The sequence below is a fragment of the Terribacillus jepli genome (assembly GCF_047228925.1).
In the GTDB taxonomy this organism is placed as follows: Bacteria; Bacillota; Bacilli; order Bacillales; family Amphibacillaceae; genus Terribacillus.
In genome coordinates, this window is sequence record NZ_JBFEGH010000004.1 from 171,494 (window position 1) to 229,164 (window position 57,671).

General features: G+C 43.5%; 53 protein-coding genes (2 of these 53 running past the window's edge). 14 read left to right on the plus strand and 39 right to left on the minus strand.

Annotated elements, in window-relative coordinates; translation table 11 throughout:
- From AB1K91_RS06670 to AB1K91_RS06680, 3 genes are all read right to left on the minus strand, one after another.
- Nucleotides 1-660, minus strand: partial view of a carbohydrate ABC transporter permease gene (locus AB1K91_RS06670; protein ID WP_413088994.1) — the 5' portion only. The gene continues 162 nt to the left of window position 1, outside the view; 660 of the gene's 822 nt are visible here — the first part of the coding sequence; its start codon is at nucleotides 658-660; the stop codon falls past the left edge of the window.
- 15 nt (nucleotides 661-675) lie between these two features.
- Entirely contained in the window at nucleotides 676-1,554 is an 879-nt protein-coding gene (locus tag AB1K91_RS06675) for a carbohydrate ABC transporter permease (RefSeq protein ID WP_413088995.1), read from the minus strand.
- Nucleotides 1,555-1,630: 76 nt separating this feature from the next.
- Nucleotides 1,631-2,920 carry an extracellular solute-binding protein gene (locus AB1K91_RS06680; RefSeq protein WP_413088996.1) on the minus strand — a complete coding sequence of 430 codons (1,290 nt, stop codon included), beginning with the start codon at nucleotides 2,918-2,920 and terminating at the stop codon, nucleotides 1,631-1,633.
- 140 nt (nucleotides 2,921-3,060) lie between these two features.
- Between AB1K91_RS06680 and AB1K91_RS06685 the strand changes: the two genes are divergently transcribed.
- Both AB1K91_RS06685 and AB1K91_RS06690 read left to right on the plus strand, forming a co-directional pair.
- The gene (locus AB1K91_RS06685) at nucleotides 3,061-4,242 is read left to right on the plus strand and encodes an ROK family protein (RefSeq protein ID WP_413088997.1); all 1,182 of its coding nucleotides are present in this window, start codon (nucleotides 3,061-3,063) and stop codon (nucleotides 4,240-4,242) included.
- 34 nt (nucleotides 4,243-4,276) lie between these two features.
- On the plus strand, nucleotides 4,277-5,908 hold the full coding sequence (locus tag AB1K91_RS06690) for a glycoside hydrolase family 43 protein (protein ID WP_413088998.1): 1,632 nt from the start codon (nucleotides 4,277-4,279) through the stop codon (nucleotides 5,906-5,908).
- Between the two features lie 88 nt (nucleotides 5,909-5,996).
- Here AB1K91_RS06690 and hisIE read toward each other — a convergent pair whose 3' ends face one another.
- Genes hisIE through AB1K91_RS06725 form a run of 7 tightly spaced genes read right to left on the minus strand, consistent with a single transcriptional unit; the run spans nucleotide 5,997 to nucleotide 11,622 of the window.
- Nucleotides 5,997-6,647, minus strand: a complete 651-nt coding sequence (gene hisIE / locus AB1K91_RS06695) for a bifunctional phosphoribosyl-AMP cyclohydrolase/phosphoribosyl-ATP diphosphatase HisIE (RefSeq protein ID WP_413088999.1) — start codon at nucleotides 6,645-6,647, stop codon at nucleotides 5,997-5,999.
- The gene (gene hisF / locus AB1K91_RS06700) at nucleotides 6,637-7,395 is read right to left on the minus strand and encodes an imidazole glycerol phosphate synthase subunit HisF (RefSeq protein WP_413089000.1); all 759 of its coding nucleotides are present in this window, start codon (nucleotides 7,393-7,395) and stop codon (nucleotides 6,637-6,639) included. Before hisF ends, hisIE begins: the two co-directional genes overlap by 11 nt.
- On the minus strand, nucleotides 7,392-8,015 hold the full coding sequence (gene hisH, locus AB1K91_RS06705) for an imidazole glycerol phosphate synthase subunit HisH (protein WP_413089001.1): 624 nt from the start codon (nucleotides 8,013-8,015) through the stop codon (nucleotides 7,392-7,394). The genes hisF and hisH overlap by 4 nt, the downstream gene beginning before the upstream one ends.
- Entirely contained in the window at nucleotides 8,012-8,599 is a 588-nt protein-coding gene (hisB, locus tag AB1K91_RS06710; RefSeq protein ID WP_413089002.1) for an imidazoleglycerol-phosphate dehydratase HisB, read from the minus strand. Before hisB ends, hisH begins: the two co-directional genes overlap by 4 nt.
- A 16-nt stretch (nucleotides 8,600-8,615) precedes the next feature.
- On the minus strand, nucleotides 8,616-9,890 hold the full coding sequence (hisD, locus tag AB1K91_RS06715; protein WP_413089003.1) for a histidinol dehydrogenase: 1,275 nt from the start codon (nucleotides 9,888-9,890) through the stop codon (nucleotides 8,616-8,618).
- Entirely contained in the window at nucleotides 9,887-10,507 is a 621-nt protein-coding gene (gene hisG / locus AB1K91_RS06720) for an ATP phosphoribosyltransferase (RefSeq protein WP_413089004.1), read from the minus strand. Before hisG ends, hisD begins: the two co-directional genes overlap by 4 nt.
- The gene (locus AB1K91_RS06725; RefSeq protein ID WP_413089005.1) at nucleotides 10,504-11,622 is read right to left on the minus strand and encodes an ATP phosphoribosyltransferase regulatory subunit; all 1,119 of its coding nucleotides are present in this window, start codon (nucleotides 11,620-11,622) and stop codon (nucleotides 10,504-10,506) included. The genes hisG and AB1K91_RS06725 overlap by 4 nt, the downstream gene beginning before the upstream one ends.
- 121 nt (nucleotides 11,623-11,743) lie before the next feature.
- Here AB1K91_RS06725 and hisJ point away from each other — a divergent pair, with 121 nt between their 5' ends.
- Nucleotides 11,744-12,571, plus strand: coding sequence for a histidinol-phosphatase HisJ (hisJ, locus tag AB1K91_RS06730; RefSeq protein WP_413089006.1), 828 nt, complete (start codon nucleotides 11,744-11,746; stop codon nucleotides 12,569-12,571).
- Between the two features lie 410 nt (nucleotides 12,572-12,981).
- On the opposite strand, the gene AB1K91_RS06735 is transcribed toward hisJ, so the two are convergent.
- The 3 genes from AB1K91_RS06735 to AB1K91_RS06745 form a co-directional block, all read right to left on the minus strand.
- Nucleotides 12,982-15,144: an MMPL family transporter gene (locus AB1K91_RS06735; RefSeq protein ID WP_413089007.1), complete on the minus strand. Its 2,163-nt coding sequence runs from the start codon at nucleotides 15,142-15,144 to the stop codon at nucleotides 12,982-12,984.
- 115 nt (nucleotides 15,145-15,259) lie between these two features.
- Nucleotides 15,260-15,910 carry a response regulator transcription factor gene (locus AB1K91_RS06740; protein WP_413089008.1) on the minus strand — a complete coding sequence of 217 codons (651 nt, stop codon included), beginning with the start codon at nucleotides 15,908-15,910 and terminating at the stop codon, nucleotides 15,260-15,262.
- A complete protein-coding gene (locus tag AB1K91_RS06745; protein WP_413089009.1) occupies nucleotides 15,910-17,118 on the minus strand; it encodes a sensor histidine kinase in 1,209 nt (402 codons plus the stop codon). The genes AB1K91_RS06740 and AB1K91_RS06745 overlap by 1 nt, the downstream gene beginning before the upstream one ends.
- A gap of 353 nt (nucleotides 17,119-17,471) precedes the next feature.
- Here AB1K91_RS06745 and AB1K91_RS06750 point away from each other — a divergent pair, with 353 nt between their 5' ends.
- The gene (locus AB1K91_RS06750; protein WP_413089010.1) at nucleotides 17,472-18,860 is read left to right on the plus strand and encodes an aminotransferase-like domain-containing protein; all 1,389 of its coding nucleotides are present in this window, start codon (nucleotides 17,472-17,474) and stop codon (nucleotides 18,858-18,860) included.
- Between the two features lie 105 nt (nucleotides 18,861-18,965).
- On the plus strand, nucleotides 18,966-20,249 hold the full coding sequence (locus AB1K91_RS06755) for an MFS transporter (protein ID WP_413089011.1): 1,284 nt from the start codon (nucleotides 18,966-18,968) through the stop codon (nucleotides 20,247-20,249).
- Between the two features lie 343 nt (nucleotides 20,250-20,592).
- Here the strand turns inward: AB1K91_RS06755 and AB1K91_RS06760 are convergent, their stop codons facing one another.
- From AB1K91_RS06760 to AB1K91_RS06770, 3 genes are all read right to left on the minus strand, one after another.
- On the minus strand, nucleotides 20,593-21,072 hold the full coding sequence (locus AB1K91_RS06760; protein WP_413089012.1) for a hypothetical protein: 480 nt from the start codon (nucleotides 21,070-21,072) through the stop codon (nucleotides 20,593-20,595).
- Between the two features lie 403 nt (nucleotides 21,073-21,475).
- Complete coding sequence (locus AB1K91_RS06765) at nucleotides 21,476-22,684, minus strand: multidrug effflux MFS transporter (protein ID WP_413089013.1); 1,209 nt, start codon at nucleotides 22,682-22,684, stop codon at nucleotides 21,476-21,478.
- 48 nt (nucleotides 22,685-22,732) lie between these two features.
- The gene (locus AB1K91_RS06770) at nucleotides 22,733-22,987 is read right to left on the minus strand and encodes an HPr family phosphocarrier protein (protein WP_413089014.1); all 255 of its coding nucleotides are present in this window, start codon (nucleotides 22,985-22,987) and stop codon (nucleotides 22,733-22,735) included.
- Between the two features lie 321 nt (nucleotides 22,988-23,308).
- Here AB1K91_RS06770 and AB1K91_RS06775 point away from each other — a divergent pair, with 321 nt between their 5' ends.
- On the plus strand, nucleotides 23,309-24,205 hold the full coding sequence (locus AB1K91_RS06775; protein ID WP_413089015.1) for a LysR family transcriptional regulator: 897 nt from the start codon (nucleotides 23,309-23,311) through the stop codon (nucleotides 24,203-24,205).
- A 70-nt stretch (nucleotides 24,206-24,275) separates the two neighbouring features.
- On the opposite strand, the gene AB1K91_RS06780 is transcribed toward AB1K91_RS06775, so the two are convergent.
- Nucleotides 24,276-25,316, minus strand: coding sequence for an NAD(P)-dependent alcohol dehydrogenase (locus AB1K91_RS06780; protein ID WP_413089016.1), 1,041 nt, complete (start codon nucleotides 25,314-25,316; stop codon nucleotides 24,276-24,278).
- Between the two features lie 230 nt (nucleotides 25,317-25,546).
- On the opposite strand from AB1K91_RS06780, the gene AB1K91_RS06785 reads away from it, so the two are divergent.
- The 3 genes from AB1K91_RS06785 (at nucleotide 25,547) to AB1K91_RS06795 (ending at nucleotide 27,320) form a co-directional block, all read left to right on the plus strand.
- Nucleotides 25,547-25,966 (plus strand): MerR family transcriptional regulator, encoded by a 420-nt coding sequence (locus AB1K91_RS06785; RefSeq protein WP_413089017.1) that lies wholly within the window; start codon nucleotides 25,547-25,549, stop codon nucleotides 25,964-25,966.
- Nucleotides 25,967-26,093: 127 nt separating this feature from the next.
- Nucleotides 26,094-26,840: an SDR family oxidoreductase gene (locus AB1K91_RS06790; RefSeq protein ID WP_413089018.1), complete on the plus strand. Its 747-nt coding sequence runs from the start codon at nucleotides 26,094-26,096 to the stop codon at nucleotides 26,838-26,840.
- A gap of 99 nt (nucleotides 26,841-26,939) precedes the next feature.
- On the plus strand, nucleotides 26,940-27,320 hold the full coding sequence (locus tag AB1K91_RS06795; RefSeq protein ID WP_413089019.1) for a DUF2255 family protein: 381 nt from the start codon (nucleotides 26,940-26,942) through the stop codon (nucleotides 27,318-27,320).
- A 74-nt stretch (nucleotides 27,321-27,394) separates the two neighbouring features.
- Here AB1K91_RS06795 and AB1K91_RS06800 read toward each other — a convergent pair whose 3' ends face one another.
- The 3 genes from AB1K91_RS06800 to AB1K91_RS06810 form a co-directional block, all read right to left on the minus strand.
- Entirely contained in the window at nucleotides 27,395-28,570 is a 1,176-nt protein-coding gene (locus AB1K91_RS06800; RefSeq protein WP_413089020.1) for a NupC/NupG family nucleoside CNT transporter, read from the minus strand.
- Nucleotides 28,571-29,388: 818 nt separating this feature from the next.
- Nucleotides 29,389-30,342, minus strand: a complete 954-nt coding sequence (locus tag AB1K91_RS06805; RefSeq protein WP_413089021.1) for an SDR family oxidoreductase — start codon at nucleotides 30,340-30,342, stop codon at nucleotides 29,389-29,391.
- A gap of 315 nt (nucleotides 30,343-30,657) precedes the next feature.
- Nucleotides 30,658-31,176: a TetR/AcrR family transcriptional regulator gene (locus AB1K91_RS06810; RefSeq protein ID WP_413089022.1), complete on the minus strand. Its 519-nt coding sequence runs from the start codon at nucleotides 31,174-31,176 to the stop codon at nucleotides 30,658-30,660.
- Nucleotides 31,177-31,447: 271 nt separating this feature from the next.
- Between AB1K91_RS06810 and AB1K91_RS06815 the strand changes: the two genes are divergently transcribed.
- A complete protein-coding gene (locus AB1K91_RS06815; protein ID WP_413089023.1) occupies nucleotides 31,448-31,897 on the plus strand; it encodes an AraC family transcriptional regulator in 450 nt (149 codons plus the stop codon).
- Nucleotides 31,898-31,971: 74 nt separating this feature from the next.
- The gene (locus tag AB1K91_RS06820) at nucleotides 31,972-32,478 is read left to right on the plus strand and encodes a DUF6141 family protein (protein ID WP_413089078.1); all 507 of its coding nucleotides are present in this window, start codon (nucleotides 31,972-31,974) and stop codon (nucleotides 32,476-32,478) included.
- A 69-nt stretch (nucleotides 32,479-32,547) separates the two neighbouring features.
- Here the strand turns inward: AB1K91_RS06820 and AB1K91_RS06825 are convergent, their stop codons facing one another.
- The 16 genes from AB1K91_RS06825 to AB1K91_RS06900 form a co-directional block, all read right to left on the minus strand.
- Nucleotides 32,548-32,811, minus strand: coding sequence for a PH domain-containing protein (locus tag AB1K91_RS06825; protein ID WP_413089024.1), 264 nt, complete (start codon nucleotides 32,809-32,811; stop codon nucleotides 32,548-32,550).
- Between the two features lie 271 nt (nucleotides 32,812-33,082).
- Nucleotides 33,083-34,585 carry an FAD-dependent oxidoreductase gene (locus tag AB1K91_RS06830; protein WP_413089025.1) on the minus strand — a complete coding sequence of 501 codons (1,503 nt, stop codon included), beginning with the start codon at nucleotides 34,583-34,585 and terminating at the stop codon, nucleotides 33,083-33,085.
- Between the two features lie 60 nt (nucleotides 34,586-34,645).
- Nucleotides 34,646-38,206 carry a dynamin family protein gene (locus AB1K91_RS06835; RefSeq protein ID WP_413089026.1) on the minus strand — a complete coding sequence of 1,187 codons (3,561 nt, stop codon included), beginning with the start codon at nucleotides 38,204-38,206 and terminating at the stop codon, nucleotides 34,646-34,648.
- An 89-nt stretch (nucleotides 38,207-38,295) separates the two neighbouring features.
- The gene (locus AB1K91_RS06840) at nucleotides 38,296-39,342 is read right to left on the minus strand and encodes a C45 family autoproteolytic acyltransferase/hydrolase (RefSeq protein WP_413089027.1); all 1,047 of its coding nucleotides are present in this window, start codon (nucleotides 39,340-39,342) and stop codon (nucleotides 38,296-38,298) included.
- A gap of 72 nt (nucleotides 39,343-39,414) precedes the next feature.
- Nucleotides 39,415-39,705, minus strand: coding sequence for a hypothetical protein (locus AB1K91_RS06845; protein WP_413089028.1), 291 nt, complete (start codon nucleotides 39,703-39,705; stop codon nucleotides 39,415-39,417).
- A 199-nt stretch (nucleotides 39,706-39,904) separates the two neighbouring features.
- Nucleotides 39,905-39,994 carry a YjcZ family sporulation protein gene (locus tag AB1K91_RS06850; protein ID WP_093726474.1) on the minus strand — a complete coding sequence of 30 codons (90 nt, stop codon included), beginning with the start codon at nucleotides 39,992-39,994 and terminating at the stop codon, nucleotides 39,905-39,907.
- Between the two features lie 382 nt (nucleotides 39,995-40,376).
- On the minus strand, nucleotides 40,377-41,009 hold the full coding sequence (locus AB1K91_RS06855; RefSeq protein WP_413089029.1) for a PepSY domain-containing protein: 633 nt from the start codon (nucleotides 41,007-41,009) through the stop codon (nucleotides 40,377-40,379).
- Nucleotides 41,010-41,098: 89 nt separating this feature from the next.
- Nucleotides 41,099-42,436, minus strand: a complete 1,338-nt coding sequence (locus AB1K91_RS06860) for a sensor histidine kinase (RefSeq protein WP_413089030.1) — start codon at nucleotides 42,434-42,436, stop codon at nucleotides 41,099-41,101.
- Nucleotides 42,433-43,125 carry a response regulator transcription factor gene (locus AB1K91_RS06865; protein WP_413089031.1) on the minus strand — a complete coding sequence of 231 codons (693 nt, stop codon included), beginning with the start codon at nucleotides 43,123-43,125 and terminating at the stop codon, nucleotides 42,433-42,435. Before AB1K91_RS06865 ends, AB1K91_RS06860 begins: the two co-directional genes overlap by 4 nt.
- Nucleotides 43,126-43,142: 17 nt before the next feature.
- The gene (locus AB1K91_RS06870; RefSeq protein ID WP_413089032.1) at nucleotides 43,143-43,607 is read right to left on the minus strand and encodes a flavin reductase family protein; all 465 of its coding nucleotides are present in this window, start codon (nucleotides 43,605-43,607) and stop codon (nucleotides 43,143-43,145) included.
- A gap of 150 nt (nucleotides 43,608-43,757) precedes the next feature.
- Nucleotides 43,758-46,199: a DNA topoisomerase IV subunit A gene (parC, locus tag AB1K91_RS06875; protein WP_413089033.1), complete on the minus strand. Its 2,442-nt coding sequence runs from the start codon at nucleotides 46,197-46,199 to the stop codon at nucleotides 43,758-43,760.
- Between the two features lie 12 nt (nucleotides 46,200-46,211).
- Nucleotides 46,212-48,215, minus strand: a complete 2,004-nt coding sequence (parE, locus tag AB1K91_RS06880; RefSeq protein ID WP_413089034.1) for a DNA topoisomerase IV subunit B — start codon at nucleotides 48,213-48,215, stop codon at nucleotides 46,212-46,214.
- 291 nt (nucleotides 48,216-48,506) lie between these two features.
- On the minus strand, nucleotides 48,507-49,931 hold the full coding sequence (locus AB1K91_RS06885; RefSeq protein ID WP_413089079.1) for a protein adenylyltransferase SelO: 1,425 nt from the start codon (nucleotides 49,929-49,931) through the stop codon (nucleotides 48,507-48,509).
- A gap of 88 nt (nucleotides 49,932-50,019) precedes the next feature.
- A complete protein-coding gene (locus AB1K91_RS06890; protein ID WP_413089035.1) occupies nucleotides 50,020-50,448 on the minus strand; it encodes a CoA-binding protein in 429 nt (142 codons plus the stop codon).
- Nucleotides 50,449-50,465: 17 nt separating this feature from the next.
- Nucleotides 50,466-51,986, minus strand: a complete 1,521-nt coding sequence (locus tag AB1K91_RS06895) for an ABC transporter permease/substrate-binding protein (protein ID WP_413089036.1) — start codon at nucleotides 51,984-51,986, stop codon at nucleotides 50,466-50,468.
- Nucleotides 51,983-53,050: an ABC transporter ATP-binding protein gene (locus AB1K91_RS06900; protein ID WP_413089037.1), complete on the minus strand. Its 1,068-nt coding sequence runs from the start codon at nucleotides 53,048-53,050 to the stop codon at nucleotides 51,983-51,985. The genes AB1K91_RS06895 and AB1K91_RS06900 overlap by 4 nt, the downstream gene beginning before the upstream one ends.
- Before the next feature lie 154 nt (nucleotides 53,051-53,204).
- Here AB1K91_RS06900 and plsY point away from each other — a divergent pair, with 154 nt between their 5' ends.
- From plsY to yidD, 3 genes are all read left to right on the plus strand, one after another.
- Nucleotides 53,205-53,807 (plus strand): glycerol-3-phosphate 1-O-acyltransferase PlsY, encoded by a 603-nt coding sequence (gene plsY / locus AB1K91_RS06905; RefSeq protein ID WP_413089038.1) that lies wholly within the window; start codon nucleotides 53,205-53,207, stop codon nucleotides 53,805-53,807.
- A 111-nt stretch (nucleotides 53,808-53,918) separates the two neighbouring features.
- Nucleotides 53,919-54,851: a GTP cyclohydrolase FolE2 gene (gene folE2 / locus AB1K91_RS06910; protein ID WP_413089039.1), complete on the plus strand. Its 933-nt coding sequence runs from the start codon at nucleotides 53,919-53,921 to the stop codon at nucleotides 54,849-54,851.
- Nucleotides 54,852-54,855: 4 nt separating this feature from the next.
- A complete protein-coding gene (yidD, locus tag AB1K91_RS06915) occupies nucleotides 54,856-55,104 on the plus strand; it encodes a membrane protein insertion efficiency factor YidD (protein WP_093726486.1) in 249 nt (82 codons plus the stop codon).
- Between the two features lie 26 nt (nucleotides 55,105-55,130).
- On the opposite strand, the gene AB1K91_RS06920 is transcribed toward yidD, so the two are convergent.
- The 3 genes in view from AB1K91_RS06920 to AB1K91_RS06930 are tightly spaced (at most 3 nt apart) and all read right to left on the minus strand, a layout consistent with a single transcriptional unit that may run on beyond the window.
- Nucleotides 55,131-55,439 (minus strand): hypothetical protein, encoded by a 309-nt coding sequence (locus AB1K91_RS06920; RefSeq protein ID WP_413089040.1) that lies wholly within the window; start codon nucleotides 55,437-55,439, stop codon nucleotides 55,131-55,133.
- Nucleotides 55,440-55,442: 3 nt separating this feature from the next.
- Nucleotides 55,443-55,862 (minus strand): acyl-CoA thioesterase, encoded by a 420-nt coding sequence (locus tag AB1K91_RS06925; RefSeq protein ID WP_413089041.1) that lies wholly within the window; start codon nucleotides 55,860-55,862, stop codon nucleotides 55,443-55,445.
- Nucleotides 55,859-57,671: the 3' portion of an AAA family ATPase gene (locus tag AB1K91_RS06930; protein ID WP_413089042.1), read on the minus strand. It continues 440 nt past the right edge of the window; 1,813 of the gene's 2,253 nt are visible here — the last part of the coding sequence; its start codon lies beyond the right edge, outside the window — the gene reads right to left on this strand; it ends in the stop codon at nucleotides 55,859-55,861. The genes AB1K91_RS06925 and AB1K91_RS06930 overlap by 4 nt, the downstream gene beginning before the upstream one ends.

Consider the following 57,671-nt stretch of genomic DNA (forward strand, 5'->3'; position numbering starts at 1 on the left):
CTTATATTCATCTGAGCTTATGAAGGTATTCACGAATACAAACTCGTTCCAGTTATAAATCATGTTAATAATCACTGTAGTGGACAGAACTGGAACTGTCATCGGAAGGATGATCCTGAAAAATATCCGATGAACCGAACAGCCATCCATAATGGCTGCCTCCTCTATTTCACGAGGTAATGTATAGTAGAACCCTAACAAAATCATCAAGGTGATCGGCAAATTATAAGCTGTATACGTTATAACGATCGACCAAGGATTGTCTATCATATCCACCTTCAGAAACATGTTGAACAAAGGAATGATGGAAGAATGTATAGGTATCATCAACCCCACCATAAATAATCCCAGCACTGGCTTGCTTAACTTCCATTTCATCCTGGTAATTGCGAATGCAGCCATACTCGCCAGTAACACGGTAAAAACGATAGCAACTCCTGTGATCCAGACACTGTTCCAGAAATAACCTCCTATCCCGCTATCCCATACTTTCATATAATTTTCCCATCTAAATTCCGTCGGCAAGGAGAATGGAGACTTAGAGAAGATCTCCTGATTATTTTTCAAAGAAAAGAGAAACAGCCATAAAATCGGGAATATCTGAAACACGGCTACCGCAGCCAAACAAACGTAAAGTAGAATGTATCCTACTCTTTTCAAGGCAATGACCTCCTTTTAATATTGCAGTTCCTCTTTGGAAGCTGTAATTTTTCGTACAATGACGGTAACAATCAGTGTGATGAGTAATAATAGAAACCCGATGGCACTGCCATACCCAAAGTCATTACTTGAAAATGCCAATTTGTACATATAGGATGCCATCACTTCACTAGCACCGTTAGGTCCGCCGCCCGTCATGACGTAAATCAAATCAAAGTACTTCAATGAACCGACAACCGCCAGGACAATCGTTACTTTAACAACCCCCATGATCATGGGTAATTTGATTCTATAGGCAATCTGCAATGGAGTGGCTCCATCGATCCTCGCTGCTTCAACTATCGACTCAGGGATATTTTTTAATGCAGCATAATAAATCAATATATAAAAACCAGCGTATTGCCAAAGTATCGGAATAAAGATGGCGTACAATACCACATTCGGTTCAGCAAGCCAAGCTGGCGGATTCTCTACCCCAAAGAAAGCTAAAATGCTATTTAAAATACCATTGGAAGGGTTGAAGACCTTGATCCATAATTGTGCGATTGCGACCGAAGACAACAACATTGGAATCAAATATATTTTCCGCAATACATTGGATCCTTTGATTTTTGATGCAAGCACTAAAGAAATTGCCAAATAGACAATCAAACTCAAAGTGGAAAACAATGCGAGTAAGAATGAATGCAAGGCACTTTCCCAAAATAATCCGTCCTGAATGGCATTGAAGTAGTTTTCCATACCTATGTACTTCATGGCACCTATACCATCCCAATCCATCAAGCCATAGTATCCAGACAGCAGCAAAGGAATAAAGATGAAAATACTGATGAGCAAAAATGCCGGGAGAATATACAGTCCCACTACCCATTTATTGGACATAACTTTATCCATGGTGATCAACCCCTTTTTTATAAGAAAAGGACAATCCAGCTATAGGTTTGCCCTTCTCTTGCGTTGATTTCAAAGATTATTTTGACAGAGCCTCTTCATGCTTTTCGGCAAATTCTTCTGGCGATACCTCTTTTCCGAATAAGGACTGGATCATATCCAAGTGCACTTGAGCAACATCCGCGCTCATTTGAACATCGGCAAACAATGTAATATTACTCGCATTGTTCAAGTCATCAAGTACATTTACATACATTTCCGGCAAATCCAATGAAGCAGCATCCACTTTCGTAGCCGGGATAACTCCTGCTTCTGAAACCGACTTCTCTCCCCACTCTTTTACGAAGAAAGATACAAATTCTTTCGCTTCTTCTTTTACATCCGAATCCTCAGCAACAAACAAACCTACTCCAGGTCCGCCTACATAACTGCTCATATCCCCACTTCCATCAACAGTCGGAAAAGGAAAATAACCTACAGAATCACGAAACTCTTGAGGAACATCTTCATTGGTTGTGTAGTTAGGGAGATCCCATGTTGCAATCAGATACATGGCAGCCTGTTCGTTCATGAACATGCTTTTTGCTTCTTCGTCTGAAAGCCCATTGAATCCTTTCACAAATGCATCCATATCCACCATGTTCTGAACTTCTTCAGCAGCGGAAACCAGCGCAGGATCAGTGAAAGAACCTGAACGGTTGATTGCATTTGTCAATACATCCCCACCGCCGATCCTGTCGGCGAAATACATATACCATAAAGATCCTGTCCAGCTATCTTTATTGCCCAGTGCAATTGGAGCCACATCATTTTTGGCCAGCGTTTTTACGACACTTTGAAATTCTTCATATGTTTTTGGTACTTCCAAACCATTCTCCTCAAAAATCTTTTTATTATAGAATACTGAGGCAATATTCAATTCAAGCGGTAATCCATACGTACTGCCGTCGATTGCATAAGCTTCTGGTATTCCAGAAACAAAGCTGTCTTTTAAATCCCCCTCAAGCAAATCATCCAAAGCAGTAAACTTTTTACCGTCCACATAAGGTTCCAAATACCCTGCTGCCCACGTCATACCTACATCAGGCAACTCATTGGAGGTGGACAACACTTTGATCTTATCCTTATATTGCTCATTGCTCATCACTTCCAACTTTACCTTTACATCTGGATTATCTGCTTCAAAATCAGCAACGATCTCCTTCACAATTTCATTATGTTGCTTAGAACTCCCTTCCGGCCATAAATGCATAAACTCAATCGTTTTACCACCAGAACTTGAAGCATCATCCGAACCGGAACACCCACTGATTAACAACAACGAGGAAATAACAGCAAAGACCATTGTAACCGCTTTCTTTTTTGTCAATTCATACTCCTCCCATTATTCTTTTGGAATGCTTGTGTTACTGGAATCAGTTTATCACCGAAAACAATGTTTGTCTAGTGGATAAACTAAGTTTATAATGGTAATATGGAAATATTCAAACATCAGAATGGAGCTTTTGAATGAAATTATCCCAAACCTTTAATCAGCATGTTGTTAAAAAAGGAAACAAATCATTGGTTTTACAAACAATTCAAGATCACATGCCTATATCCAGAGCAGATATCGCAGCAAAAACAGGTCTGAATAAAGGTACCGTATCATCCCAGGTAAGTGAGCTGCTGGAAGAAAACCTGATCTTGGAATCCGGACCGGGAGTATCAAGCGGCGGTAGACGTCCTGTCATGCTTTTATTCAACCATATTGCAGGGTACTCTATCGGGGTTGATATTGGTGTGAATTATATTCTAGGCATTTTGACGGATCTGCAAGGAAATATCAAGAATGAGAAAATCATTCATTTCAGCGATCTTACGTATGAAGAAATCCTAAAAGAATTGCATAAGTCCATTGATTCCCTCCTTCATTCCATGCCTCAAAGTCCCTATGGCCTGGTTGGAATCGGAGTCGGTGTACCGGGTACAGTTAATACAGAGGGAGAAATCCAGCTCGCTCCAAACTTGAATTGGCGAAATATTGACCTAAAAGCAGTGTTGGAGGAAAAATATAACGTGCCCGTCCTCATAGAGAATGAAGCAAACGCAGGAGCTTACGGAGAAAAGCAATTCGGTGCCGGTCAATCTTCCGATAATTTAGTGTATGTCAGTGTGGGTATCGGTATCGGTGTCGGTCTCATCCTGAACGGTGAACTTTATAAGGGGCAAAGCGGATTCTCTGGAGAACTTGGACATATGACTATTGAAACGGATGGCCCTTTGTGCCGCTGTGGCAATCACGGGTGCTGGGAGCTGTATGCCTCTGAAAAAGCACTGATAGATAGGGCGATGGCATCTGGAATTTCAGTAAGCGGAAAGGTCCTCTCCCTCGAAGAGCTTAACGACCTTGCTGAAGGAGGTGATCAGCATGCTGTAGAAGTCTTTGACAGAATCGGCAATTATCTTGGAATCGGGATTAACAATATTATCAATATTTTCAATCCAGAACAAATCATCATCGGGAACCGGCTGGCTTCTTCCGCTAAATGGCTAAGTGGGTCCATTGAGGAGAAAAAGAAACAAACGCTTCGTACGCATCAAAAAGACTTAAGGATTGGTTTCTCTAAATTATCCCGTTATTCAGCCGCCTTGGGGGCTGCTGCTTATGCAAACGAAAACTTCTTGGCAATCAACATTCAGGATGTTTAATTGTTCCGTATCCCAAAAAAGAGAGGTTATACAAATGACAATCATTCAAAATCCCATTTTAACAGGGTTTAATCCTGATCCAAGTATTTGTCGGGCAGGAGAAGATTATTATATTGCTGTATCCACTTTCGAATGGTTCCCAGGGGTGGGCATTTATCATTCCAAAGATCTGAAAAATTGGCGTTTGGTATCAAGGCCGCTAAACCGGCTAAGCCAATTGAATATGATGGGAAATCCTGATTCCGGTGGTGTATGGGCTCCGGCCTTATCCTATCATGACAATAAGTTCTGGCTTATCTATACCGATGTAAAAGTAGTCGATGGACAATGGAAGGATTGCCATAATTATTTGGTTACCTGTGATACCATAGATGGTGTTTGGTCTGAACCAATATACTTAAACAGCTCAGGATTTGATCCGTCATTGTTCCACGACGACAACGGTAAAAAATATCTTGTAAATATGCTTTGGGATCAACGAGTCGATCACCATAATTTTTATGGCATCGTCCTGCAGGAATACAGCGTTCCTGAACAAAAGCTGGTAGGAAAAAGGGAAATCATCTTCAAAGGAACAGAAGTGAAATTAACTGAAGCCCCGCATCTTTATAAGATAAACGGATTCTATTATCTCTTGACTGCCGAGGGGGGAACCAAATACGATCACCAAGCCACTATTGCCCGATCCGAAAATTTGCATGGTCCTTATGAAGTTCATCCAGATAATCCTTTGATCACCTCTTTTCCGTATCCTTATAACCCGCTGCAGAAAGCAGGGCACGCATCCATCGTTCGTACACACACCGATGAATGGTTTTTGGTTCACTTAACCGGCCGACCTTTATCACAACCAAATAAACCACTGTTGGATCCGCGTGGATATTGTCCGCTCGGCCGTGAAACCGCAATTCAACGTTTGGAATGGAAAAATGATTGGCCTTATGTTTCAGGCGGCAATCAACCCTCACTTAAGATAGAAGGTCCAAAAATCAAAGAAGTAACATGGAAAAGTGATTATGCAGTGAAAGACGATTTTGATACTGATTCGTTAAATCTTCACTTCCAATCACTTCGGATACCTTTGGATAACAAGATTGCAACTCTGAAAGATAATCCTGGACATTTAAGACTTTATGGAAGAGAATCTCTTACGTCTAAATTCACTCAAGCGTTTATAGCGAGAAGATGGCAGCATTTTCACTTTACAGCAGAAACAAAAGTATCCTTCCACCCAACTAATTTTCAACAGGCAGCTGGACTGATTAACTATTATAATACGCAAAATTGGTCTGCTTTGCAGATCACAGCTGATGAAAATAAAGGAAGGATACTGGATTTGACAATATGCGATAACTTTGTTTTTCAGCAGCCTCTCCACGATGAACATATCGTCCTTCCGGAAGAAGTGGAATATATTTATTTGCGTTGCATTGTAAACGCTAACATATATAACTATCATTATTCCTTTGATGGGGGAAAGTGGGAGGAAATTCCTGTGACACTTCCTTCTCATAAACTATCGGATGATTATATCCGTGGCGGTGGCTTCTTTACTGGCGCATTTGTGGGAATGCAATGTCAGGACACGTCAGGTCAGCAACTGCATGCTGATTTTGACTATTTCATCTACGAGCCGGAAGATTCAGCTGAAGCCGACAGACCTTAACAGCAATGTATGCATATGTCAGTATGTTGTTAGTATAAACACAGTCTGGTTGTAGTCATCATTGCATCAGTGAGGCAAAAAAAGAGCGTCACCACTCTTCAATCGGGGGACGCTCTCCTTTGTTATTGCCTTTCTTCTGGAATCTGCGGGCGAGCTCTGTTTCGACTTCCTGCAGGCTGACGCCTTGGTTGGCGAGCAGGACGAAGCTGTGATAAAGCAAATCACTCACTTCATTCACCAGTTCCTCTGTATCATCATTTTTGGCGGCGATAACGACTTCCCCGGCTTCTTCGATCACTTTCTTGCCGATTTTATCGACACCCTTTTTATAAAGATAGTTTGTGTAGGAATTCTCGACTGGATGCTTTTTCCGGTCTTCAGCTTCATCCATGACAGTATGGAAGATATTCGTTTCCGTCATAGCTTCTCCAGTTATCGGCGTTTCGTTGAAGAAACAGCTTACCTCCCCTGTATGGCAGGCAGGTCCTTGCGGAATGACGCTGATCAGGATCGTATCATTATCACAATCCAATTTCATGTCGACGACTTGCTGGGTGTTGCCGGAAGTTGCTCCTTTATTCCAAAGCTCTTCACGAGAACGGGAATAGAACCATGTTTCTTTTGTTTCCAATGTTCTTTCGTATGCTTCTTCATTCATATAGGCAAGCATGAGTACTTGCTTGGTCTGGCTGTCCTGCACGATGGCCGGAACAAGTCCTTTGGTAAAGTCAGGCTTCACGAATTCGTACTCCTTCCTGTTGGCAGCTTTGCTTCACTTCTTCGATGCTGAAGGTTTTATCATGGAAAATCGATGCAGCAAGTGCTGCAGATACATCGGTTTCCTGGAATACTTCCGTTATATGTTCCGGGCTGCCGCAGCCGCCGGAAGCAATGACCGGAATACGGATTTGATCGACGATCGCTTTGGTGAGCGGCAGGTCATAGCCGGTTTTCACCCCATCGGCATCCATGCTTGTCAGCAGGATCTCCCCTGCTCCTCTTGCTTCTGCTTCTTTCGCCCATTCGATGGCATCAATTCCTGTATCTTTGCGGCCGCCGTGCGTGACGACATGCCAGCCATCGTCAAAGCGCTTCGCATCGATGGCAACGACGATGCATTGGGATCCGAACTTCTCTGCTCCCTTGGTGATAAGTTCTGGATCGGCAACAGCCGCTGAATTGATGGCTACCTTATCCGCTCCTGCCTGCAGCATGGTCGTCATATCTTCAATCGTCCGAACGCCGCCTCCGACTGTGAAAGGCACGAATACATGCAATGCAGTCTGACGGACGATATCCATCATCGTCTTCCGTCCTTCATGTGTTGCCGAAATATCCAGGAACACAATTTCATCGGCACCGCTTTTCGAGTAGGCCGCGGCCATAGCAACAGGATCGCCAAGTTCACGTAAGGAGACGAAATTCGTCCCTTTGACGACTGTACCATCCTTCACATCAAGGCATGGAATGATGCGTTTTGCGATCATCTGTTTTCTTCCTTTCTATGGGCTTGCTGACTGCTTTCAAACACACTTTGCAATAGCAGCTGGCCGACTTTTTCGCTTTTTTCAGGATGGAATTGAATTCCGCAAATATTATCTTTCTGTACGATTGCAGGGATGTTTGTACCATATTCCGTGCTGGCAACGATGTATTCTTCTGGTGTATAAGCCTGGTAGCTGTGCACGAAGTAAACATGCTTGCCATCATGCTCTGTGTAGGTTGGGAAACGCTCATCAACCTCCAAGGCATTCCAGCCGATGTGAGGGAGCAAGAGGCTCGTTTTGATTTTTTCTACCGTTCCTGTAATGAGACCCAGCCCCGCTGTTTCCCCATGTTCGAAGCCTTTTTCAAATAGCAGCTGCATACCGACACAAATACCGATGAACGGTTTGCGTGCAGCCAAATCAAGAAGTAGCTCGCGTAGGTTGCGTCTTTCGATTTCTTCCATGGCAGCACGAAATGAACCAACACCTGGCAGGATGATATGTGTTGCCTGCTCGAACACTTCCTTTTTTTCAGTCAGGATTGTTTCATATCCCAGCTGTTTGCAGGCATTGGCAACGCTCGCGACATTGCCGACGCCGTAATCGACGATGGAAATCATTCGATCATTCCTTTCGTACTGTTGACACCTTTGATATCCGGATTCACCTTTATGGCAATCGCCAGTGACTGGCCTAGTGCTTTGAAAAGAGATTCCGCTTTATGATGTGTATTGGAACCGTAATGCACCTTGGCATGTAGCGTAACGCCTGCATGAACGGAGAAAGCTTGGAAAAATTCGCGTACGAGCTCCGTATCGAAATTTCCGAGTTTCGGATTCTCGAATTCTGCATCGAAGACAAGGAATGGTCGCCCGCTTATATCGAGTGCAACAAATCCAAGTGTTTCATCCATCGGCACGAACGCATGGCCATATCGGTTGATCCCTACCTTTGAACCAAGCGCTTCTTTCACCAGCTGACCGAGCACGATGCCGGTATCTTCCACTGTATGGTGACTGTCGATATGCAAGTCTCCTTTCGCTTCCACCACGAGACCGATTCTAGCGTGGCTTGCGAACAGTGTCAGCATGTGATCGAAGAAACCGACTCCTGTATTGATTTTGATATTGCTGTTATCGTCCAGATTCACCTGCATGTTGATGTCTGTTTCGAAGGTTTTACGTGCTTTTTCTGCTTGACGCATGTTGCTTCCCCCTGTCTCATTTGAACCGGATGTTGATCGATGCACCGTGTCCTGTCAGCTGTTCCTCTTCTGTCAGCTGTGTGATAGCCGTTCTGCTTTGCTGCAATGCTTGTTTCTCGTAATACGTGTATGTCGTTTTCTTGATGAAATCATCCACACTGAGTCCGGATGAGAACCTGGCTGTACCATTAGTTGGCAGTACGTGATTCGTTCCCCCGTAATAGTCACCGAGTGCTGTCGGGGCATAGGAACCGAGGAAAACAGAGCCAGCATGTTTTATCTTCCCTAAAGTTGATAGTGGATCAGCTGTCTGGATTTCCAAGTGTTCCGGAGCGAAAGCATTTGATAACTCGAAGCTTTGTTCTGCTGAATCTGTCAGGACGAGAGCACTGCCCCCATTTATCGCAGCGCTTGCTATTGCTTTACGAGGCAGTTTTTCCAGCTGGCTTTCCAGCTCCTTTTCCACTGATTGAATCAATGCCCCGCTATCTGTCAATAGGACCACTCTTGCATTTTCATCATGTTCTGCCTGTGCCAGTAAATCAGCTGCGATAAAGGCAGGATCTGCTGTTTCGTCGGCGATGATTGCCACTTCCGATGGTCCGGCAATCATATCGATTCCTACCTGTCCGAAGACGAGCATTTTTGCTGCCGCAACATACGCATTACCAGGACCGACAATTTTATCGACTGAAGTGATTGTTTCCGTTCCGTAAGCCAAAGCCCCGATTGCCTGAGCACCGCCGATTTTGTAAATCTTATCTACACCTGCTATCTCAGCTGCTGCCACTAAAACCGGAGCAATGTTCCCGTTGTCCTTCACCGGTGTGACCATGATGATTTCCTTCACCCCGGCCAGGCGTGCCGGTATGCTATTCATCAAGATCGTCGATGGATATACCGCTTTTCCTCCAGGTACATAAATGCCGATCCGTTCCATCGGCAAGACCAGCTGACCAAGCTGTTTACCGTCTTCTGCCACCATGACGCGGGAGGGAGTGATCTGCTTCTCGTGGAAAGCGCGGATATTTGCAGCTGCTTCCTGTAAAGCAGTCAGTATCTCAGGTGCCACCTTGGCTTTGGCTTCTTGTATCTCAGCTTCGGAAACCAATAACTGTTCTGCTGTCGTACCATCGAATTGTTCGGTGTACTTCCGGACGGCTTGATCACCTTCCACCCGAACGTGCTGTAAAATGGCTGATACTGACTGAAGCACATCCGGATCAAAGCCGCTGTCTGCTTTCCGGGTGCAAAACTGCTCCAGGAATTGCGTGCGAGTCAATTTTTTCATCGTTGACTCACCTCTTCTTGCAAAACAGAAAGATAAGGTTGGAGAATATTGCGCTTCATTTTAAGTGATGACCGATTGGCAATGACTCTGGCAGTGAAGTATTGGATATCTTCAAGTACTTCCAAGCCATTTTCCTTCAATGTCGTCCCCGTTTCGACGATATCGACAATTGCATCTGCCAGCCCAAGCAGCGGAGCCAATTCCACGGAACCTTCCAGCTTGATGATATCGACTGACTCCCCTTTTTCTAAGTAATATTGCTTTGTGATATTGGTGTATTTGCTGGCGATTCGTTTCTTTCGATCCGGCCAAACTTTCCCTTTTTCAGCAGCAACCGCCATCTTGCATGCTCCAAATGGCAACGGAAAGAGATTGAATACATCCGGCTGGAATTCCGCGATGATGTCTTCCCCTACGATACCAAGATCAGCAATACCGTGCTCTACATAAGTTGTCACATCGGCGCCTTTTGCAAAGAAATAAACAGCTTCATCCGTTTCGACGCTCAATTTGCGTCCTTTCTCTGACAATGGTGTACTGTCGATGCCTCGTTCCTCCAGATAAGAAAGGAATTGTTTCTCGACACGACCTTTTGTTAATGCGATGACTGGTTTCATTCTTCGATCACCTCGTATCCTTCTCCGCTTTTAACCACTTGGTAAACTCGATCATATGCCTCTGCCGTTGCTTCCGTCCTGACGTCTACGACAGCATCCGGGTATTTATAACGCAGCGCTTCGGCTGCGATCAGTCCTGGTTCATCCGTTAGCAGGCAAATGCGTTCTTGCTTTTGTGGTGCAGGCAGTGCAGCTGCAAGTACATCCATATCAAATGCCAAGCCGACCGCGCTCATCTTGCCGCCAAACTGTTCATACAATTCGTCATATCTACCGCCGGAGAAGCATTCAGCTCCACTTTCTGCGAGGAATCCCCTGAACATCGCGCCATTGTAATAAGGAAGCTGCTTGACACGGCCCAGGTCGACGATGACATCCTGCCCCAACTCTTCAAGAGAAGCGGCAAGCTTCTGCAGCTCTTGAATGACAGGTAGTAATTTCGGTTTATTTCCCCATGTTTGTGCGAATTTATCTAAAATGGCTGTTCCGCCGAATGCATCTGTCAATTCAGACACAGCTTCAGCCGATTCTTCATTCCCTGCTTCTTTGACGAGGCGGTACACTTCATCCTTCCGCTTATCATGCATCGCCTGTCTAATCTGGGAAGCTGTCGATTCGTCAAGTTTCAAAGAAGAAATGAAGGTTTCAAAGATTTCAGTATGCCCAAGCTCAATGCTGTACCGCTGCACGCCAAGCTCGCTGAGGAAGCGGACAGCCGTGAACAGACTTTCGAATTCTCCATACAATCCAGGTGTCCGGATGATTTCGATTCCAGCTTGATGGCTTTCAACACCAGCATGATCTTTTTTGAATACAGATCCGGCATAAGCCCATTTCTGCTGATTCGACTGCTGATTCGCAAGGGCACGGGCAACAGCAATTGTCCAATCCGGCCGCAATACTTCGATTTCCCCCTCTTCATCGAACCATTTGAGCATCTTTTTAAGCGTCATACCGGCATATGAATTGGTAAAAGTTGTGCTATACTCAATGACAGGCGTTTCAATCGATTGATAATTCCGTAAATTCACGACAGACTGGAACTTTTCATATATGGCAACACGATTGACAAGCTGTCGACCTGTCAAATCACGACTTCCTGCTGGTAAGAACATCTATAAGCCTCCGATTCTTTCTTTATCATTCTACCGATTTACTAAGATAAAGGATTTCTGTTGATTTGAATGTAACATAATGAGATACTAACGTCAACACATAAAGAAAGGAGCAGGTAAAATGCTCGGAGATTTCCACGTACATACCCAGTATTGCCAACACGGTACAGACGACAAAATGGAAGCATACGTTCTGCAGGCAATCGAGAAAGGACTCACCCATTTATCGTTCACAGAGCACGCTCCTCTCCCGGAAAGTTTTACAGATCCTGCCCCCAATCGAGACAGCGCAATGGATCGAAATAAAGTGGAAGCCTATGTATTGGAAGGAAAAGCGCTCCAAAAACAATATAAAAATGATTTGCAAATCAATATTGGCTTTGAAGTAGATTATATCAAAGGTTACGAACAAGAAACGCAAACTTTCCTTGATACGTACGGCCCGGAAATGGATGACGGCATCCTTTCCGTTCACATGCTGCAAGCGCCGGATAAGTCCTTTTTCTGCATTGACTTCAGCGAGGAGGAATTTGGTCGTGCTGCCGATAGATTTGGCGGACTGACACCTTTGTATAAAGCTTATTATGATAATCTGCAAGCATCAGTCGAAACTGATCTTGGCCATTTTAAGCCAAGAAGGATTGGTCACATTACGCTGATTCAAAAATTTCATCTTGCTTATCCTAAGCCAGCTGCTTTTTTAGAAGAACAGCAACACATTCTCGAGCTAATAAAGAGAAAAGGATATGAACTCGACATAAATACTGCCGGTCTTTTCAAGCCTTTATGTAAAGAAATCTATCCGCCAGCTGAGCTTATAGAACATGCTGCACAGTTGGGAATTCCGCTTATTCCCGGTTCTGATAGTCATGCGGCAGTGGGAATTGGTAAAGGTTTTGAAGAACTAGCTAATTATTCTCTCCAGCTTCCTCAAAGAATAAATGCATAAGTGTGATAGAACAGCTGCGTGGAAGCTTTTGCACTCAGCTGTATACACAGTTGCAAAGAGTGGCGCTCATTTTCTATCCTAATGTGCTTGGAACAGTGTGGGAAAATTTTCAATAACTCAAATAAGAACTAAGTACACCATGTAGTCATTGAGCATTTGCATTTGGTGTACTTAAAGCACGAACTTTACAGATATTAAATCACCTTTAGTTTACTTATGTGTATTAGGTGAGTTAATTTATATTTATTAATGGTCCATCTCCTGTATTAGTTAAAAACTACAGTGATTACAAAAGGATTGTCTTTTTGAAATTAAAAATAAGCGATAGAAATACTCGAACTAATAATGAGATATTTCAAAAGACTGTACACCAAATTGATGTACAGTCTTATATTTAATGTGCTCCTATTTTATTTTCCGTAACTGCGCTGCGTGCTTTGTTGCTCGTTAGCAATTTCTTCAGAAAGCTGATGTCCTTCGATATCCACATTCGGGATAAGCTTATCCAGCCACTTCGGCAGGTACCACGCTGCATCCCCCATTAGTTTCATCACACTTGGCATAATGATCATTCTAACAAGGAAAGCATCGAATAATACGCCGAATGCTTGAGCAATACCCATTGCTTTAATGGTGGAATCCGGTGCAAATATCATTCCGGCAAATACTGAAATCATGATTAAAGCCGCAGCTGTCACCACTGGACCACTATACTTCATTCCGGCATGAATAGCGTGTAAAGGATCTTTTGTCTTCACATACTCTTCTCGCATTCTGCTCACCAGGAATACTTGGTAATCCATTGCAAGTCCAAATAGGATGCCGATAACCAGTACAGGCAAGAATGCTAGAATTGGTCCTTCTTCTGGTATGTTAAGCAAATTGATAAGATTTCCATCTTGCAGGATAAACACACATAGACCAAGCGTTGCAGTGAGTGTAAGCAAGAAACCTAGTACTGCCACTACTGGAATAAGGAGTGAGCGGAATACGATTAACAGTAATACGAAGGCAAAAGCGACAATGATGATTGCAAACTCAGGAATAGCATCATTCAAGCGATCTGAGATGTCGATATTAACCGCTGTAGACCCTGTAACCAGCATTTCCATACTTTCATCCGACAAGTTACGTACGTCTTTTACTAACTCTTTTGTTGTGATATCATTCGGACCTTTTTCAGGTGTAACTGTAATAATGGCAAAGTTACCATTTTCATTTGGCATTGCTGGTGTTACATTTGCCACATGATCTAATTTCTTCAGCTCTTCTACACTGTTAGAGAAGGCTTCGTTTTTATCACCCTCTACATTGGATGCATCTGCGACAATTGTTAGCTGACCATTGAATCCTTCCCCGAAACCTTCCGCCAACAAATCATAGGCTTGCCTTTCAGGTGATTCTTTGTCTTTCATCCCATTGTCCGGCAGCCCAAGCTCTAGGTGCATGACCGGCATACTGATGATTATCAAGATTAGAACGCTCAAAACAGTCAATTTAAGTGGATGCTTTGTGACTAAGCGTCCCATAAAGTTTGTATCTTTCTCTTGTTTTGCTTTCGTTTTCTTTCGTTTAGGAGACATGCGTTTGCCCGCTATTGATAGAACTGCAGGTACCAGAGTTAAAGAAACCAATACCGCAAACAATATGCTGATGGCAGCTGTGACACCCATTACGGATAAGAACGGGATACCGACAACGGTAAGTCCGCAAAGTGCTATGATAACGGTGAGTCCTGCAAATACTACCGCGCTTCCCGCAGTCCCATTCGCTCTTCCAATTGACTCGAACTTGTCATAACCCTGTCCAAGAAATTGACGATGTTTCATAAAGATGAACAGCGCATAATCGATCCCAACTGCTAAACCGATCATTCCAGATAGGGAAAGACTTACAGAGGTTATATCAAAGAATTGGGTTCCAATCATTGTTATCAATATACTTGTACCCAGTCCAATAACTGCAGTCAGGATTGGCAACCCTGCTATTATCAGTGATCCGAATGTCACTGCCAATATAACAAACGCAAGTATTACACCTACGATTTCCGTAACGCCACCAATTTCCAATTCAGAAAGCGTAATATCTCCACTTAGCTCTGTTTGCAAGCCTTGGTCATTCGCAATCTTCAAGCTATTTTCTAAATGGTCGATAGATGAATCAGGAAGATCTTCTTTCGCTTCTTTATACCTAATGTCAGCGTAAGCTACTGTTTCTTTTTCAGAGATAGTTCCTGAATCAAATGGACTTACAACACTTTCTACATTTTTATCTTCTTTGATCTTGTTTAACGTATCAGTCATTACTGCTTTTCCATCTTCAGACGTCAGTTTGTCTTCATCACCGAATATCACCCGAATGGTCGCTGTAGCAGGACCACTTGGAAACTCTTCATTAATAACATCCAATGCCTTTTCCGACGGGGTATTCGGGATTGACATATTCTCACTAAAACTTGGTTTAGCTAGAAAGGTTAAAACGGCACATGCAAGTATTAGCAATATCCATAAACTAATTACCGTCCCCTTATGCCTTGCAGACCACTTCCCAACTTTATATAAAAACCTTGACATAAATCTTGTTCCCTCCAATATCCTTTTTCTTTTATTATCTTAAAGGATTATAAATAGAAAAAAACGTACATATGGACATGTACGTTTGGGCAATTTCTAAATAATATATTATACATTAATCATGTAAGGAGATAATTCCAGATCGTATAGCCAGAGCTGCAGCTTCGGCTCGAGAACTGACTCCTAATTTGTTGTAGATGTCAGTAAGCCTCGCTTTTACAGTTCTTTCAGAGATATTAAGGTCAATCGCGATTTCTTTGCTCTTTGCACCTCTTGCCACTGCTTCTAATACCTCAATTTCTTTGCCGGATAAGTAGATCTTAGGGTTGATTCTTTGCTTTTCTTCCACTTTTTTATAGGCTTGGATTCTGGCCATCATATCAGAATTGATAAGCGTATCCCCTCTAATTGCAGCATCCAATGTCCGAAATAAGTTTTCTGGGCTTGTATCTTTTAACAAATAACCTTTAGCACCGTACTCCATTCCTTCTGCCATCAGTTTATCTTCATTATAAGTTGTCAATATAATGACCGGAATAGCAGGATACTTTAATTTGATTTCTTTAATTGCCTCTAAGCCAGTCATTTCAGGCATATATAAGTCCATCAAGATGATATCAGGGGTCAGCTCTCCCGCTAATTTGACTGCTTCTTTTCCATTTTCAGCTTCTCCTATGGTTTCAAAATCATCATTCAAATCCACAAGGAGTTTCAAACCTTCTCTGACTACTAAGTGATCATCAACAATCAGTATTTTATGTGACATTACAGTTCTCCTTCTAACGGTACAGTGACGATTATTTCGGTTCCCGTTCCTTCTTTGCTTATAATACGGATGTCTCCGTTCAAACTCCTCACTCTTTCCTGTATACCAAGCAAGCCATAATGGCCTTTCCTCCCTAACTTGTTCATTGCCTGAAACCCTATACCATCATCTTTAACCTTCATTTCCATAGCATTTTTTTCTTTATGGATATACACCTGTACAGTATCAGCATGAGCATGCTTTGCTGTATTGGTGAGACATTCAGATAAAATTCTCTGACTTTGTTCAGCTACTAGAGATGAGATTTCTTCATCAAAGTTGTAGTCTAAGACACATTGGATGCCAGTTGTCATCGTAAAGTTATTTATTCGCTCTTCCACTTGCTGCGAGAAACTAATATTGGTATGTGACCTCATATCATCAATGACATGACGAGCTTCTGCTAAAGATTCGCTTACTCTTGAAATGGCTGTATTTACTAGTTCTCCTGCTTTGTCTTTATCATCGAGGCTCAAATAAGTCTTTGTAGCCTCGAGCTGCATTTTTAAACCTACTAAACCTTGTGCTAAAGTATCGTGTAAATCACGTGCCATTCGCTGCCGCTCATTGTGTAGTGTAAGCCTTTCAACTTCTTTATAAGCTACTTCTAATTCTCGCAATAATCTTTCCGAACGTATTTTAGCATTGACTTGATTAAAAAAGATACGAGCGTATGCAATCAATACAACCATATTAGGTATTGCAATTAAGGTGTAAGCAACAATTTTCCCCATATCCACCAATACTAATGAACTGCTGCAGAACATGAACAAAATAAAAGCTATATAATAACGTTTCTTTCTCCCAATTACCCCCATAGTCTGGCTAAGCAGCAAAGGATACAACGTCATTATTGGGACAGGATATACTTCATTGAAAACTGCACATATGTACACAATAACCCCTTGTATAATAAAGTATAACCACGCCTTTTCCAGCAATAATTCATTGGAATACCAATAAACCGCTGCAAATAAACAGTGAAGTATTGAAAATACTACTATTCCTGTATAAGAAGAATGTTCGTGTATTTCTATGCCACATGTTACGGCCAAAGAAATCAAAATGAAAATCAGCCCTGGTATCCGAGCAGCCAGCATATTATTTTTTTCAATGCTATGTTTATGATTAGACTCTAATTCCGTCATTAAATTATTTTCATTTGGCATCGATCCAACCGCCTCTCTTAACCATTATTATATAATAGTTACATTTATTTTAATTGCACGTTAGTACTGCCCTTTTGGGCATGTTCATTTTCAAAGCAGCAGAAACAGGAGCTGTACACTTTGTACACTCCTTATTTTGCCCTTTGATTATTTAAGCAAAGTAATAATTGTTCGGATTCCTATATTTGCCCTTTCTTCTGCAGTATATATATTGCAAAGCATCTTATGCTTCAAAAGAGAATCATGATCAAGACAGTAGTTCCTCAGTATATATTGAACTTGAACAAATATAAAAGCTATAATTGGTTAACAAACTTTATTTTTATATAATTGCGTGAAAAAGGATGCAAATCATGCCCATTAATTCTTTTGACAACTATCCGATGAACTGGAAGCCAATAATCGATAAAACGAAAAAGCCTATTTATAAAGCCATCGCAGAGCAATTGGAGCAAGATATAATAAATGGTAACTTATTACCCGGGACAAAACTTCCCCCACAGAGAGAACTGGCTGATTATTTGGATTTGAACTTAAGCACCATTTCAAAGGCTTTTAAAGTCTGCGAGTTAAAAGGATTGCTGAGCGCCGCTGTTGGAAGTGGTACATTTGTTTCATATGATGCTTTATCAAATGCATATTTACTCGAGGATACGAAACCGAAGCATCTAATAGAAATGGGTGCGACCCTGCCGGATGATGCTTCATACGAACCTCTCCTGCTTCAACTGAAAAGCATGCTGCAAGAGTCGGATTATGAAAAATGGTTCAGTTATGGTCGGCCAGGTGAAAGTAATTGGCAAAAAGATGCAGCGGTAAAGCTAATTCGAAGAGGCGGATTTGAGACATCTATTGAGCAAATCTTGTTTGCAAATGGCGCTCAGAATGCGATTGCCGCTGCATTGGCAAGTCTGTGTAAGCCTGGAGATCGCATAGGTGTTGACCTTCATACATACCCCGGTTTAAAAACGGTTGCTTCTATGCTCAGTGTGCAAATTGTTCCGATAAAATCAGAGAACTATGAAATGAGCCCGGAATCACTTGAATATGCATCTAAGAATGAAAACATTAAGGGTGTATATTTGATCCCGGACTATCACAATCCTACTGCTTCCTTTCTGTCTATTGGGAAACGACAAAGGATTGCAGAAATTGCAAAGAAGTATAACTTGTTTGTAATAGAAGATGCATCGTACCACTTACTTAACAAAGATCCGTTGCCCGCACTTGCATCATTTGCCCCCGATCAGGTCATTCATATTGCGAGCTTATCAAAATCATTGGCTCCAGGGCTGCGACTGGCATATGTAGCTGTGCCAAATCAATTTAAGGAGTCGATCTCAAAGGCGCTATACAATTTAAACATAACCGTTTCCCCGCTGCTAGCAGAACTAACAGCACGCACGATCGTGTCCAATCAATTCGAAGTCTTAATTAAAGGCCACCGCGAACAGACGATTCAAAGAAATCAGATCGTAAATAAGTATTTTGAGGACTACACATGCTTAGGTGTTGAAACAGGCATCTTTCGTTGGTTGTTATTACCCGGTAAGATTACCGGTGCTGCGTTCGAAACATTAGCGGCACAACAAGGTGTGCAAGTGTACGCGGCAGAACGTTTTGTCGTCGGCAATAGCTCTCCAGAAAGAGCTGTAAGGATTTCCGTATGTGCACCCAAAACCATCGAGGAGCTAGAGCAAGGATTATCTATCCTTAAACAGCTGCTAGACACAATAAAGTAATATTGTTCGCCATACAATTATCGTATTGTATGGTTTTTTTGTCCATGCTATGATAATGCAAACCTAGGTTGGAGTATAAATTGTTATAAAGAGGTGATTTCAATATTGGATAGTAAAACGGATGTAAGAGAGCAATCAGCTTTGGTACAAAGCTATGTTCGTTCTTCGGAAAAACAAATAGCATTATACAAGCGTACATTATTCGTTGTTAGTATCTCACAGATTTTCGGAGGTGCAGGATTAGCAGCTGGGGTTACCGTCGGTGCACTTATTGCCCAGCAAATGCTTGGAACTGACGCGTATGCCGGCCTGCCTACAGCTTTATTCACTTTAGGATCAGCAGGAGCCGCATTTTCTGTTGGAAGGCTTTCACAACGTTACGGGCGCCGGGCAGGTCTTTCGGCTGGATTTATCGTTGGCGGACTTGGAGCTATAGGAGTCATCTTTGCAGCAGTTATGAATAGTATTCTGCTATTATTTGCTTCCTTATTTATTTATGGAGCGGGAACAGCTACCAATCTGCAAGCTCGTTATGCAGGCACTGATTTAGCAAACAGCAAACAACGAGCGACTGCTGTTAGTATGACGATGGTTTTCACGACATTCGGTGCAGTAGCAGGACCGAACTTAGTGAATGTAATGGGAAGTTTTGCTGAGTCTATCGGTGTTCCATCAATTGCAGGTCCGTTTATATTAGCAGCGGCAGCTTACATTTTAGCAGGTCTTGTTCTATTCATTTTACTTCGTCCGGAACCATTGGTTATTGCCAAAGCGATTGAAGCTGCGAAACAAGACCATCGTACGAGTGAAGATACCAATACATCTCGACACACAAACAACCGAGGCATTATAGTTGGTGCAACCATTATGATTCTTACACAAATTGTCATGGTAGCGATCATGACAATGACACCGGTGCACATGAACCATCATGGACATGGATTAGGCACAGTAGGCCTTGTAATTGGTTTTCATATAGGTGCCATGTATCTCCCCTCTTTATTCACAGGCTTTCTTGTTGATAAATTTGGGCGTATAACCATGGCAATTGCTTCTGGTGTGACATTGCTTCTAGCAGGCTTAATTGCAGCATTAGCACCTGGAGATTCAATGGTTCTTCTTGTCATTGCCCTATCTTTACTTGGATTAGGATGGAATTTTGGTCTGATAAGCGGTACTGCACTCATTGTTGATTCAACTGAAACAACCACACGCGCAAAAACCCAAGGTACAGTGGATGTTTTGATTGCATTCTCTGGTGCTGCCGGCGGCGCTTTATCCGGAATGATTGTAGCAGTTTCCAGTTTTCCAACATTATCAGTTATTGGAGGGATTCTTTCCATTTTATTGATTCCAGTTATGATTTGGTATCGTCGAAGTAGAATTTAAGACGTGTATCTCATAATCGAAAGCATTGCAGTGTCTTGAAAAACAGGCTGTACCCAGTATTGTGTACAGCCTTCTTGAATAACATTTGCTGCCAATGGACGTATAACACTTTACTTGATATGCAATGAACCTGAAAATGACTTCAGATTCTGTTGAAAACTATATCCAGAAAGTACAGAAAGACAGTCCATTCCTCAGTCCAAATGATAATGTGACATATTAATCAATGATAATTAGACAACCTATAATACATCTTATGCAAACCGATATATTATCAAAGTTAACAATCAATGATGTTAACCTATCCTGTTTTAAGTTAATCCATTCTGAAAACGTTATCTGCTTAAAGAGTAATTTCAATAATATCCGTTGTTTCGTTTGGTACGATGACTACTGTTTTTATCAAGGAAGAAGTCTTTACGTTTTTCTTGTCTAAAATCCACTCCTTTGTACTTTTAGCTGTAGTTTCGTTGATACCGATCTCATAATTGTCCCCAATGATGGTTTTAAGTTTTATGTTTTGATCTCCTTTTACTACCCTTAATTCGGCTTCTGGGTAGCTTGCTACATCACCAGATGTTATTCCTTTATTCGATATTGATAAGAGATAATGTTGTTCAGGATCTGCGTTCGTAAATTTGATCTCTACTGTCCTGGATTTCAAAGCACCATTTGTCTCGCTGGCATCATTATCGTTTGATGAGGAACAGCCAATCAGCAGCAACGTGACGAGCAGTAAATAAATCAATCTTCTGATAATAAGCACCTCGATTTCCTGAAAAACAATTATCCCCTTCCATTTTACAATATTCAGTGGTTTCATTAGCTGGATTTGTAAAAATTACATATAAAGGCTGTGATATGAAGTGGGCTTATAAGTAGTTTCTGCTTCATACTAGTAAATTTACATCTATGTATCCCTCCCCACTTTCGTATAAGTTTTTCTTCCAACAAGCTTAAACTACCTTCGGCTATTTTTGTATAGGTACACATTTCTAGTGGAGAATTATAATCTAGAAAGGAATAATAGCTTGTAAAAGCCCGTTTTTGATTGTATTCATCTTTCCTATAGTCATTATCTTCTGCTAATCTACCCAAAATAGATGAAAAAACTGGCGAGTTATACGATTCGTATAATATTCCGAGGTAGTTCCAAAATACTCAGTAAATGCCTGCTCTCTAAGCAGACTTTTCAGCGTGTAAAGCAGAAAAAGAGTACTTAAAAGTTACGTTTTCTGTGAAGCTGTTGATGACCTTCTCACCAAGATGACGTAGGAAATAACAGCAAGTATACTCGTCATAAAAATCGTTATTCCGAATGGAACAGCAGACCCTTCTCCGGCAATACCTACTAAAGGAGAAGTGATAGCCCCTAATGCAAATTGAAGACTGCCTAATACGGCGGCAGCACTACCGGCAATGTGTCCTTGTGACTCCATGGCCAATGTAAAAGAAATCGGTGCAATTATGCCAATGGCTACCGCGAACAAGAAGATTGCAAGGAACAAAGCTATGAAAGGCCCGTGAATTAGCACGATTATCAATATGACAACCGTAGTGATGACAGCTAACAACAGCCCACTTTGGAAAATACGGTGTTCGTTTAACTTCCCGGAAAGTCGTTTGACAAGCTGTGATCCTAGAATAATACCAAGCCCGTTCAAAGCGAAAAGGACCGAAAACAGCTGAGGTGATATACCATACATATTTTGATAAATAAATGGTGTCCCGGAAACATAGGCAAACACACCAGAGAACAATATACCATTGACTAGGGCATACCCCATAAAGCTTTGGTCACGAACAAGCGAACCGTAATTTTTTAATACTTCTCTGAAATTTCCTGCTACACGTTGCTCAGCAGGCAAGCTTTCTTTTATTCCCCATGTGGTAAGGGCTGTTAAGATAAGTCCTAAAATACCTAGAAAAAGAAACACGCCAATCCATGAAGTAAACGAAGTTATAGCACTCCCGGCAGTAGGCGATACTAATGGAGCAACATTGCTGATCATCGTCAGTAATGCTATGAACTTCACCATTTCCACTCCACTGTAGCGATCGCGAACAATCGCACGAGAAATGACAAGCCCAGCAGAAGCGACGAATCCTTGCATGAAGCGCAAAACTATGAACATACCGATGTTTGGTGAAAAAGCACATGCTATCGAAACTATAAAATATAGCAGCATCGAGATGAATAAAGGCTTCCTTCTCCCATGCACATCGCTTAAAGGTCCTGCCACGAGCTGCCCCAAACCTAACCCTAATAAACCGGCAGTCAGGCTCGCTTGAATCAAAGATGCCGTTGTATTGAAGTCATGCATCATTTTTGGCAGCGATGAAAGATACATATCAACGGTAAAAGGCCCTAGCGCTGAAAATGCTGCTAACAATAGGGCCATTCTAATAGATTTATCTTTGGTCTTATTATTCATTTAGTCACTACTCCTTGGTCACACCAATTTACTTATTTCATTATTTTTTCATTCATCTAAAAGGAACTCTCTTAATTTATCTACGGCAATCTGTTCGTCAACTCCACTAACAACCAAGGTGATCTCATCCCCGCCCTCTACATGTAAATCCATCACTTTCATTATTTTTTTCCCATCGGCGGATACACCGTTTTTAGTGAGTATGACATCACTATTAAACGCACAGGCTCTTGACACGAAAATGGCAGTATTTCTTGCCTGCAGCCCACGAGGGATTCTCACTGACAATTTTGTCATCAGCATATTTTCCACCCACCTCCTTTCCTTTAAAAACTAAGAATTGTTCCTCTTTGTATCCCAGTTAAGATTCATTGCAAAATCTTATTTAACCTTTCTCCCGCAGCTAGTCAACTTGCTTTGTCGGGCGAATGTTTATCTCACTTACCACGGCGGCCATGATTACGACAACTTTATTCCATGTTAGTCAATGCATTCTGGTTATCAAGCGCTTGGTTTTATTTTAGGTGCGAGTTACTCATATAACAAATACTTATATCTTATATCTTGATATGCTTGAAAAGCATTTCTGATCGTATATACTAAACAGTAGAAGGAGGATGGAAGGTGGAATTACGAGTTCTTCGTTACTTTCTTACTGTCGCCAGAGAAGGCAGCATCACAAAGGCAGCCAATTTCCTGCATGTTACACAGCCAACTCTGTCAAGACAATTAAGAGATCTTGAACAAATCCTAGGAAAAAAACTCTTCATCAGAAGCAGCCACAGTATCTCCCTCACAGAAGAGGGGATTCTTTTAAAAAAGAGGGCCGAAGAAATTGTCTATATGGTCGATAAATTAGAGACTGAATTCAGCTCCATGAAAGAAATGGTAAGTGGTGATGTTTATATAGGCGGCGGGGAAACCGACGCCATAAGGCATATTGCCCAGATAATCAAAGAATTGCAGAAGAAATACCCGAATATACGGTATCATCTGTATAGCGGCAATGAAGAAGATGTAACGGATCGGCTTGACAGAGGCATACTTGATTTTGGTATTTTGATCGAACCCGCTGACTTATCGAAATACAATCACCTGAATATTCCAGCCAAAGATCTATGGGGTGTTGTCATGAAAAAAGACAGCCCTCTTGCAGCCAAAGATACTATTACCGCAACTGATTTGTTACATCTCCCTCTAATCTGTTCCAGGCAGGCCATGAACCGGAGCTATTCAAAAAATGAAATTGCTGATTGGTTTGGTGAGAACCTGGATAAGCTGAATGTCGTGACGACTTATAATCTGGCCTATAATGCTGCCATTATGGTGGAAGAAGGTATTGGTTACGCCATTACCCTTGATAAAATAGCGAATACGTCAGAAGAAAGCGCGCTTTGTTTCAAGCCGTTAGAGCCGAAAATCGAATCTGGTTTAAGCCTTGTGTGGAGGAAACATCAGGTTTTTTCTGCAGCTGCGGATATATTCCTCAAAGCTGTTCAAGCAGAATTTATAAGACGATAATTGACTCTTCCGACTGTAAAGGAAAGGATGTCCTTCAATCTCAGGACATCCTTTTTACTTCATCACACAATTACAATGTACTTGTATCGATTACGAAGCGATAACGTACATCGGAAGCTAACACTCGTTTATATGCTTCATCAATTTGATCAGCTGAGATGATTTCGATTTCAGGAACAATTTCATGTTTCGCACAGAAGTCCAACATCTCTTGTGTTTCACGGATTCCGCCGATCATGGATCCTGCGAATGTACGACGCTGACTGAGGAGATTAAACACATTCAGTTCTAACGGTTCTGCAGGTGCGCCGACATTAACGAGGGCACCATCCAGTTTTAAAAGGGAAAGATACGCATCCATATCGATTTTTGCGCTCACTGTATTAAGAATCAGATCAAATGAGCCGGCCAATTTTTTAAATGTGTCCGGATCACTGGTGGCATAGTAATTTTCTGCCCCGAACTGAAGACCGTCTTCTTTTTTCTTCAGGGATTGAGAAAGTACCGTAACCTCAGCACCCATGGCATTGGCAATCTTAACAGCTAAATGTCCAAGACCGCCCAGCCCCACTACTGCCACTTGCTTACCTGGACTGGCATTCCAATGATTAAGAGGTGAGTACGTAGTGATACCTGCACACAATAAAGGTGCAGCGGCATCGAGTTCGATACCGTCCGGAATGCTAAGGACAAAATCTTCCGTTACGACAATATGACTGGAATAGCCGCCTTGCGTAGGCTGTCCATATTTATCGACTCCAGCGTAAGTTGGAACATTTCCTTCATGACAGTACTGTTCCTCCCCTTTGTGGCAGTTATCGCATTTGCCACAGGAATCGACCATGCAACCGACCCCTACTCGGTCTCCGACTTTATACTTTGTAACATCAGATCCTACATCTGTTACGATTCCGGCAATTTCGTGACCCGGAACGAGTGGATAATCCACCGGTCCCCATTCACCGTGGGCAGTATGTATATCTGAATGACAGATACCGGCGAATTTAATCTCGATGAGGACATCATGTGCATCAAGATCACGTCGTTCAATTTCAGCAGGACGGAAATGTTTGTCCGGACCATCAACGGCTCTTGCTTTAGCGATTACCATAACATCAACCTCCAAAGTAATTAGTTTGATCGCAAGAGTATCAGCTTGGAAATGTTTAAATTACAGCTTCCATCTCTTGGCTAAAATAATCCTAAGCTATAGAGTGGACTCTAAGTCAAGGGAAAACAAAATCTTATGCGACATGAAATAAAAAAATATTGCCGTCCAGCAAAGAGATTGTTAAAATGACTTCACATTCACGACTATTAAACCAGTTTAGGAGCGATATCATGAAAACCTATACGATCAGTGAAGTCGCAAAAGTATTAAACGTAACAGCGTACACCTTGCGATACTATGATAAAGAAGGGCTCTTGCCCTTTGTCGAACGCACAAGCAAGGGTCAAAGATTGTTTAAGGAATCCGATATTGCCGCTTTAAAAGTGATCGAATGTCTTAAAGCTACCGGGTTGCCAATAAAGGGAATCAAGAGTTTCATTGATTGGTGTTCGGATGGAGATGCCACTTTACAGCAGCGTTTTGACATGTTTGTGGAACGAAAAGCCGCTGTGGAAAGACAAATAAGGGAACTTCAGGATACATTGGGACTCATCGATCATAAATGCTTATATTATAAGGAGGCATTGGAAGCCGGAACCGAAGCAATTCATAAACAGGATAAAATAGAAATACCAGTAACAACGAATTAACAAAGAAGGCATCCTTTGATATAGATGCCTTCTTTTTATCTTACGAAAAGATATTAAAAGTTTTCTCTTGCCATAGAGTCAGCTCTAAGGTGTAGGCTTAATTTATCGCAATAAAGGAGGGCTTAAAATGACAATTGAAAACAAAGTAGTAGTAATCACCGGTGCTTCTTCAGGAATTGGGGAAGCAACTGCAAAGTTATTAGCCGAAAAAGGAGCAAAAGTTGTCCTTGGTGCTCGCCGTGAAGATAAATTAAAAGCATTGGCTGATGACATTCAAAACGCTGGCGGACAAGCTGCTTATCACGTCACAGATGTTGTGAACCCAGATGACAGCAAGGAGCTTATTCAACTAGCGAAAGATTCATTTGGCGGTGTCGATGTCATCTTCTTGAACGCCGGTCTCATGCCTAATGCACCTCTGTCTGCACTAAAAACAGATGAATGGAACAGTATGATCGACGTGAATATCAAAGGTGTCTTGAACGGCATCGCGGCTGTATTGCCTACCTTCACATCACAAAAATCCGGTCACATCATCACTACTTCCTCCGTGGCCGGGCTTAAAGCTTACCCAGGCGGCGCTGTGTATGGCGCAACCAAGTGGGCTGTTCGTGATCTGATGGAAGTTTTGCGCATGGAATCTGCCCAAGAAGGAACCAATATCCGCACAGCTACAATTTATCCTGCTGCAATCAATACGGAATTGTTAGAGACAATCACGGATAAAAACACTGCTGAAGGCATGACTGCCATGTACGAACAGTATGGCATCACTCCTGATCGAGTTGCCAATGTTGTAGCGTTCGCAATCGATCAGCCAGAAGATACAAATGTTAACGAATTTACAATTGGACCTACAAATCAACCTTGGTGATATGATACACAATTTGGCTGTCGAGATTTTCTCGTCAGCCCTCTTTTACTTTTTAACATTAAAATTCAAGGAAGCATTGATTGAGGAGGAATGTAAATAATGACCAATACATGGCCGAAGGAAGAATTAACTAAAATAAAAGAAGCAGATGATCTACACATCTCTCCGTTTCGCGAAGACGGGATCACTTATGGAACTCCGACTTGGATTTGGTCGGTGGTGGTCGGAGAAAATCTTTATGTGCGGGCTTACAGTGGACAGAATTCACGTTGGTATAATGCTGCATTACAACAGAAAGCTGGGCGAATCACTGTCGATGGTATGACGAAAGAAGTGATTTTGGAGACTGTCGAAGTTTCTATCAACGACAAAATCGACGAAGCATATAAGGCAAAGTACAACAGCAGTCCCTATCTTGGGCCGATGATTGCCACAAAAACGCGTGCTGCGACAATCAAGATTCTGCCGCGCGAGAATTAATGTACTGCAAAAGTGCAGTTCAGTCTAAAAAAAGACTGTACACAACTTTCGTGTACAGTCTTTTTTGCGCTTGCTTATAGGAACAAACCTACAATCGTACCAGTCAATATGGATCCCATTGTAGCAACCAACAGAACCTTCAAACCAACTTTAGCAAGCAGGCTAGCCTGCTTTTGGTCGATAGCTTGTACCGTTCCCAAGATCATACCGATAGAAGAAAAGTTAGCAAATGAAATCAAGTAAGCTGAAACGATACCTACTGTTTTTGTAGACATATCCGGGATCAGATTAACAAAATCCATGATTGCTACAAATTCATTGGCAGCTACTTTGGTTCCCATAACAGAACCTGCATTCAGAATTTCGGAGCCAGGTATCCCCATGATAAATGCGACAGGCGCAAAAACATACCCGATAAGTTCCTGGAAGGTCATCCCTACTATGCCATCCAGGATAAAGTTGATCATAGCCAGCAACGCCATATAGGTGATTAACATTGCGCCTACGATTAGTGCCGTTTTACCACCTAATAACGTACCGTTACCGATAGCTTCAAAGAATGACTTATCCGTATTCATTTCTTTTATATCGATGTCATAGTCTTCTTCGCTTCTGACAGGAGCAACAATGGATGATAAAATCAGACCTGAAAATACGTTTATCGGGAGTGCCACCAGCACATACTCAGCCGGAATGAGCTGTAAATAAGCTCCGAGAGTGGAACAAGATACCGCTACAAGAGAAGAAGTAGCCACGATGAACAGACGGTTTGGACTAAGCTTGTGAATTTGCGATTTGACAGATATGATTGCAGTTGTATCTCCGAATATCATGGAATTAACAGCGACAAATGATTCAACTTTAGGAAGTCCAGTTATTTTGGAAACCAAACCACCTACATACTTGATTGCCAATGGAAGTATTCTCGTATAAGTCAAAATTGAAAGCAATGCCGATACAAAAATAATCATCATAAGAACATCGAGGAAAAAATAACCTTTCGTTGACAAGTCACCAAATACAAATGAAATACCTTCATGTCCGAAGGAAAGTACTTTAGAAAATACATCTACTATTTTCTTTATGATCGTTCTGCCGATTGAAGTATTCAGCAAAAACCAAGCCAATACAAGCTGAACAGCCAGCATGATACCGGTTGCCCGATAATTGATATTCTTTTTGTCATTTGACATCGCCCATGCAATAGCGACTAAAACAAGTATTCCTAAAACTCCAATAACAATAGACACTCCATTTACCTCCCACCCTGCAGAACCAAAGATAGTCAACAGTGCAATCCTTATTTACTTAGCTTTGGAAAATTTCAATATGTGAAACGGTTTTGTTAGGAAAGAAGCTGACTTACCTACAGTAATTACGTCTCTATTAAAATTTTTCGTTCCAACTACATGATCAACTTTAAACCCATTTTTATAAGTAAGCCTAATCACTGTCAAATGTACCCCAAAACTATTGTCATCTATTATGACATATTTGACATTCCATGATAACACTTTTAGAATTAGTTATATTATTTACATTTTTCCTAAAATACTCTTAAATAAGCCAATGAATTTCTCCAATTGAAATTACCAAACCAATAACTTCATTATGCCTTAACGGCTCAACAAAAATTCCACACAGCAGAAAGGTTCATCAAGAAATTGTATAAATAACCGTACCGATAACATCTGAATGTGTGCAGCTATATAAATAGATTTCAATAATGTTAAAGTCTATATTTGTATTGATTGGTTAAATGATTCTTCTTTAAAAGGATCATTGTGTTATCAAACGATGATATACGTTATACTAATTTATTTATGCCTGATGATGATCGAACATCATTGGTTCTCAAAAATGGATATCTCTCTCCTTCCAGAGTAGGCCCACATACATTTCTGGTTAATCTAAACCTACCATATTAAATAAACTGTACGAGTAAGAATCGGAGGCATTCTTACTCGTACAGTCAATAGAACACTGCATCTACAAAATTAAACTCTTTGTCAGCAACTGCAACAGTTTCTGTAAAACGTTAGGATGCTACTTAGGCTATCTCCTAACATTAACTCTTATTACTCATCATAAGCCTTAACGTTTCTTCAAGACCCTCCCTGAAAGAAGTTGAGGGAATGGAACCGATTCGTTTTTCGTACTTTTCCCCATTCAACACAAAACCTTCTTTCGTAAGATACATGATCTCCACAATTTCTCTCATAAACGAATCAAACATTCCAATGAAACGAATCGCATTTTTAGTTAAAGGGATAACTACCTTTCGATTTCCAGTTATTCGGCGAGCAATCTTGATGATTTCTTTACCTGAAATCAATCCCGTTCCGGGGATGTTCCAGTTTTCCCCATAGGAATCGTCTTTTTCTGCTATATTTACAATCATTTTGGCAGCATCCGGCAAATATACGTATTCACGAGGCGTTTTCAAATTCCCAATAAAAATAGAGGTTTTATTTGCCGCCATCCCTTCCAGAGTGGGCTGCAAATAAGAATTTTGTGAAGTAGAACCGTAATAATCCGGCAACCTAACAATTAACGGTTTTGCCTTTTTCCATTTGTTACTGAATATCAATTGCTCGAATTCCATTCTTATTTTACCTTTTTTTGTGTGTGGATGTCGCGGGTGATTCTCATCCCCTTTCGCCGTCTGATGTCCATATACGTAAATGCCATCCACAATGACTATTCTTTTCTCCAGCTTTTCTGCTGCTTTCATTACACTTTCGCCGAGCAAATGAAGTTTTTCTTCCATCTCTTGATATTTAACATTTGCGCATTGAAATATAACCTCTGCCTCTCCCACTGCCTCGACAATAGATTGGTAATCGAATATATCTCCCAGTTTGTATGTTAATTTTGGATTGCAGTGGTGCTTTTCCATCAATTTATTTAATTTACTTTGGGAGCGTCCAAAGGCAATAACTTTTATTCCTCTGTCCAGTAATTCAGAAACAATAACTTGCCCTGTTCCACCAGTTGCTCCTAATACAATCGCAGTTTTCATATCTTAGAACCACCTTTTATTTAGTGATTAATCAATAAATAAACATCAAAACTAATGTGCGTAAGTTAGTCTCATAACGTGAACAAAACAACTACTATAGCTGTAATTCCTAGTCCAATGGACAAAGTGGAAAAAGAAGATTCTTTTTTATTTTCATTCATTGGTATCACCTCCTCTACCTCTTTAAGATTAATTCACAATATATCTTTGACCCAACCAACTAATGATACAAACGAGAGTAATTATGGAAAAAGTACATTATTAGTTATTAATTGATCAATAACTAGACATTAAATAAATAACCAACTTGATTATTTATTTTCTATTTTCATCAATAAGCACAGGGAAATCTAAGAAATAAGAAATATTACATAACATGCCTCGAGCTAGAAAAGTAGTTACTTCTCTTTCGGCATTCTCTATCCCAGCTGATTTAAACCGTTCTAAAGTGTAGCTTCTGATAAGGGCCAAGCCTTTCTTTGTAGCTTCCCGTATTGCTTCTTCTGTTACTGAAATTCCTATTACCTGCAAAGCGATCTCATTGGGATGTAATACAGACAGTTCTTCATAAGCTTCAATCATTTTGATAACAAGTTTTTCTGAGCTCGACTCAACATCTTTAAAAGTTTGAATAATTCTATCAAACGCACGATCTAAGGCTGCGATAAATAACTCTTCTTTTGTTTTAAAGAATTTAAATACATAGGGCTGTGATATACCCGCTTTTTCTGCAATATGCGCAGTAGTTGTATTATAGTAACCTTTTTTCGCAAATACTTCTAATCCCGCTTCAAGAATATCTTCCTTACGATTTCCCTTTTTTGGTCTTACCATATTAAGCACCCATTCTTTTTATTTATTGATTAATCAATTACAAATTATAATAATACATTTTTGCACTTGCCGCAAGTACAATGACAATTTTTTGAGGAGTTCAACATACAATGAATCGCTTATTTTGCTGTTCAATCTTACTAATATTTAGTCCCTTGTACTTTTTCATACAACTTCTTGGCAAATACAGACGCACTACCGCAAGAAATTTTAAAAACTATCTTGAAAAACATTTTATATCACATTACCTTCTAAGAAAGGAGGAAAAAATGTGAAAACAAAAATTGAAGAATTACCTGAATCAAGGATCGCTTACTTCCGAAATGTTGGAGAATATGGTGAGAAGCAAAATAAACAACTAATGGAGTCGTTTAAAAAGTGGTTGCATTCGAACGGTGAATTTGATCATTCACCAATTTTAGGTATACCACGGGATAACCCTGCAGTTACTCCTAAAGAGGAATGTCGTTATGACGTTTGCGTTATGATTGATGCAAATTCTGCAGTATCAGAACCTGCTCAAATTGGTTATCTTTCTGGTGGGAAATACGCTGTCTTCTTGCTAGATCATACCAAAGAGGCAGTCAGCGGATTTTGGGAAAATGTTTTTTCAGCGATCGAAAAGAATCATCTCTCAGTCAGAGAACAGCCAATCATAGAAAGATACACGCAGCAAATGGTAGATAATCATCTGTGTGAAATTTTGGTGCCAATTCAGTAACAGGTGGGACTTCTCCCACCTTTCTTTTTCGTATATCGCTAAAATCCAATGGATTGTCAAAAGGAGTGAACGATATAAAATCAACCAATGCAATCTACAAAGAAGTCCAAAAGCCGCGGCAGACTTTACTTTTGCTGATTGTCTTTTCCATTGCTGCAATAATGTGGACCGGTTTTGTCCGGCAAGTTGTCTTAGGAATTCCCATAGGTGATAAACCTGCTCCAGATGGTGTACTGATTGCCTGTTGGATTGTTTTTGGCATGGCTCTCCCTGTTATCTCACTTACATCGATAAAACTGATCATTGAAGTCCACGAGGATGGCCTTTATATTCGCTACACTCCTTTTCATCTTCACTATAAAAAATTCTTATTCAAGGACATAAAACAATATAAGCCGCTATCCTACAGACCATTGGAACGTTTTGGCGGCTGGGGATTCAGAGTGAATTTCAAAGGAGAAACAGGTTATATCTTAAGTGGGAAAGAAGGGATAGAACTGACTCTAAAATATGAAACCGTTGTAATCAGCACTGATAAACCAGAAGAGTTAATAGAGGCAATGCATGTTTTCAATGCATAGTCTTTTTTACAGATCACTATCCTTTCATCAAGAGCTGTAAAGTTGGTTGTCAGTTGCAAAAAAAGAAATTTATAAATGCATATTGGCATTAGGGCAACGTTTGTTTAACTCATGTAAAAATTCTTTTTTGTAATCTGGTGAAATTGTAACACTTCCCCAAAGTCCTTGTTTATAAAATATTTCGATTGCGTCCCTGGATGACAAAACCCTGTAACCCGAGAAAATATTATTAGAAAGGGTAACGCTTGTAATCTTGTCGTATGGAATTCGGCTTACAAATGGTCCCCCTTTAACTAATAAGTAATCTGGATTAGAATTCAAAAAGCCGACCACAAAATAATACTTACCCCGATTACAAAAACCGAAAGCAATAGGAGAAATTCAACCAAGACAATTCCACCAAATATAATTAATGGCCAAAATGATGCCAACCAGAGTATAAAGACGGCTATCATGATGAAATGAACGAAAAAGGCATCTATTTTCGGACGAAAAACCACTGTATTGTATTCACCCCCAAATAAATATACGACTTCCTAACTACAAAGTTTCACACACTGCAAAAAAGCTGCCGGGAAACCCCAGCAGCTTATTCAAGACATATTTATTCCTTATCCAATGCGCGCAACGCAGGTCCTTCCACAACTTCACCAACAGCTGTAAAGCGGGAGCCGTGACAAGAGCAATCCCATGTATGATCGGCATCATTCCAGGAGACTGGACAGCCATTATGGGTACAGGAGGCACTCATTTCGTGCAACTCCCCGCTGTCATCCCGGTAATACGCCATTGTCTGACCATCTTTCTTGAGGATGGCACCTTTTCCGTTAGGCAGATCTTCTGGCTTTACAACCGTTTCATTGCTGATGCGATTCACATCGTCTTCGCCGATGCTTGCGGATTCTTTTTCTTCGATTACCCTGCCGATTCGATATAAATCAGCAAACTGATTGTCTTTTCCTTCAATCAAGTCAGCGAGCAAAGTGGCGGCGGCTACACCATTGGATAAGCCCCATTTGCCGAAGCCGGTTGCGGTGTAGATTCCAGGTGCATCGTCGCTGACTTTCCCGATGAATGGCAACTGATCGGTTGTAAGTAAGTCATGGCTGGACCAGTGCTCATACAATTCATCCACGCCAAACTGCTCATCGGCGAATTGATAGATTTTCTCATATCGATCGAGTACAGAGGATCCATCCCCCGTCACATGGGATTCCCCGCCGACAAGCACATAGTGATCATCCCCTTTTTTCAAGCTCCTGATGGAACGTTTCGGAGATTCGAGACTGATATACATGCCCTTAGGATAAGGTTTTTGGGACTTGATGGCGATTCCGTATGAGTTCTTCGGATTCATATTCGAAGAGAAGTATTGATTCTCTACTTGTAATGGGAAATGTGTGGCGCTGACAACATAATTGGCTGTGATCGTGTAACCACTTTCGGTATGCACGACTGGACGGGCCTCTGTATCGAAAGACACAGCCAACGTCTGTTCGTAGATGCTTCCGCCACGCAGCTCAATTTCCTTCAACAAGCCGACCAAGTATTTCACTGGGTGGAACTGGGCTTGTTGACGCATCACGGCGGCTGCTTTAATCGGAATATCGAGCGGTAAGGATTCCGTCAAATATCCATCGATTTGCAGCTTCCGGTAAGCCTCTACTTCTTTTTCGATTGTTTCCACGCCTTCATCCAGCTGTGTATAGACATACGCTTCCTGCTCTTCGAATTCACAATCGATACCGTGTTCGGCTGCTGTATCTTTCACATAATTGATCGCCTGCAAATTAGCCTGGAAATAGTTTTTAGCAAATTCCTCACCGTAACGTTCTATCAAACCTTGATAGATGATATCATGCTGTGCGGTCAGCTTACTCGTCGTGTAGCCGGTTGTACCTGAAATAAGTTCACGTCCCTCGATAAGAACGACACTTCTGCCTCGCTTGATCAGTTCATAAGCTGTCGTGATGCCGGCGATTCCTGCACCAATGACTAAAACATCTGTATCCAGTTCTTTATCCAGTGCTTGATACGTCGGCATATCCGTTGAATTGCGCCAGTATGATGATGGTTTCTCTGAAAATAGCTTTTTCGTTTGCTCCATGACTGTTAACCTCCTGGACTAATACCTATTTGGTTATACAGTATCCTGGATTGCCCTTTGTCAAACTTTTTCCTGCAAAAGCCCTGCAAAGGTTTCCACTGCCTGCTGAAGCTGCTGGCGGGATGACGTGTCCGTCAAAGCCCGGAGCAGACCGGTGTAATAGCTTTCCAACTGACCAGCCGCCTGCTTCTGCAGTCTGGTCTCTTCCGTCTGCCAAATCTGCCCGTAATGGCGCCCCATCGCGATTGTATAAGCTTGTAAAACTTGATTCAGGATTGGTTCGATCTCTTTCAGAAGTTCGTCTTTTAGTTTTTCTTTTTCATTACCTTGGAAGAAAGCCCGTGGACCGCGATACAGCTTCTGCAGTCGTGTGACTGTGCCTTGTTCTATGCGAGACATCATTTCCGGCGGTTCTGTTTCTGGCAATTTATCGTTTTCAGATACTGTCAGAGTCAACGTTTCGTTCAAAGCCTGAATTGCCTGTTCCAATCCGATCCTCCATCGTTCCGCCTGTTCCCGCACGGTTCTGTCGACACGAATGGTCACAGCCCGGTATTCCTGTTCCATCTGGATTTGGATAAGTCTTTCAAATTCACGAATCTGCCGGGCTACTTCCTCTTTACCCGAAGTGCCGCTGCTTTGGATCAGTGAAGGATTGAAACATTGCTTGAATAAATCATTTGCCTCAAGTAGCTGCCTTTCCTTTACATAATGCAGCTGCTTTTCAATACGCTGGATGATGGCTTGTTTGAAAACAGGCTGTGAATAGGAACGCACCTTCTCCATGACATCGTTTTGTTCACGTTCATACTGGCGGACTTTTTGCAATTTCTCCTCTTCATCCAAGTCCATCGCACCGGCGTACGATTGAAGCTGTCCATACTGCCTTGTCAATTCTTGCCGGGCACCTTGGATAATCACTTCTGTCAGTTCATTGCGAACGAAGCCATTCAGTTCCTTTTCAAGCTTATCAAGTCCTGAACCAAGCTGACAGGAAGTCTGTTTCTCCTGTAGGCCAAACAGACTGCTCAAAGCGAAAAGACGAGGCTGGCTGATTTGGAAGTTTGCCAGATTGGCTGCTACATAGGAGGTGACGTCATTGATTTCTCCTTCATCCTTGGCCAGATCGCTCGCATTCACGATAAAGAACATGTTGTCCTTCTCCAAGGCTCCTTTTACCTTACCAAGCTGCTGCAGTACTTGTTCATCCGCTTTCGAAAAAGCATGATTGTAATACGTGACGAACAGAATCGCATCCGCATGTTTCATGAATTGGAAGGTAACGTCCGTATGGCGGGCATTGACGGAATCTGCACCGGGCGTATCGATCAATGTAACTCCTTGGCTAAGAAATGCATTATCCAGATAGACGGTTATTTGTTCGATGAAACAGCTCAATGACTCTTTCGTCACATGATCGCTGAATTCCTCGAACAGAATGGTCCCTTCCGAACCAAACTTGGTGTAAACAAAGTCGTATCCAGCCTGAACAGCCTGCAAAAATGCCTGGTGCCTTTTGTCGTTTACAAGTTCAGCAGGGGTTTCAGCCAAAAACTCCTCTAATTTGAGCTGCTTCCCGCTAAGACTTTCGATATCCGCTTCGATCTGCTTGCGGGTTTTCCATTTGACGAGTACAGTTTGATGAGGATGCCGGTTTGTTGCCTGTTTCAACATATTGATTGATGCGGTCGTCGGATTCGGCGACACCGGCAGTAAACTTTCACCAAGCAGGGCATTTGCAAAAGACGATTTCCCGGCGCTGAAAGCTCCAAACAGTACCAATGTATAATCTTGGTGTATCAATTTATCTTGTCTATTTTTCAAATCTTCTATCGCCGGTTGAAAACCTTCCACACCTTGAAGGGCAGCTGCTGCTACACCGAGATATCGAGACATCTTATCCGGTGACAGTTCTGTGCTCGGATGCTGCTTTTCAATCGTCTCCTTATCCAGCTTTTCAGTCGTTCTATTAGGTCTATCCAATAACTCCAGATTTCCTTTTATCCGGTATCTATTTGCCACTACGTGTCTAGCCTGTTCGATAGTTTTTGTATCCTTATGCCGTCCTGTCTCCTGTAAACGCTTTGCAAGTTCTTCGTATAACAGCTTCAGCTGGTTGATTTCCGATTCGATTCGCTTGTTTTCAGCAGCTTTGTCTTTTTCCTGTTGTGCCAGCTGTTCTGCCTGTTGGTAAGCACTCTTGTTCGTATCGATGGCAGCTTCTACCACTTGCATTGCGGCTTTCTTAAAGCTGAGCTTGATATGATCCTGAACTGCAGCTGTATAAATGAGTGTATACGTCCCATTCATGCTGGCACCCGTCTGGACATGCTGCTCCAATAAATCTGCTGGCAGTGTCACTGCAAAGTCCTGCAGCAGGACTTGTACGGATTCCGTATATACGTCATGCTTCCTTGCCCAATCGCTCAGCTTATCGCGGAGCCTCCATACGAGCTGCTTCTCGATTTGCCGTTGAATCAATTCTTCTGTCTTGGATCGGCGTTTTGCCCTTTCTTCTGCTGTTTTCTTTTTACTGGCGAACAAACCGACCTTAAAGTCAGGAAAGGTGGATTCCAGGTACTTTTCAGCCGTATCCCGTACTTCAAAAGGCATCAAATTCGCATTTTTCAATGTCTGTTGAACCGTTTCGCGCGCCTCTTCCTCTGCTGTTTTTTGTTTCTCGCGCCAGTTACTGGCCGCATCAGCTGCAGTGCCATCCAATTGATGAAGACTTTCTTTCAATATGACTTCCTTTTCACCAAGTTCTTGTTTCTTATCTTGAAGATAAGAAGTAATCAGACGTTGTCTGCCTCGCTCCAACCCTGCTTTATGCAGCTGCTCCCTATTTTTAAGCAGCAGATCCATTTTTTCTTTCACAGCGTGCAGCTGATTGTGCCCCTGCTCTGCTTCCTTCAGCGTTGTGTAATAAACAGCTTCGGGTGTGATGTGCCACTGTTCAAACACATGCATGACTCCATTTTTGAAGGCAGTCCAAGAAAGCTCTTGATTGCGATGTTTATCGATTTGATTGATGATTAAATAAAACGGCTGCCCTTGCTCGGAAAGCTGTTGTAAAAACAGCAAGTTCACTTCCGACTGCACATGATTGTAATCGGTCACATAGAACATCGTGTCCACGAGATGCAGTGCCGATTCCGTCATCAAACGGTCGGCATCATCGCTCGCATCGATTCCTGGTGTATCCATCAAAGCGATTCCATACGGAAGATTGGTGTGCTCATCATATATTTCGATTCTTTGGATATCCTTATTTCGGCAATATGCATCCAATGTTTCTTTCCGGTACGGCGATGGAAGCTCATATTTCGAGTCATCACCTGCATAGGCAAAGACTTTCGGATCCCCGTGCTGGATGGTGACGATATTAGCGCTCGTCGGAATCGGACTGGCCGGGAGTACTTGATCACCAAGCAGTGCATTGATAATTGAGCTTTTCCCAGCTGAAAAATGACCGGTGAAGCAAATGAAGGCAGTCCCCTTTTCAGCCTTCTCCACCAAATCAAGCGCTTTTTTGCTATATTGTACTTCATTTTCTATTTTGAAAAATTGATATAATGCCGTCAGACTGAACAATTCCGCTTTTTCTGCTGTACGCCCCATTGTTGCTCCCTCCCCTTATGTATGCGCATTCATATTTTTTATTATAAAACAGGAAAACCGCACTTACCATCGTAAATGCGGTTTTCTTCTCATTCCCCCATATAGGGTATCCGGACATCCGTCTCCAAAGAGCCGGTGAATTGGCTGAATGACAAATTCTCACCCTTGAGCCAGCTGCCGAAATCAACTTCAGTCGGCTGCTGATTACCGATGGAAAATCCCATTTTGAGTTCCTTCGGTTTGTAGACAGATGTATGAATCGTACCAGCCCAGTTGCGATAGCTGTCTGAAAACACGTCATATCCCGGATCATTCAAAAGTCGGAAACCTTCATCGGCATCCATGTCTTCCTTATGATGAGCCTTGATGATATCGAATCGGCGATTGCTGTCCACCAAGTGATGTCGATTTTCCTTTGTCAGTACATCATAATGGTTCGTACTATAGTAGGCTTCCTTTATAGCCGTTCCGCGCGGGCTTCCTTCGACAACCCGCCGAATACCCCCAGCATCATTGATGACATAGTTGAAGGAGTGCCGATGCGGCATTTCTGTCAGCTTCTCGACAGCTTCTTCGGTAGTGGAACATGTTTCTAATAGGATACGTGTCAGCATATTACAAATGAATCCTTCTTCTGGAAAACGCTGATGCACGAAGTTATAGCCAATCGTCAACCCTTTTTCATTCATTCCATCGATTCGACCGAGAATCCGCTGGGACGGACCGATGGTAGCAAAATAGTCCGGTTCCGATGGCTGATACAAAAGAAAACGTCCTTCATATGTTTTCGGATGATAATCATAATTACGTGCCAGGAAGTCATTCCCCGTGACTATCGAACAGCCGGAGTTGATTTTCCATTCCTGCTGAAAGCCGCTGTAATCCATCAATGTCTCTTCGATTGAAAGGCCAAGAGCGTCACTGAGACCGGTCAATTCCTCATAAATACCTGGATGATAACTACGGAACATACGGAAGGCATCCGCTGGATCGACCGTGAAACGACGTCGGTTCCGTTGCTTTTGTTTTTGTTGGTATGCAAATAACGGTGTATGTTTTAAACGTTCCCCTTGCATGACGCCGAAATCATAATGCGATCCACGGAAGGTGAACAGGTTGGAATGTATCTGTTTCATAGGAGGACCCTTCTTTTCTGCATAGTATTTTCCTATTATCCAATACGATGCAGGATGGGGAAAGTGATATGCTTACTTGTCTTCAACTTCGCAGACGTTGAGCTGCGGCGGATAAGATTCCAGTATGCTTGAATATGTAACGGTAATTTCCTGCCTATGGAGAGTATCAGGTATATCAACTCCGTTCAGCTTATAACGAACATCTTCATTGTCTGGAATGATATAGGGCTTATCTTCAGTAAAATCCAAATGCCCGTCCATTTTTTGCTGGCATTCTGCTATGGATTCCTCTGTGCTGCACCCAGTTAACAGGATGGTCAGAAAAAGTAATACAGTGCTATACCGCATTTCAACACAAACCATAAGAAAACATCATTCCCTGGCTAGAGACGTTCAATTTTATTGAATCGATTATCAGCGAATTCAAATGGTTCTCCTCCTATTCCCGTTTCATACGATATTACTTTATAAACATTAGGTTAGCAAGATTCTTCATCTTCTAGCTTCAAATTAAAAATGAGACTGCTTTGTTTCACAGTCCCATCACATACCAAGGATCAAATCAGCACCAAGCTGCTCCAACGATAATTAGTAAAATGAACAAAACAACAATTAGCGCGAAACCTGCGCCGTAACTGTTTCCTCCGCTCATGATAACACCTCCATAAGATTTGTTAGTAATTTATGCATATACCTTAGCCTTTGCATGGTCATTTACCCATTTGAGCTAAATAATTTGGAGGAAATATTCAATTAAAGATATTGAAACAGCGCCTTAGTTTGTGGAGGTTTGTATTGCATATCTTCAGTAAGAGCAAGTCATCAAACACAGTGGCTCTCACATGGATACGGAGCAGGTTTTGCTTTGATTATTATCGATGCAACGGACAGGATTATGGAGGAGGTTACCACGAATGTCAATACTTTTCCATTTATCCAGGTCGGCGAGCTCCTCTTGTCTAGTTGAATTTTTAATCATAAATCGTCTGTGTAAGAGCAGACGAACATAAAAAGAGAAGCAGCCGCGCGCTGCTTCAATCATCTTCACTATCATAGGTGATGGTCACAATTTCGCCGGATTGTGCGTTAATGACAACTTCCGCTTCATCATCAGCTGTTTCGAGCTCAAGCTCATAAACAGGCAATCCATCTTCTTCATCGAACTCGGCATTTGTCACGGTGCCGCCAACTTCGTCAGTGGCAATTTTTACAGCTTCGTCCATCGTGATTTTCACTTCTGCCTGAGAAGCTTGTTTTTGGGAAGGTGCAGTCTTCTGATTTTCAGACTGCTTCTGATCATCTGATTGTTCGTTTTGCCCTTGCTGCTGTTCATCAGCTGATGCTTGACTCTGATCTTTTGGATCTTTTCCCGGTAAAGTTTTCTGGATGCTGCTTTCCTTCAAACTGATCACTTCCCCAGTATTTCCGTTCAAAGTAAGATCATACTGTGTTTCGTTGTTTTCCAAATCGATATCATATCTCGGTTCGCTGCCGCTGCGATCCAATTCGATTTCTGTCACAGTCGCATTATATTGTTTCTCCGCCTGCTGTCGTGCTTGATCAATTGTCATCTCCGGTTCCCCAGCAGATGCCTGCATCTGATAAATACCAAAGACCGCAGCGACAAGTACGACAATGGCAGCGGGGATAATCCATTTTTTCTTCATATCAATCGCCTCCAGCTATGATTGTATAGCCAGTGTATATCTTCTTCATTAAAGAAATGGTGAGTGCTTTATTAAAATTCCATGAGAAGCTACAATGGCAGCCGTATCGTGAACGTAGAGCCTTTTTCCAGGATGCTGTTCACTTCGATTTTTCCATCATGCAGTTCCACCAGCTGTTTGGCAATGGCCAAACCGAGCCCGCTGCCACCCTTCTCACGGGTACGGGCTTTATCGACACGATAAAATCTGTCGAAAATACGACGCTGGTCTTGCTCATCGAGACCTTCCCCAAAGTCGGTGACAGACAGGATCGCTTCATCCCGTATAGATTTAACAGCGATTTCGATTCGATCGTCACTATATTTGATGCTATTGCTCAGCAGTATATAGACAACCTGCTTCAGCATGTTGGCATCTGCCCTGACTACTATATTCCGCTCTGTATGGACCATGATTTCTCTTTGATGAGCAGTTTCCATAGCAGCTGCACAACTTTCAGCTATGCTCCCGAGATCGACTGCTTCTTTTTGGAGCAATGCAGGATCATCTTTTGCCAAGATCAATAACTGGTCGACCAATGCCTGCATCCGTTCTGTTTCACCGTGAATCGCTTGCACCGCTTCTTGCTGGACAGCGGGATCGTCGGCACCCCAGCGATCCAGCAACTTGCTGTAACTCTTGATGATACTGATTGGTGTCTTCAGTTCATGCGAGGCGTCCGAAACGAACTGCTGCTGCTTCGTAAAATTCTCTTCCAGCTGATCGACCATTTCATTGAACGTATCACTGAGAGTCTGCAACTCATCATTAGTTCTATTTCCCGTTTCCATCCGCTTCCACTTCCCGCTCTTGCGGATCGTTTGCATGGTTGAAGTCAGAGCGAGGATCGGCCGCAGCAGGAAGTTCCCCAGCAACCTGCCACCGAGAAGCGATGGAATCAAAATGATCAGTCCGGCTATCGTAAGACTATACTTCAGCACTTGAAACGTCTGCTGTAGACTGACCAGCTCTTCGACAACTTGCATCGAATAGATTCCATTATCGCGGATGACTGGGATGGATACTTCTGCATACCAGCTGCCATCACGATGGAAGGTTTGATCCTGCTCCTGGGACGTGAACGTAAACGGAAGCTCCCGATACTTTTCCGCCCTGGTAATCACACCTTCACTTTTGCCGTCGGAACCAATGAATCGCACCATTCCTTCAGTCGGCAGATCCGCTTGAAAAAGACTGGTGCGCGATGTATCTTTCCAATCGACTGTCGCAGCTGTTTCAGCCAAAGCGCGGCCTTGTTCATGCAGCCGATCGACACTGTTATGTAAACTTACCTGCCGAAATAAAAAGTAGATGGACATATTTGCGACTAATAACAGGATCACAAGTGTAACGATTATGTATAGCTGGATCCTTGTCCGCAGCTTCACTTCTCTTCATCCTTGATCGTATATCCGACTCCCCGCACCGTCTTGATCAGCTTCTGTTTTTCATCTGCATCGATCTTTTTCCTTAAATAACGGATATACACATCGACTACATTCGTGTCTCCTGCATATTGGAACCCCCAAACCCGCTCCAGCAGCTGATCTCGTGTCAGGACTTGTTTTTCGTGCTTCATAAGGAATAAAAGCAAATCATATTCACGTGGTGTCAGCTCCAATTCCCTTTTGCCGCGCTTAACTGTCCTTGTCTTCTCATCAAGTGTCAAGTCACTGACCTGCAGCACCGGCTCTTGCGCGACAGCAGTTGCGGTATGGCGAAGGTGTGCACGAATGCGTGCCAATAATTCTTCGATCTCGAATGGCTTTGTCATATAATCGGTGGCACCAAGATCAAAACCGCTCACTTTATCCGGTACAGCATCTCTTGCAGTCAGCAGCATGACCGGAATATGGGCGTCTTGCTTGCGGATGCGCCGCAGCAGTTCCATCCCGCTCAATGACGGCAGCATCACATCCAGCAAAATGAATTGATAGCGATTAGCATAAAACGCTTCCAATGCATCCAGACCATCGTACTTTACATCGACCGTGAAGCCTTCATGCTCCAACTCCAGCTGAAGCAGCCTTGCCATTTTCTTTTCATCTTCCACTACCAGGATTGTCGTCTGCTCCACAGGTTAGGCTCCCTTCCTCATATCGATTTGATTTCTCGATAATTGCCGCCAAAGTACAGTACCGGGTCACCATCGCGAAGCACCAGGTCCTCGACTTCCCCAATAATGATCACGTGATCGCCTGCTATCACTTTGTCGACTGCTTTACATGCCAAATTGACAAGAGCACCATCCACAACCGGTACATCCTGCAGCATGGTGATCGGTACTGGCTCTTCCTGTACTTTCTGTTTGGCAAATACCATGCTGACATCCTTTTGTTCTTCTTTCAGGACGCTGACTCCGAATGTAGGATTAGTTTGTAAAATTTCGTAAAGGGACGCTTTTTTATCGATTGATACAGCGATAAGCTTCGGTTCCAGTGATACCGACATAAAAGCATTCACCGTCATCCCTTTTGCCTCACCAGCCACATCGGTCGTGACAATCGTAATACCTGTTGCAAATTTCCCCATTGCATCTCTAAACGTTCGATTATCCATTATGCTCCCCCGTTCCATGTGCTATACGTAAAACTATACCATGTAAATTGCGTTGTCTGTCAATTATTCTATCCTTAGTAAGGGCTTCTTGTGCAAATAAAAAGAGAGGCTTCACGCCTCTCTAGTTTACATAATAATATTATTGTTCACTTATTCTTTTGCTTGTGGAAATGCTACTTCGTAAATTGCTTCGGGATAAGTTGCAATAACTTCTCCATGCTTGTCTGTGTCCAGAACATAGGAACCATTGCTATAACGATCATTCGCATTCAAATTCATCGGCTCAAGAATATGATCCTGTTTATCCTTCGTTTCCAGATGAATCGTTGCAGCGTCTTCCAATACATAGAATCCGACAATCCGATGCGGATTCTTCTTCAGCTCCCGAAGCATGACAACGCCTCGTTTCGCCCGGCCGGTCGGCTCGAATTCTTTCAATTTCATCCGTTTTGCTGAACCTCTATGTGTGATGACGACAACACTTGGTGAATGCTGGAGTTCGAATGCCTGGGCACCGACTACATATTCGCCTGCTTTCAGCTGCATTCCTTTTACTCCTGCTGCCCGTATGCCGATCGGACTGACTTCTTCTTCCGTGAACCATAAACCGTATCCTGAGTTCGTCGCCATGAACAGTTGTTTATGTCCATCCGTCAATGCAACATGGCACACTTCATCGTCCGTTTTCAGATTGATTGCAGTAAGTGACTTGTTAGCACGTGTCGCTTCGTAAAGCTGGAGTTCACTCCGTTTCACCATACCGTTTTTAGTGAAGAAGACAAGGTAGCCGGCTTGCTTGAAATCACGGACAGGAATGCTGGCAATGACTTTTTCATCCTTGTCCATACTTGCGATATTGGCAAGATGCTGCCCCTGGTCTTTCCAGCGAATATCAGGCAGCTCATGCACCGGCATGAAAATGAACTTTCCTTTATTCGTGAAGACGAGCAGCTTGTCGGTCGTATTTATTTCCTGCATGCCGATCAAATGGTCCTCTTCCTTGATTGCCAGGTCTTCCCCATTGGAGGCCTGGTAGGATCGAAGGCTGGTCCGTTTGATATACCCATCATGTGTAACAGTCACCAACACATCCTCGGATGCCACCATGACCTCAAGGTTTATTTTCAATTCCTCGATTTCGTCCTCGATCTGTGTGAGCCGATCCGTATGATAGTTTTTCTTGATTGCCCGCAGATCCTGCTTAATCACCTTAAGCAATGTTTTTTCGTTCTTCAGGATATCCTCAAGCTTTTCGATTTGTTCATCAAGCTCCTCGGCTTCCCGCTGCAGGGCTGTAATATCCGTGTTCGTCAAACGATAAAGCTGCAAGTTCACAATCGCTTCTGCCTGTGCTTCGGTAAAGCCGTAAGCAGCCTCGATCCGCTGTTTTGCATCCGCCTTATCTTTGGACGCACGGATTGTCGCAATCAATTCATCAAGGATGGAGATTGCTTTGATCAGGCCTTCAACGATATGCTTGCGGTCTTTTGCTTTTTGCAAATTGTAAGCTGATTGTCTTGTGACGACTTCTTTTTGATGCGCGATATACGCATCAAGCAAGCTTGCCAAACCAAGCAGCTGCGGCGTCTTGTCTTTGATGGCTACCATGTTGAAGTTATAAGAAATCTGCAAATCTGTATTTTTGTAAAGATAATGCAGGATACCTTGTGCATCGGCTTCTTTTTTGAGCTCGACGACGATGCGCATACCAGTACGGTCCGTTTCGTCACGAACTTCTGCCACACCTTCAACTTTGCGGTCAAGACGCAGCTCATCCATCCGTTTGACGAGATTCGCTTTATTCACTTCATAAGGGATCTCATCGATGACGATCTGCTGTTTGCCGCCTTTGATATCTTCAATGCTTGTTTTACCGCGCACGATGATTTTTCCTTTTCCGGTTTCGTACGCCTTTTTGATTCCATCAACGCCCTGAATGATACCGCCTGTCGGGAAATCCGGTCCCTTCATGACAGTCATCAATTCATCTACCGTGCTATTCGGCTTATCCATCCGCATGATGACAGCATCGATCACTTCGCCAAGATGGTGCGGCGGTATTTCCGTTGCATAACCGGCAGAGATGCCGGTTGATCCGTTGACGAGCAGATTCGGGAACTTAGCCGGAAGAACGGTTGGCTCCGCGTTTGTATCGTCAAAATTCGGGACGAATTCGACGGTATTCTTATCGATATCCCGCAGCAATTCAGAAGCGATGCTCGATAGTCTTGCTTCTGTATAACGCATCGCAGCCGGCGGGTCTCCATCCACGCTACCGTTATTCCCATGCATCTCAACGAGCACATTGCGGACTTTCCAAGTCTGGCTGAGCCGGACCATCGCTTCATATACCGAAGTGTCTCCATGCGGGTGGAAGTTACCGATTACCGTACCGACAGTCTTGGCTGCCTTCCGAAATGGTTTATCATGTGTGTTCCGCTCATCAAACATCGCGTATAAAATCCGGCGCTGCACCGGCTTGAGGCCATCCCTGGCATCCGGCAGCGCGCGGTCTTGAATGATATATTTACTGTATCTGCCGAATCGGTCTCCGATGACTTCCTCCAATGGCAGATCCAAATAGTTTTCCAAAAGAAATCCCCCTTAATTGTGCAGCTTGTCGTTTTCGAGGATATTCCCGTCTTCTTCCATACCGAAAGCGACATTACTCTCGATCCATTTGCGTCGCGGTTCCACTTTGTCACCCATCAGTGTCGTGATACGGCGCTCCGCACGGGCGAAGTCCTCGATCGTCACGCGGATCAGTGTGCGCGTCTCGGGATCCATCGTCGTTTCCCAAAGCTGGTCGGCGTTCATTTCACCGAGCCCTTTGTAGCGCTGAATCGTATAGCCGTTTTTCATTTCCTGGACGATTTCACGCATCTCTTCATCGCTCCAGGCATAGCGGATCACTTCTTTTTTGCCCTTGCCTTTGGATAGCTTGTACAGAGGCGGTAGGGCGATGAATACCTTGCCCTTTTCGATCAATTCCTTCATGTAGCGGTAGAAGAAAGTGAGCAGCAGGATTTGTATATGCGCACCATCGGTATCCGCATCCGTCATGATGACAACTTTGTCATATTGGACATCTTCCAACGTGAAATCAGCTCCGACGCCCGCACCTATTGTGTGGATGATCGTCGAGATCTCTTCATTTTTCATAACATCCTGCAGCTTGGCTTTTTCCGTATTGATGACTTTACCGCGCAAAGGCAGTACAGCCTGGAATTTCCGATCCCGTCCTTGCTTGGCAGAACCGCCGGCAGAATCGCCTTCGACCAGGTACAGTTCATTTTTTTGCGGATTGCGGGATTGAGCTGGTGTAAGCTTCCCGCTCAGCAGCGTATCTTTACGTTTCTTTTTCTTGCCGCTGCGGGCATCTTCACGTGCCTTGCGTGCTGCTTCCCTTGCTTCTTTCGCCCGGATTGCTTTCTTCACGAGCATACCGGCAATATCGGGATTTTCGGAGAGGAAATAAGAAAGTTTCTCCGATACAAGGGCATCGACGGCAGAACGGGCTTCGGATGTTCCGAGCTTGCTTTTCGTCTGTCCCTCGAATTGGAGCAATGCTTCCGGTATCCGGACACTGACGATTGCCGTCAATCCTTCCCGGATATCTGTACCTTCGAGATTTTTATCTTTTTCTTTCAGTAATCCATTACGACGTGCGTATTCATTGAATACACGTGTCATACCGGATTTGGCGCCAGCTTCATGCGTACCGCCATCTTTTGTCCGGACGTTGTTGACGAAGCTGAGCATCGTTTCCGTGTAACCATCATTGAACTGGAAAGCAAAGAAAACCTCGATTCCTTGCTGCTCGCCTTCAAAGGCGAGTACAGGATGGAGGGTATCCTTCTCCTCGTTCAAATAGTCTACGAATGACTGCAGGCCGTCTGGATAGAGATATGTCTCTTCCTTCCCGCTGCGCTTGTCCACAATGTGGAATGCCACACCCTTGAGCAGGAATGCCGCTTCGCGCAAACGTTCAGCCAGGGTGTCAAAATTGTAGCTGGTCGTAGAGAACATGGATGGATCCGGCTTGAAGTGGATGCTCGTCCCTGTTTTCTTCGTCTTTCCTTGTTTCACTAGCGAAGTGACTGGCTTACCGCCGTTTTCGAAACGCTGTGTATACGTATTGCCATCCCGATGGATCGTCACTTCGAGCCATTCGGACAGGGCATTGACGACAGATGCCCCGACACCGTGCAAGCCACCGCTCGTGCTATAGCCGCCTTGGCCGAATTTCCCGCCTGCATGCAGCACAGTGAAAATGACTTCAGGAGTAGGTCTTCCGGTCGCATGCATACCTGTTGGCATACCACGGCCAAAATCCTCAACTGAAATGCTGTTATCCTGATGAATTGTCACATTGATTTTTTCTCCATAGCCTGCCAGTGCTTCATCGACACTGTTATCGACTATTTCATAAACTAAATGATGTAATCCCCGGCTGTCAGTGCTACCGATATACATGCCGGGCCGCTTCCTGACCGCTTCAAGCCCCTCGAGCACTTGAATTGAGTCATCTGAATAATGCGATGCTTGTTTTACCAATGCCACATCGGCTCCCTTCTTCGAACAAAAAACTGTTTCCAAGTCATTCATCCATCCGTTCGCTGGAAAACGACAGTACGTTATGTTCATCATAACGCAAACATATGTTCTTGTAAACTGGCTCCCTTGCTTTGCAGAGTCCAGTATATGCCTAATTAAAAGTAGCAGAATAATGCCGGTCAATCAATCCACTTTTTGGGATTTCTCGCAAATCTTCGTTTATTTGATGCGATTTTCACGGTGATTTATGGTTACAATCGGCAGCTTTTGATCATATTCAAGCTGCTATCATTGTTTTTAACTTCCCCACATATGTATACCTGCCCAGGGGCAGGCAGATCATCAGGTTCCGCAAAATGTCTGGAAAGGTTCTTCTGGCTCAGGAGGATCTTCGGTGTATTTTGAATCGACCGGTTCGTAATGGAAAGGGTTGGACACTAGGTCACAAAGATGATTGAACAGCGTATAATCCCCATTTCCTGCAGCATCCAGTGCTTCTTCCACCAAATGGTTGCGCGGGATGATGTTCGGATTATACTGACGCATCAAGTCACGTGCAGCATCGGTCCCTTTAACACCGATCCGGTCATCCCAGCGTTCTTTCCATGATTCAAAGCCTTCCATCTGTTCGAGTGCAGCCGTATCATCCATTGTCAAAGCCCGGAACGTATTCGTGTAATCCGCAGCAGCTTGTTCCATCAAGCCGAGCAGATCCTCCACAAGTTTTTCATCGCCCTCTTTTGCATCCGTGATACCAATCTTACTATACATGATGTCAAGCCAGGATTTCCTGTAAACCTGCGGAAATTCACGCAGGATGTCTTCGGCTTGTTTCACTGCTTCTGCTGGAACTTCATTGAATAAAGGCAGCATAGCTTCGGCAAAACGAGCCAAATTCCAAGCTGCAATTGGCGGCTGATTGGCATAAGCATAGCGACCTTGAATATCTATGGAGCTGAATACTGTCATCGGCTTGTACGCATCCAAGAAAGCGCAAGGACCGTAATCGATCGTTTCGCCGCTGATCGTCATATTATCCGTGTTCATCACACCGTGGATGAATCCGACACTCACCCATTTCGCCAGCAGCTTTGCTTGACGCTCGACCACGGCATGGAAAAAACGCACATACTTGTCAGGTTGTCCAGCCAGCTCTGGGTAATGACGGTTTATACTGTAATCTGCCAAGTCCATCAAGTCGGTTTCCGAACAAAATCTTCCCGCATATTCGAATGTCCCTACCCGGATATGACTAGAGGCAATCCGGGTAAGTACCGCACCAGGCAATGTAGTTTCCCGATAAACAGGTTCACCCGTAGAAACGACAGCCAAGCTGCGCGTCGTCGGGATACCGAGTCCATGCATCGCTTCACTGATGATATATTCCCTTAACATCGGACCAAGTGCTGCACGTCCGTCACCACCTCTGGAATATGGAGTGCGGCCCGCACCTTTCAGCTGGATATCAACTTTCTGACCAGAACGATTTTGCCATTCACCGAGAAGGATGGCCCTTCCGTCGCCAAGCATTGTAAAATTGCCGAATTGATGACCTGCATATGCTTGTGCAATTGGCTGTGCTCCTTCTGGGAAGGAGTTGCCCGCCAAGAATTCGAGAACACCTTCCCGCTCGATTCCGAGCCGCTCAGCAAGTTCTTCGTTCCATTTTACCATTTGCGGCTTGCTGACTGGCTTCGGTGACATCTTCGTATAAAAAGCTTCAGGTAACGCCGTATAGGAGGCATCCAAATTACCATCCAAGCTCATCATTCTTCCTCCTTCATCGATCTGCTTTAATGTTATTATACGCTATTGATACAAGAACCCCATCTGCATACTTGCAGATGGGGTATATTCATTTGCCGGAAGGCCCGACAAGAACACTATGTGCGACTTTGATACATAAATCCATCAAAACCGTGAAACCTTCCTGTTCCAAATAAGCGGCTGCTCCTTCATCGTAGACACCTTGCTGGGTCCAGAATACACGAGCATTCGTCCTGCTTGCTTCCCTTGCCAATCCAGGCAAGTATTCCGAACGGCGGAAGACATTGATGATATCAATCTCATCGGGTACTTCAGCCAAGCTGGGGTAGGCTTTCTCACCAAGGACTTCGGTCACGTTCGGATTGACTGGTATGATCCTGTAGCCTGCTTGCTGCATCGCATGTGAAACACCATAGGATGTCCTGTCCGGTGAGTCGGACAGCCCAACTACTGCAATCGTCTTCGCGTTTAGCAATATGTCACGAATCTGTTCATTTTCCGGATTCTGAAATGCCATTTCACATACCCCTTTCTTTAGAGTAGACCTTCCTGCTCGAGGAACTCTCTTGCTACATCCTCCGGCTGCTTCCCTTCAAAATCGACTTGGTAATTCATTTCTGTCATCTGCTCATCTGTTATCTTGCCCGCAAGCTGACCCAATATGTCTGCAAGCTCCGGGTACTCATCGAGTGTTTCCTGGCGCATCAGAGGAGCACCTTGATATGGCGGAAACAGATTTTCCGGATCGTCCAATGTAACAAGATCCAAATCCCTGATATAACTGTCTGTCGAATAAGCATCGATGACATCGACATCATCTGCTTCAATTGCTTGCTGACGGATACCAGGATCCAGTGTGCTCAACTTGCCGAACTCGACTCCATACACATCCTGGATGCCCAGATAACCATCTTCCCGGTCGCTGAACTCCAATGTGAAGCCAGCTGTCATATCATCATCCATTTTGCGAAGGTCCGCAATCGTCTGCAAATCGTTCTCCTCGGCATAAGATCGTTTCACTGCAAGTGTATACGTATTATTGTACGCCATCGGCTCCAGATATGCCATGTCGAAGGCTTCTGCCATACTTGTTTTAGCTTGCTCATACACTTGTTGACTGTCATTGCTTTGTGCTTGTTCACCTGATAATGTCACCAGAGCTGTACCGGTGAACTCTGGATAAATATCTATGCTGCCACTTTGCAAGGCTTCGAAAAGAAAATCTGTTTTTCCTAAATTCGGTTCCAATGCGACCTGTAAATCTGTCTGGTCCTCGATCAGCAATTTGTACATATTGATCAAAATCGTCGGCTCGGCATTCAGCTTTCCGCCTATCACCAAATCAGGCTGGTCGTCTTGTGCTGCCACAAAGGGCGTAATGACTCCTATAATGGCTACTATAAGCAAGACAGCCAGCGACTTGAAACCAAACTTGCGGCTGGTGCGCTCAAAAATCCGGATTACAAAATCTAGCAGGATGGCGAGCAATGCGGCAGGAATCGCACCAAGCAAGATGAGATTCACATCCCCTCCGCGGTCGATACCTAACAGAATCAGTTCACCGAGTCCGCCGGCACCGATCAAAGCGGCAATCGTGGTCGTCCCGACTATCATCACCATGGCTGTCCGAATACCAGCCATGATGACTGGCATCGCCAATGGCAGCTCAACTTTGCGAAGGCGGCGCAAGCGGTTCATGCCCATACCTGTCGCCGCTTCTTTCAAGGCCGGATCCACTTCAGCGATACCGGTATATGTATTACGAAGAATCGGCAGCAATGCATAAATGATCAGTGCTACAACTGCCGGCTTCGTTCCGATACCGATCAACGGAATCAAGAAAGCCAGAATGGCAAGACTAGGAATCGTCTGCAGGACCGCCGCTATGGCGATGATCGGCTCGGCAAGCTTTTTGGACCTGCTCAGCAAAAGACCAAGCGGTACCGCAATGGCAATACTGATCAGCAAAGCTATAATCGATATTTGCAAGTGTTCACCCAATGCCGTCCATAAGGAATCACTGCGCTGCTCGAATACATCAAGGAATTCGTTCATTGGGTCACAACCCCATTCTTGACTTCCGTTTTGCTGGCCAGATAATGTAACAGCTCCTGCTGTGTAACCGTACCTATCAACTCATCACCTTTTGCGACAGGCAATATACTGGCTCTGGCTTTTTCGAAAACACGAACTGCTTCCAGTACATTCATATCGTTCGGTATCGTCAAGATATCCTTCTGCTTACCATGCTCGACAGCACAAAGTATTTGTCCGTCGTCGCTTGTCAGGATATAAGCTTGCTCCGGATCGAAATTGCCTGCTTCGAATGCAGTCTGCGTCAAAATATGGGAAACAGTTTGGGCAACGACGATATCAACTGCAGTCTGCCATGGTGATTTTTTATCGCCGATAAAACTGCGAACAAAGGAATTAAGCGGCTTGAGTATCAATTCCTGCGGCGTATCGACTTGGATGATTTCCCCGGCGTTCATCAGGCAGATACGATCTCCCAAGGCTGTTGCTTCATCGATATCATGGGTGACAAATACAATTGTCTTTTTGATTTGCTGCTGTAATTTCCTGATGTCCTTTTGCAGCCCCTCCCTGCTGATTGGATCCAAGGCGCTGAATGGCTCGTCCATCAGCAAAATCTGCGGATCGGCTGCGAGCGCCCGAATTACTCCTACACGCTGTGCTTGGCCGCCGGATAATTCGGAAGGTTTCTTTTTCATATAGATGGACGGTTCCATACCGACCATTTGCATCAATTCCTTCGCCCGGTCACGAATTTGTTGCTTCTTCCACTTTTTCATCTCCGGGACGACAGCGATGTTTTCCTCGACAGTCATATGGGGAAATAATGCAATTTGCTGCAGAACATAGCCAATATTCCATCGAAGCTCGTGGATGTTGTAGTCTTTCAAATCTTTACCATCTATGTATATATCACCTGCAGAGGGCTCGACCAGCCGGTTGATCATTTTCATCGTCGTCGTCTTGCCGCAGCCGCTTGGCCCGATGAGCGTAAGCAGTTCCCCTTCCTGCACTTTCAGATTAAAATTTTTGATAGCCTCTGTTCCATCTGGGTATGTCTTATGTACGTCTTTGAATTCAATCATACCTTCACCTCGAGTTATGTACTAAATATTTTTTACCCTTGCTTGTTGGAAGTTAATCTAATAGTATGTAAAAAGTTATGCTCTTCCATGATACTTCGTGCTAAAATGGATTAGCAAGCAACAGGAACGCCTCAGCAGTCAAAGGAGAATGTAAATGGATTACGTGTTATTCATCCTGCTCGCCTATATCATCGGTTCGATTCCATCTGCCCTGATTGTCGGTAAGGTAGGTTATAATATAGATGTAAGGGAGCATGGCAGCGGAAATCTCGGCGCAACGAACACATTCCGGACGCTCGGTAAGAAAGCCGGGACAATCGTGCTGATCGCCGACATCCTGAAAGGGACGATCGCAACCATTCTGCCCGTGCTATTCGGGTTTGACTTATATCTGCTTGTCATCGGACTCGGCGCAGTCATCGGACACGTGTATCCGATCTTTGCCCGCTTCAAAGGTGGAAAAGCTGTCGCGACATCCGCCGGGATCATCCTGGGAGTAAATGCCTTGCTTTTTGTCATCATCCTGGCAAGTTTCATCGTCGTTTTGCTCATCAGCAAATATGTATCTCTTGCCTCCATGACAGCAGGTGTTGTCGGTGTCATCGTCTCGATCTTCATTGCACAGGATGTCATTTTATCCATCGTACTCGGACTCTTGGCGATATTCATCCTTTATAAGCATCGACAGAACATCGTCCGTATCATCAAGCGGGAGGAACCAAAAGCTTCCTTCCTTGTGAAAAACAATTCCAAGTAACGGGATTGTTTTTTTCATTTCACCTGAACTACCCGGTTCAGACAATTGGATTTCGAGCTTTGCATCGGGTATACTTTAAGCTAGTCATGCGACTTTGAAAGGAGTACAAACATGCAACACCTAAACACACCAACTAGAAAACAGCTGCCATCCAAGGCGGAACGTCATAAATTATTCGGCTCTGTGCCGCCAGGCAAGAAAACAAAACCTGAAAACAAAGCCGATATGGCCGATTTACAGAATACGAAAAAGAATTTCCTTTTCCATATAGATGCGGTCGGGATAGCGAAAGTCAAACATCCGATCCAAGTGATCAGCAATACCAGCCCAGCAATGCAGACCACGATCGGAACGTTTGAGTTCACCTCTTCCATCCAGCAGGATAGCAAAGGTACAAACATGAGCCGATTCACAGAGCAGCTGGATTTGTATCACAAAAATGGCTTCACCGTTTCTGTGGAAAGTTTGCAGACCTTCGTCGCGGAGCTTGCCGATCGCTTGAAACAGGATGATGCACGGGTCAAGGTGACATTTCCTTGGTTCTTTGAACGAAGCGGTCCTGCATCCGGCATGACTGGACTGAATCATGCGGATGCAACTTTGGAAGTCGCTTATGACAAGCAAACCGGGTTCCGGACAACCGCTAAACTTTCCGGTACAGTTACGACACTTTGCCCTTGCTCAAAGGAAATAAGCGAGTACAGCGCACATAATCAGCGTGGAATCGTATCGATGGAAGTACAGCTGACAGATGCATTTGACGAAGATGTACGTGATTGGAAGGAAGACTTGCTCGAAGCGGCGGAAAGCAATGCAAGCGCCCGGATCCATCCGGTACTGAAACGCCCGGATGAAAAGATGGTCACCGAGACTGCATATGAGAATCCGCGCTTTGTCGAAGACATGGTCCGTCTTGTTGCGGCTGATTTGTATGAGCTGGATTATGTCGAAAAATTCACCGTTTCCTGCAGCAACCAGGAATCGATCCATTTGCACGATGCCGTAGCGACGTTAAGCTACGACAAGCGCGACGAAGAGGAATAAACCGATGGACAAGGTATTCCTGGCCTTGATCCGTTTTTACCGGCGCTTTATCAGTCCCCTGACCCCGCCATCCTGCCGCTTTTATCCGACATGCTCCCAATACGGACTGGAAGCAATAAAACGGTATGGTGCGTGGAAGGGCGGCTGGCTCACCATCAAGCGCATTTCCAAATGTCATCCGTTTCACCGGGGTGGATTCGATCCTGTACCCGGCACGACGTGTGAACATCATCACCATGAAAAAAAGCAGTAATCCCCCAAAAAAAGGGATACTGCTTTTTATTTTGGAAGCAAGTTGAATTTTTCTAACTGCTCCCATTGCTGCTCTGCTTGAAGAATACGAAGCTGATAGTCTCCGATCAGATCGAAATGCAGCAAATCCTCATGCTCATCAATCCAAGCTTCCTGGAGACCATACTGTGCCCCCCACTCTACCAGCTTCTGTCGATCGGCACAGCCTGCTTTCGTCACTGTTTTTGCCTCCGGAAACCGCGCATCCAGCCAATAATGGGTCAAAAAGGCGACTTCCCCTTGGCGGACCTGCTCTTTCCATTTTTTCAATTCACCGCGTTTTATTCCAAATGCCATCTGTTATGATTCCAGCACTTTCGAATAAGCATCATGCCACTCCGGCAGTGAACGACGTATTGAAACAGGGCGGAAGTTTTCTTTTTTCACAACTGTGTGGGTCGTTGTACCGGACACGCATAGTTTGCCATTTTCATTTTTGATTTCATAGCCATATTGTGTCCGGATACCATCATAGGAGTGGAGCCATGTTTCTACAACCGGCTTCTCCCCGTACCGTACGGGGTAATGGAAGTTCAGCTTGGCATCCACAACCGGGGAAAGGAAACCGTCTTCCTCCATACCTGCATAACGCAAACCTAATGTTTCGATAAAATCAGTTCGGCCGATTTCAAACCAAATGAGATAGTTTGCATGATATACGACTCCCATTTGATCTGTTTCGCCATACCTCACATTTATTTCCGATGTCGATTTCTTCATAAAGCACTTCTCCTTACCATATCCCAAGCATTCTCTATATCTTTCTTAGTCAAATAATCCATTTCCAGCTGTTCTTCCTCTTCCACAAGGCGAAGCGATTGGAACTGGATTGCTTCGTCAAGCAGATTCGTGACGAATCTGGCATTGCCGGTAACAGATTCTGTTTCCAGTCGTTCATTCAAGAAAGCTTCCGCATCTTCTGATAGCGTATATGCATAATTTTCCATTGCGTGCTTAAAGATTGCGACGAGCTCTTCACTGTTGTAATCAGGGAAAATGAAATATTTCTTAAAGCGTGAAGCAAGTCCAGGATTGCTGTCGATGAACTGTTTCATTTCCTGTTGGTACCCTGCCAGAACAACTACGAGATTTTCATTATGTTTCGTCATTTCATCTACAAGTGTATCGATCGCTTCTTTACCGAAATCTTGAGCACCTCGGAACAAACTGTACGCTTCATCGATAAATAATACACCGCCCAGTGCATCGCGGATGACCGTTTTCGTCTTGGCTGCTGTCTGACCGACATAACCGGCAACCAAATCACTTCTTGATGCGACAACCAGATGTCCCCTTTTCAACAGTCCGCGCTCTTTTAATATCTCGGCATAGATTTTGGCAATCGTCGTCTTACCGGTTCCCGGATTGCCGGTAAAAACAGCGTGCAGCTGAATCGGGACTGCCGGAGCCCCTTTTTGTTTCCGTGCCTGCTGAATTTGGACAAACGAAGACAGCTTTTTTACCTCTTCCTTGATCGATTGCAAACCAATCAATTGATCCAGCTGCTGCAATGGCTCTGATTCCTTTTCGTTCCGATCTGGATCTTTGACATCATGGGCAGATAAAGTCATATGATCGATCCATGAATCCGTCGTCAATTTGCGATCGGCTCCCTTTTGGAAGATGATGCGTAGTACAATATCCCGTACGGATCGGGCATTGCCGAATGTTTCATCCACCCGAGCCTGTTCGATTTTATCCTCAACGAGTCGCAATGCTTCTTCTGTGAAGAAAAAATCATTTGACAGCGCCGTGTTTTCGGCAATCTGCAATAGTTCCTCTGTCTCAAAGTCCGGTAGCTCGATGTAATTCTGATCCGGGATCCGACTGCGCAGCCCTGGATTGGCAAACAGGAATTGACGTGTTTCTTCTGGATAGCCTGCCAGGATGACAGCAAACTTCCCGCCATACTCACTGCTCGTCATACTGGAGACAAGCGTATCGATCACTGCCTGTCCATAATCATTTCCGCTTTGGCCTTCCCGTTTCAAACTGTACGCTTCATCGATGAACAGCACACCGCCGATTGCCTGCCGAACATAATTGGTCGTATTTTCTTCACTTTGGCCAAGATACGAACCAACAAGATGAGAACGATTCACTTCGACGACATGATCGGATTCCAATAATCCCAGCTGATGGTAAAGCTTGGCCAAAAGACGCGCTATCGTCGTTTTCCCGGTCCCTGGATTGCCAGTGATGACCATATGCAGACCCGGTTCATCCACCATCTGGAACCCCAACTGCTTCCTTTCCTGCTGGTAGCGCAAATAGTGGTAATAATCATGTATATAGGTCTTTACATCTTGTAAACCGATCAGTTGATCCAGCACTTCGAGCGGGCGGCTATCACTCGCCCGGCTTAATACATCAGGCAGCGCATCCTGTACTGCTTCCAATGACTTCAATATTTGCAAGACGGTCGCATTCATTGCAGTGACAGGAGACCCTGTCTTCCTGTTTTCAATCGTTTCGATGGTCTGCTCTAAGAGGACCAGCAAATCCTCCAGTTCCTCATAAGATCGATTG

What these genes read in the sequence shown, in the direction of transcription:
- hisH (WP_413089001.1), bottom strand. Translation starts at nt 8,015, where the DNA reads ATGATTTCCATCGTCGATTACGGCGTCGGCAATGTCGCGAGCGTTGCC.
- AB1K91_RS06675 (WP_413088995.1), bottom strand. Translation starts at nt 1,554, where the DNA reads ATGGATAAAGTTATGTCCAATAAATGGGTAGTGGGACTGTATATTCTC.
- hisJ (WP_413089006.1), top strand. Translation starts at nt 11,744, where the DNA reads ATGCTCGGAGATTTCCACGTACATACCCAGTATTGCCAACACGGTACA.
- AB1K91_RS06890 (WP_413089035.1), bottom strand. Translation starts at nt 50,448, where the DNA reads ATGGCATTTCAGAATCCGGAAAATGAACAGATTCGTGACATATTGCTA.
- AB1K91_RS06830 (WP_413089025.1), bottom strand. Translation starts at nt 34,585, where the DNA reads ATGGAGCAAACGAAAAAGCTATTTTCAGAGAAACCATCATCATACTGG.
- AB1K91_RS06795 (WP_413089019.1), top strand. Translation starts at nt 26,940, where the DNA reads ATGACCAATACATGGCCGAAGGAAGAATTAACTAAAATAAAAGAAGCA.
- AB1K91_RS06725 (WP_413089005.1), bottom strand. Translation starts at nt 11,622, where the DNA reads ATGTTCTTACCAGCAGGAAGTCGTGATTTGACAGGTCGACAGCTTGTC.
- plsY (WP_413089038.1), top strand. Translation starts at nt 53,205, where the DNA reads ATGGATTACGTGTTATTCATCCTGCTCGCCTATATCATCGGTTCGATT.
- AB1K91_RS06785 (WP_413089017.1), top strand. Translation starts at nt 25,547, where the DNA reads ATGAAAACCTATACGATCAGTGAAGTCGCAAAAGTATTAAACGTAACA.
- AB1K91_RS06885 (WP_413089079.1), bottom strand. Translation starts at nt 49,931, where the DNA reads ATGAGCTTGGATGGTAATTTGGATGCCTCCTATACGGCGTTACCTGAA.
- hisD (WP_413089003.1), bottom strand. Translation starts at nt 9,890, where the DNA reads ATGAAAAAATTGACTCGCACGCAATTCCTGGAGCAGTTTTGCACCCGG.
- AB1K91_RS06835 (WP_413089026.1), bottom strand. Translation starts at nt 38,206, where the DNA reads ATGGGGCGTACAGCAGAAAAAGCGGAATTGTTCAGTCTGACGGCATTA.
- AB1K91_RS06855 (WP_413089029.1), bottom strand. Translation starts at nt 41,009, where the DNA reads ATGAAGAAAAAATGGATTATCCCCGCTGCCATTGTCGTACTTGTCGCT.
- parE (WP_413089034.1), bottom strand. Translation starts at nt 48,215, where the DNA reads ATGAATGACTTGGAAACAGTTTTTTGTTCGAAGAAGGGAGCCGATGTG.
- AB1K91_RS06895 (WP_413089036.1), bottom strand. Translation starts at nt 51,986, where the DNA reads ATGAACGAATTCCTTGATGTATTCGAGCAGCGCAGTGATTCCTTATGG.
- AB1K91_RS06845 (WP_413089028.1), bottom strand. Translation starts at nt 39,705, where the DNA reads ATGGTTTGTGTTGAAATGCGGTATAGCACTGTATTACTTTTTCTGACC.
- hisF (WP_413089000.1), bottom strand. Translation starts at nt 7,395, where the DNA reads ATGATCGCAAAACGCATCATTCCATGCCTTGATGTGAAGGATGGTACA.
- AB1K91_RS06925 (WP_413089041.1), bottom strand. Translation starts at nt 55,862, where the DNA reads ATGAAGAAATCGACATCGGAAATAAATGTGAGGTATGGCGAAACAGAT.
- AB1K91_RS06790 (WP_413089018.1), top strand. Translation starts at nt 26,094, where the DNA reads ATGACAATTGAAAACAAAGTAGTAGTAATCACCGGTGCTTCTTCAGGA.
- AB1K91_RS06900 (WP_413089037.1), bottom strand. Translation starts at nt 53,050, where the DNA reads ATGATTGAATTCAAAGACGTACATAAGACATACCCAGATGGAACAGAG.
- hisB (WP_413089002.1), bottom strand. Translation starts at nt 8,599, where the DNA reads ATGCGTCAAGCAGAAAAAGCACGTAAAACCTTCGAAACAGACATCAAC.
- AB1K91_RS06920 (WP_413089040.1), bottom strand. Translation starts at nt 55,439, where the DNA reads ATGGCATTTGGAATAAAACGCGGTGAATTGAAAAAATGGAAAGAGCAG.
- AB1K91_RS06690 (WP_413088998.1), top strand. Translation starts at nt 4,277, where the DNA reads ATGACAATCATTCAAAATCCCATTTTAACAGGGTTTAATCCTGATCCA.
- AB1K91_RS06780 (WP_413089016.1), bottom strand. Translation starts at nt 25,316, where the DNA reads ATGGTAATCGCTAAAGCAAGAGCCGTTGATGGTCCGGACAAACATTTC.
- AB1K91_RS06745 (WP_413089009.1), bottom strand. Translation starts at nt 17,118, where the DNA reads ATGCCAAATGAAAATAATTTAATGACGGAATTAGAGTCTAATCATAAA.
- AB1K91_RS06685 (WP_413088997.1), top strand. Translation starts at nt 3,061, where the DNA reads ATGAAATTATCCCAAACCTTTAATCAGCATGTTGTTAAAAAAGGAAAC.
- AB1K91_RS06765 (WP_413089013.1), bottom strand. Translation starts at nt 22,684, where the DNA reads ATGAATAATAAGACCAAAGATAAATCTATTAGAATGGCCCTATTGTTA.
- AB1K91_RS06805 (WP_413089021.1), bottom strand. Translation starts at nt 30,342, where the DNA reads ATGAAAACTGCGATTGTATTAGGAGCAACTGGTGGAACAGGGCAAGTT.
- AB1K91_RS06740 (WP_413089008.1), bottom strand. Translation starts at nt 15,910, where the DNA reads ATGTCACATAAAATACTGATTGTTGATGATCACTTAGTAGTCAGAGAA.
- AB1K91_RS06810 (WP_413089022.1), bottom strand. Translation starts at nt 31,176, where the DNA reads ATGGTAAGACCAAAAAAGGGAAATCGTAAGGAAGATATTCTTGAAGCG.
- AB1K91_RS06840 (WP_413089027.1), bottom strand. Translation starts at nt 39,342, where the DNA reads ATGAAACAGATACATTCCAACCTGTTCACCTTCCGTGGATCGCATTAT.
- AB1K91_RS06735 (WP_413089007.1), bottom strand. Translation starts at nt 15,144, where the DNA reads ATGTCAAGGTTTTTATATAAAGTTGGGAAGTGGTCTGCAAGGCATAAG.
- AB1K91_RS06750 (WP_413089010.1), top strand. Translation starts at nt 17,472, where the DNA reads ATGCCCATTAATTCTTTTGACAACTATCCGATGAACTGGAAGCCAATA.
- AB1K91_RS06770 (WP_413089014.1), bottom strand. Translation starts at nt 22,987, where the DNA reads ATGCTGATGACAAAATTGTCAGTGAGAATCCCTCGTGGGCTGCAGGCA.
- yidD (WP_093726486.1), top strand. Translation starts at nt 54,856, where the DNA reads ATGGACAAGGTATTCCTGGCCTTGATCCGTTTTTACCGGCGCTTTATC.
- AB1K91_RS06760 (WP_413089012.1), bottom strand. Translation starts at nt 21,072, where the DNA reads ATGAAACCACTGAATATTGTAAAATGGAAGGGGATAATTGTTTTTCAG.
- folE2 (WP_413089039.1), top strand. Translation starts at nt 53,919, where the DNA reads ATGCAACACCTAAACACACCAACTAGAAAACAGCTGCCATCCAAGGCG.
- AB1K91_RS06850 (WP_093726474.1), bottom strand. Translation starts at nt 39,994, where the DNA reads ATGAGCGGAGGAAACAGTTACGGCGCAGGTTTCGCGCTAATTGTTGTT.
- hisG (WP_413089004.1), bottom strand. Translation starts at nt 10,507, where the DNA reads ATGAAACCAGTCATCGCATTAACAAAAGGTCGTGTCGAGAAACAATTC.
- AB1K91_RS06870 (WP_413089032.1), bottom strand. Translation starts at nt 43,607, where the DNA reads ATGGATAATCGAACGTTTAGAGATGCAATGGGGAAATTTGCAACAGGT.